This window comes from Rhodobacter sp. 4.3.4 (assembly GCF_058724655.1).
Genome location: NZ_CM178967.1, coordinates 1,358,512 through 1,412,647 on the forward strand (window position 1 = coordinate 1,358,512; position 54,136 = coordinate 1,412,647).

General features: G+C 66.2%; 55 protein-coding genes (1 of these 55 cut by a window edge). 31 read left to right on the forward strand and 24 right to left on the reverse strand.

Annotated features, from left to right (window positions below):
* Positions 1–103: 103 nt before the first annotated feature.
* Entirely contained in the window at positions 104–1,438 is a 1,335-nt protein-coding gene (locus tag AC4PTB_RS06520; RefSeq protein ID WP_492192598.1) for an aspartate aminotransferase family protein, read from the forward strand.
* 24 nt (positions 1,439–1,462) lie between these two features.
* Here AC4PTB_RS06520 and AC4PTB_RS06525 read toward each other — a convergent pair whose 3' ends face one another.
* The 3 genes from AC4PTB_RS06525 to AC4PTB_RS06535 form a co-directional block, all read right to left on the reverse strand.
* On the reverse strand, positions 1,463–2,125 hold the full coding sequence (locus AC4PTB_RS06525; protein WP_492192246.1) for a GntR family transcriptional regulator: 663 nt from the start codon (positions 2,123–2,125) through the stop codon (positions 1,463–1,465).
* A 64-nt stretch (positions 2,126–2,189) separates the two neighbouring features.
* Complete coding sequence (locus tag AC4PTB_RS06530; RefSeq protein ID WP_492192247.1) at positions 2,190–2,528, reverse strand: AzlD domain-containing protein; 339 nt, start codon at positions 2,526–2,528, stop codon at positions 2,190–2,192.
* Positions 2,525–3,217: an AzlC family ABC transporter permease gene (locus tag AC4PTB_RS06535; protein ID WP_492192248.1), complete on the reverse strand. Its 693-nt coding sequence runs from the start codon at positions 3,215–3,217 to the stop codon at positions 2,525–2,527. Before AC4PTB_RS06535 ends, AC4PTB_RS06530 begins: the two co-directional genes overlap by 4 nt.
* A 195-nt stretch (positions 3,218–3,412) precedes the next feature.
* Between AC4PTB_RS06535 and AC4PTB_RS06540 the strand changes: the two genes are divergently transcribed.
* Positions 3,413–4,303, forward strand: coding sequence for a bestrophin family protein (locus AC4PTB_RS06540; RefSeq protein ID WP_492192249.1), 891 nt, complete (start codon positions 3,413–3,415; stop codon positions 4,301–4,303).
* A 15-nt stretch (positions 4,304–4,318) separates the two neighbouring features.
* Here AC4PTB_RS06540 and AC4PTB_RS06545 read toward each other — a convergent pair whose 3' ends face one another.
* From AC4PTB_RS06545 to AC4PTB_RS06555, 3 genes are all read right to left on the reverse strand, one after another.
* Positions 4,319–4,948: a DUF1638 domain-containing protein gene (locus AC4PTB_RS06545; RefSeq protein ID WP_492192250.1), complete on the reverse strand. Its 630-nt coding sequence runs from the start codon at positions 4,946–4,948 to the stop codon at positions 4,319–4,321.
* Complete coding sequence (locus tag AC4PTB_RS06550; RefSeq protein ID WP_492192251.1) at positions 4,945–5,112, reverse strand: hypothetical protein; 168 nt, start codon at positions 5,110–5,112, stop codon at positions 4,945–4,947. The genes AC4PTB_RS06545 and AC4PTB_RS06550 overlap by 4 nt, the downstream gene beginning before the upstream one ends.
* A gap of 95 nt (positions 5,113–5,207) precedes the next feature.
* On the reverse strand, positions 5,208–5,906 hold the full coding sequence (locus tag AC4PTB_RS06555) for a corrinoid protein (protein ID WP_492192252.1): 699 nt from the start codon (positions 5,904–5,906) through the stop codon (positions 5,208–5,210).
* Between the two features lie 166 nt (positions 5,907–6,072).
* Between AC4PTB_RS06555 and AC4PTB_RS06560 the strand changes: the two genes are divergently transcribed.
* A complete protein-coding gene (locus AC4PTB_RS06560; RefSeq protein WP_492192253.1) occupies positions 6,073–7,179 on the forward strand; it encodes a PA0069 family radical SAM protein in 1,107 nt (368 codons plus the stop codon).
* 97 nt (positions 7,180–7,276) lie between these two features.
* On the opposite strand, the gene bmt is transcribed toward AC4PTB_RS06560, so the two are convergent.
* From bmt to AC4PTB_RS06575, 3 genes are all read right to left on the reverse strand, one after another.
* Complete coding sequence (bmt, locus tag AC4PTB_RS06565) at positions 7,277–8,293, reverse strand: betaine--homocysteine S-methyltransferase (protein ID WP_492192254.1); 1,017 nt, start codon at positions 8,291–8,293, stop codon at positions 7,277–7,279.
* A 69-nt stretch (positions 8,294–8,362) separates the two neighbouring features.
* Positions 8,363–10,387 (reverse strand): phosphatidylglycerol lysyltransferase domain-containing protein, encoded by a 2,025-nt coding sequence (locus AC4PTB_RS06570; RefSeq protein ID WP_492192255.1) that lies wholly within the window; start codon positions 10,385–10,387, stop codon positions 8,363–8,365.
* A gap of 200 nt (positions 10,388–10,587) precedes the next feature.
* On the reverse strand, positions 10,588–10,902 hold the full coding sequence (locus AC4PTB_RS06575; RefSeq protein ID WP_492192256.1) for a DUF1476 domain-containing protein: 315 nt from the start codon (positions 10,900–10,902) through the stop codon (positions 10,588–10,590).
* A gap of 259 nt (positions 10,903–11,161) precedes the next feature.
* Between AC4PTB_RS06575 and purC the strand changes: the two genes are divergently transcribed.
* From purC to AC4PTB_RS06605, 6 genes are all read left to right on the forward strand, one after another.
* A complete protein-coding gene (purC, locus tag AC4PTB_RS06580) occupies positions 11,162–11,923 on the forward strand; it encodes a phosphoribosylaminoimidazolesuccinocarboxamide synthase (RefSeq protein ID WP_492192257.1) in 762 nt (253 codons plus the stop codon).
* Positions 11,924–12,115: 192 nt separating this feature from the next.
* Positions 12,116–12,355, forward strand: a complete 240-nt coding sequence (gene purS / locus AC4PTB_RS06585; protein ID WP_492192258.1) for a phosphoribosylformylglycinamidine synthase subunit PurS — start codon at positions 12,116–12,118, stop codon at positions 12,353–12,355.
* Between the two features lie 69 nt (positions 12,356–12,424).
* Complete coding sequence (gene purQ / locus AC4PTB_RS06590) at positions 12,425–13,093, forward strand: phosphoribosylformylglycinamidine synthase subunit PurQ (RefSeq protein WP_492192259.1); 669 nt, start codon at positions 12,425–12,427, stop codon at positions 13,091–13,093.
* A 138-nt stretch (positions 13,094–13,231) separates the two neighbouring features.
* Positions 13,232–14,938, forward strand: coding sequence for a sensor histidine kinase (locus AC4PTB_RS06595; RefSeq protein WP_492192599.1), 1,707 nt, complete (start codon positions 13,232–13,234; stop codon positions 14,936–14,938).
* Between the two features lie 3 nt (positions 14,939–14,941).
* Complete coding sequence (locus AC4PTB_RS06600) at positions 14,942–16,267, forward strand: sigma-54-dependent transcriptional regulator (protein ID WP_492192260.1); 1,326 nt, start codon at positions 14,942–14,944, stop codon at positions 16,265–16,267.
* A 563-nt stretch (positions 16,268–16,830) separates the two neighbouring features.
* Positions 16,831–19,662 carry an Rne/Rng family ribonuclease gene (locus AC4PTB_RS06605; protein WP_492192261.1) on the forward strand — a complete coding sequence of 944 codons (2,832 nt, stop codon included), beginning with the start codon at positions 16,831–16,833 and terminating at the stop codon, positions 19,660–19,662.
* A gap of 65 nt (positions 19,663–19,727) precedes the next feature.
* Here the strand turns inward: AC4PTB_RS06605 and AC4PTB_RS06610 are convergent, their stop codons facing one another.
* Positions 19,728–19,985 carry a sulfurtransferase TusA family protein gene (locus AC4PTB_RS06610; protein WP_492192262.1) on the reverse strand — a complete coding sequence of 86 codons (258 nt, stop codon included), beginning with the start codon at positions 19,983–19,985 and terminating at the stop codon, positions 19,728–19,730.
* Between the two features lie 91 nt (positions 19,986–20,076).
* Here AC4PTB_RS06610 and AC4PTB_RS06615 point away from each other — a divergent pair, with 91 nt between their 5' ends.
* Both AC4PTB_RS06615 and AC4PTB_RS06620 read left to right on the forward strand, forming a co-directional pair.
* Positions 20,077–20,835: a cytochrome c biogenesis CcdA family protein gene (locus tag AC4PTB_RS06615; RefSeq protein ID WP_492192263.1), complete on the forward strand. Its 759-nt coding sequence runs from the start codon at positions 20,077–20,079 to the stop codon at positions 20,833–20,835.
* Positions 20,836–20,946: 111 nt separating this feature from the next.
* The gene (locus AC4PTB_RS06620; protein ID WP_492192264.1) at positions 20,947–23,508 is read left to right on the forward strand and encodes a penicillin-binding protein 1A; all 2,562 of its coding nucleotides are present in this window, start codon (positions 20,947–20,949) and stop codon (positions 23,506–23,508) included.
* 246 nt (positions 23,509–23,754) lie between these two features.
* Here the strand turns inward: AC4PTB_RS06620 and gap are convergent, their stop codons facing one another.
* From gap to purB, 4 genes are all read right to left on the reverse strand, one after another.
* Complete coding sequence (gene gap, locus AC4PTB_RS06625) at positions 23,755–24,756, reverse strand: type I glyceraldehyde-3-phosphate dehydrogenase (RefSeq protein WP_492192265.1); 1,002 nt, start codon at positions 24,754–24,756, stop codon at positions 23,755–23,757.
* A 138-nt stretch (positions 24,757–24,894) separates the two neighbouring features.
* Positions 24,895–25,038, reverse strand: a complete 144-nt coding sequence (locus tag AC4PTB_RS06630; protein ID WP_492192266.1) for a glyceraldehyde-3-phosphate dehydrogenase — start codon at positions 25,036–25,038, stop codon at positions 24,895–24,897.
* A gap of 103 nt (positions 25,039–25,141) precedes the next feature.
* The gene (locus tag AC4PTB_RS06635; RefSeq protein ID WP_492192267.1) at positions 25,142–26,200 is read right to left on the reverse strand and encodes a flagellar motor switch protein FliG; all 1,059 of its coding nucleotides are present in this window, start codon (positions 26,198–26,200) and stop codon (positions 25,142–25,144) included.
* Between the two features lie 116 nt (positions 26,201–26,316).
* Entirely contained in the window at positions 26,317–27,621 is a 1,305-nt protein-coding gene (gene purB / locus AC4PTB_RS06640; protein ID WP_492192268.1) for an adenylosuccinate lyase, read from the reverse strand.
* 81 nt (positions 27,622–27,702) lie between these two features.
* Between purB and AC4PTB_RS06645 the strand changes: the two genes are divergently transcribed.
* Positions 27,703–28,107, forward strand: a complete 405-nt coding sequence (locus tag AC4PTB_RS06645) for a DUF6314 family protein (RefSeq protein ID WP_492192269.1) — start codon at positions 27,703–27,705, stop codon at positions 28,105–28,107.
* A gap of 240 nt (positions 28,108–28,347) precedes the next feature.
* Entirely contained in the window at positions 28,348–30,954 is a 2,607-nt protein-coding gene (mprF, locus tag AC4PTB_RS06650) for a bifunctional lysylphosphatidylglycerol flippase/synthetase MprF (RefSeq protein ID WP_492192270.1), read from the forward strand.
* Here mprF and AC4PTB_RS06655 read toward each other — a convergent pair whose 3' ends face one another.
* The 4 genes from AC4PTB_RS06655 to acnA all read right to left on the reverse strand — a co-directional run bounded on the left by AC4PTB_RS06655 (position 30,955) and on the right by acnA (position 35,912).
* Positions 30,955–31,269: a TM2 domain-containing protein gene (locus tag AC4PTB_RS06655; protein WP_492192271.1), complete on the reverse strand. Its 315-nt coding sequence runs from the start codon at positions 31,267–31,269 to the stop codon at positions 30,955–30,957.
* Between the two features lie 64 nt (positions 31,270–31,333).
* On the reverse strand, positions 31,334–31,906 hold the full coding sequence (locus AC4PTB_RS06660; RefSeq protein WP_492192272.1) for a CAP domain-containing protein: 573 nt from the start codon (positions 31,904–31,906) through the stop codon (positions 31,334–31,336).
* 107 nt (positions 31,907–32,013) lie between these two features.
* A complete protein-coding gene (locus tag AC4PTB_RS06665) occupies positions 32,014–33,033 on the reverse strand; it encodes a methyl-accepting chemotaxis protein (protein ID WP_492192273.1) in 1,020 nt (339 codons plus the stop codon).
* A gap of 170 nt (positions 33,034–33,203) precedes the next feature.
* Positions 33,204–35,912, reverse strand: coding sequence for an aconitate hydratase AcnA (gene acnA / locus AC4PTB_RS06670; RefSeq protein ID WP_492192274.1), 2,709 nt, complete (start codon positions 35,910–35,912; stop codon positions 33,204–33,206).
* A 228-nt stretch (positions 35,913–36,140) separates the two neighbouring features.
* Between acnA and AC4PTB_RS06675 the strand changes: the two genes are divergently transcribed.
* Entirely contained in the window at positions 36,141–37,157 is a 1,017-nt protein-coding gene (locus tag AC4PTB_RS06675) for a DUF1223 domain-containing protein (RefSeq protein WP_492192275.1), read from the forward strand.
* Positions 37,158–37,181: 24 nt separating this feature from the next.
* Here the strand turns inward: AC4PTB_RS06675 and AC4PTB_RS06680 are convergent, their stop codons facing one another.
* From AC4PTB_RS06680 to tkt, 3 genes are read right to left on the reverse strand one after another with little or no spacing between them, the layout of a single operon-like run.
* Positions 37,182–38,066, reverse strand: a complete 885-nt coding sequence (locus AC4PTB_RS06680) for a lysophospholipid acyltransferase family protein (RefSeq protein WP_492192276.1) — start codon at positions 38,064–38,066, stop codon at positions 37,182–37,184.
* Between the two features lie 5 nt (positions 38,067–38,071).
* Positions 38,072–39,040: a DMT family transporter gene (locus AC4PTB_RS06685; protein WP_492192277.1), complete on the reverse strand. Its 969-nt coding sequence runs from the start codon at positions 39,038–39,040 to the stop codon at positions 38,072–38,074.
* The gene (tkt, locus tag AC4PTB_RS06690) at positions 39,037–41,055 is read right to left on the reverse strand and encodes a transketolase (protein WP_492192278.1); all 2,019 of its coding nucleotides are present in this window, start codon (positions 41,053–41,055) and stop codon (positions 39,037–39,039) included. The genes AC4PTB_RS06685 and tkt overlap by 4 nt, the downstream gene beginning before the upstream one ends.
* Before the next feature lie 261 nt (positions 41,056–41,316).
* On the opposite strand from tkt, the gene AC4PTB_RS06695 reads away from it, so the two are divergent.
* Entirely contained in the window at positions 41,317–41,922 is a 606-nt protein-coding gene (locus tag AC4PTB_RS06695; protein WP_492192279.1) for a hypothetical protein, read from the forward strand.
* On the forward strand, positions 41,915–42,298 hold the full coding sequence (locus AC4PTB_RS06700) for a cell division protein ZapA (protein ID WP_013067853.1): 384 nt from the start codon (positions 41,915–41,917) through the stop codon (positions 42,296–42,298). The genes AC4PTB_RS06695 and AC4PTB_RS06700 overlap by 8 nt, the downstream gene beginning before the upstream one ends.
* Positions 42,299–42,543: 245 nt before the next feature.
* On the opposite strand, the gene AC4PTB_RS06705 is transcribed toward AC4PTB_RS06700, so the two are convergent.
* The gene (locus tag AC4PTB_RS06705; protein WP_492192280.1) at positions 42,544–42,996 is read right to left on the reverse strand and encodes an Rrf2 family transcriptional regulator; all 453 of its coding nucleotides are present in this window, start codon (positions 42,994–42,996) and stop codon (positions 42,544–42,546) included.
* Between the two features lie 228 nt (positions 42,997–43,224).
* Between AC4PTB_RS06705 and AC4PTB_RS06710 the strand changes: the two genes are divergently transcribed.
* The 3 genes from AC4PTB_RS06710 to AC4PTB_RS06720 all read left to right on the forward strand — a co-directional run bounded on the left by AC4PTB_RS06710 (position 43,225) and on the right by AC4PTB_RS06720 (position 45,744).
* A complete protein-coding gene (locus tag AC4PTB_RS06710) occupies positions 43,225–43,812 on the forward strand; it encodes a hypothetical protein (protein WP_492192281.1) in 588 nt (195 codons plus the stop codon).
* A gap of 74 nt (positions 43,813–43,886) precedes the next feature.
* The gene (locus AC4PTB_RS06715; protein WP_492192282.1) at positions 43,887–45,089 is read left to right on the forward strand and encodes an ABC transporter substrate-binding protein; all 1,203 of its coding nucleotides are present in this window, start codon (positions 43,887–43,889) and stop codon (positions 45,087–45,089) included.
* 19 nt (positions 45,090–45,108) lie between these two features.
* Positions 45,109–45,744, forward strand: a complete 636-nt coding sequence (locus tag AC4PTB_RS06720) for a hypothetical protein (RefSeq protein WP_492192283.1) — start codon at positions 45,109–45,111, stop codon at positions 45,742–45,744.
* Positions 45,745–46,125: 381 nt separating this feature from the next.
* Here the strand turns inward: AC4PTB_RS06720 and AC4PTB_RS06725 are convergent, their stop codons facing one another.
* Together AC4PTB_RS06725 and AC4PTB_RS06730 are read right to left on the reverse strand one after the other, a co-directional pair.
* A complete protein-coding gene (locus AC4PTB_RS06725; RefSeq protein ID WP_492192284.1) occupies positions 46,126–46,479 on the reverse strand; it encodes a hypothetical protein in 354 nt (117 codons plus the stop codon).
* A gap of 251 nt (positions 46,480–46,730) precedes the next feature.
* Complete coding sequence (locus tag AC4PTB_RS06730; RefSeq protein ID WP_492192285.1) at positions 46,731–47,513, reverse strand: S24 family peptidase; 783 nt, start codon at positions 47,511–47,513, stop codon at positions 46,731–46,733.
* Between the two features lie 110 nt (positions 47,514–47,623).
* On the opposite strand from AC4PTB_RS06730, the gene AC4PTB_RS06735 reads away from it, so the two are divergent.
* The 12 genes in view from AC4PTB_RS06735 to AC4PTB_RS06790 are tightly spaced (at most 32 nt apart) and all read left to right on the forward strand, a layout consistent with a single transcriptional unit that may run on beyond the window.
* Entirely contained in the window at positions 47,624–47,917 is a 294-nt protein-coding gene (locus AC4PTB_RS06735; RefSeq protein WP_492192286.1) for a helix-turn-helix domain-containing protein, read from the forward strand.
* A complete protein-coding gene (locus AC4PTB_RS06740) occupies positions 47,914–48,231 on the forward strand; it encodes a hypothetical protein (protein ID WP_492192287.1) in 318 nt (105 codons plus the stop codon). Before AC4PTB_RS06735 ends, AC4PTB_RS06740 begins: the two co-directional genes overlap by 4 nt.
* Positions 48,221–48,355 (forward strand): hypothetical protein, encoded by a 135-nt coding sequence (locus AC4PTB_RS06745; protein ID WP_492190580.1) that lies wholly within the window; start codon positions 48,221–48,223, stop codon positions 48,353–48,355. The genes AC4PTB_RS06740 and AC4PTB_RS06745 overlap by 11 nt, the downstream gene beginning before the upstream one ends.
* The gene (locus AC4PTB_RS06750; protein WP_492190581.1) at positions 48,355–48,480 is read left to right on the forward strand and encodes a hypothetical protein; all 126 of its coding nucleotides are present in this window, start codon (positions 48,355–48,357) and stop codon (positions 48,478–48,480) included. Before AC4PTB_RS06745 ends, AC4PTB_RS06750 begins: the two co-directional genes overlap by 1 nt.
* Complete coding sequence (locus AC4PTB_RS06755; protein ID WP_492190582.1) at positions 48,477–48,767, forward strand: hypothetical protein; 291 nt, start codon at positions 48,477–48,479, stop codon at positions 48,765–48,767. The genes AC4PTB_RS06750 and AC4PTB_RS06755 overlap by 4 nt, the downstream gene beginning before the upstream one ends.
* Positions 48,767–48,970 carry a hypothetical protein gene (locus AC4PTB_RS06760; protein ID WP_492192288.1) on the forward strand — a complete coding sequence of 68 codons (204 nt, stop codon included), beginning with the start codon at positions 48,767–48,769 and terminating at the stop codon, positions 48,968–48,970. Before AC4PTB_RS06755 ends, AC4PTB_RS06760 begins: the two co-directional genes overlap by 1 nt.
* A gap of 21 nt (positions 48,971–48,991) precedes the next feature.
* Positions 48,992–49,831, forward strand: a complete 840-nt coding sequence (locus AC4PTB_RS06765) for a ParB/RepB/Spo0J family partition protein (protein ID WP_492192289.1) — start codon at positions 48,992–48,994, stop codon at positions 49,829–49,831.
* A gap of 1 nt (position 49,832) precedes the next feature.
* Positions 49,833–50,300: a hypothetical protein gene (locus AC4PTB_RS06770; protein WP_492192290.1), complete on the forward strand. Its 468-nt coding sequence runs from the start codon at positions 49,833–49,835 to the stop codon at positions 50,298–50,300.
* Positions 50,297–52,609 (forward strand): Mu transposase C-terminal domain-containing protein, encoded by a 2,313-nt coding sequence (locus AC4PTB_RS06775; RefSeq protein WP_492192291.1) that lies wholly within the window; start codon positions 50,297–50,299, stop codon positions 52,607–52,609. Before AC4PTB_RS06770 ends, AC4PTB_RS06775 begins: the two co-directional genes overlap by 4 nt.
* A gap of 32 nt (positions 52,610–52,641) precedes the next feature.
* Positions 52,642–53,415, forward strand: a complete 774-nt coding sequence (locus tag AC4PTB_RS06780) for an AAA family ATPase (protein ID WP_013066743.1) — start codon at positions 52,642–52,644, stop codon at positions 53,413–53,415.
* 29 nt (positions 53,416–53,444) lie between these two features.
* Positions 53,445–54,002: a hypothetical protein gene (locus tag AC4PTB_RS06785; RefSeq protein ID WP_492190587.1), complete on the forward strand. Its 558-nt coding sequence runs from the start codon at positions 53,445–53,447 to the stop codon at positions 54,000–54,002.
* A protein-coding gene (locus tag AC4PTB_RS06790; protein WP_444460356.1) for a hypothetical protein crosses the window boundary here: on the forward strand, positions 53,993–54,136 show its start. The gene runs 222 nt beyond the window's last position; the window shows 144 of its 366 coding nt (coding positions 1–144); the start codon lies at positions 53,993–53,995; its stop codon lies beyond the right edge, outside the window. The genes AC4PTB_RS06785 and AC4PTB_RS06790 overlap by 10 nt, the downstream gene beginning before the upstream one ends.

Below are 54,136 nucleotides of genomic sequence, written 5' to 3' on the forward strand. Positions count from 1 at the left end.
CCCTTGCCCCGTGGCAGCGGCAGATCCTGACCCGAAAGGACAGAGCGTGTTTGAAAATCACCTTCCCACCGCCGAGCTGCAGGCGCTTGACGCCGCCCATCACATGCACCCGTTCACCGATGGCGACGGGCTGGCGCAGAAAGGCGCGCGGATCATCACCAAGGCGAAAGGCGTCTGGGTCACCGACAGCGAGGGCGAGGAGATCCTGGATGGCATGGCCGGGCTCTGGTGCGTCAATGTCGGCTATGGCCGCGAAGAGCTGGTCGAGGCGGCGGCGAAGCAGATGCGCCAGCTGCCGTTTTACAACACCTTCTTCCAGACCTCGCATATCCCGGCGATCCAGCTGGCGAAGCGGCTGGCAGAGCTTGCGCCGGGCGATCTGAACCATGTCTTCTTCAACGGTTCGGGGTCGGATTCGAATGACACCAACATCCGCCTGGTGCGGCGCTACTGGCAGGCGCTGGAAAAGCCGGAAAAGAATGTGATCATTTCGCGCTGGAACGGCTATCACGGCTCGACCATGGGGGCGGCGAGCCTCGGTGGGATGAAGGGGATGCATGCGCAGGGCGGGCTGCCGATCCCGGGCGTGGCGCATATCGACCAGCCCGACTGGTGGTCCGAGGGCGGCGACATGACCCCCGAGGCCTTCGGTCTGGCCCGCGCCCGTCAGCTTGAGGAAAAGATCCTGGAAATCGGCGCCGAAAACGTCGCCGCCTTCATCGGCGAGCCGGTGCAGGGCGCGGGCGGCGTGATCATTCCGCCCGCGACCTACTGGCCGGAAATCCAGCGCATCTGCCGCCAGTATGACATCCTGCTGATCGCCGACGAGGTCATCACCGGCTTTGGCCGCACCGGCAACTGGTTCGGCTGCCAGACCTTCGGGATCACCCCCGACATCATGACCGTCGCCAAGGGCATGACCTCGGGCTATATCCCGATGGGGGCCTCGATCGTCTCGGACAAGGTCGCCGCGGTGATCAACGGCTCGGATGAATTCGCGCATGGCTATACCTATTCGGGCCATCCGGTCGCGGCCGCGGTGGCTTTGGAGAACCTGCGCCTGCTCGACGAGGAGGGGATCGTCGCCAAGGTCGCGGCCGAGACCGCGCCGTATCTGAAGGCGAAATGGGAAAGCCTGACCGCGCATCCGCTGGTGGGCGAGGCGAAGATTGTCGGCATGATGGGTTCGATCGCGCTGACGCCGAACAAGGCGACGCGGGCGAAATTCGCGTCGAAATCGGGCACGGTGGGCTATATCTGCCGCGAGCGCTGCTTTGCCAACAACCTGGTCATGCGCCATGTTGGTGACCGGATGATCATCTCGCCGCCGCTGGTCATCACCCCCGCGGAAATCGACATCCTGATCGAAAGGGCGTTGAAATCGCTTGATGAAACGCTGGTGCGGATCACTGCCGAGGGGCTGAACCAAAGCGCCTGAGGCGCTCTTGCGCGGCCCGGCGGATCAGCCGGGTTGCGCCTCGAGCAGCAGCTCACGGACGTTTTCCATGCCTTGCAGGATATCCAGCCGGATCGCCTCGGCCACGCCCGCGAGGTCGCCCGCCCGCATCGCCGCCAGCGCCGCCTGATGCATGTCGGGCAGGTTCGAGGTGCCAAAGCGCCCGCACATCACCCGCAGCGCCGGGGCCGAGCGCAGCCAAAGCGCCTCGACCACCGGCAGGATCACCTCGGTCCCGGCCAGCGCGTAAAGCGTCATGTGAAAACGGTGGTTCTGCACCATGTAGTGCCGCGTGTTGCCCGCGGCGATCGCCGCGGTATGGGCGGCATCGATGGCTTCGAGCTTCGCGATATCGGCGGCCTGCGCCCGCGCCGCGCCCTGCCGCGCCAGCTCGGGCTCCAGCGCGTTACGGGCAAAGATCAGCTCCTCGACCTGCGCCACGCGCAGCACCGGCACGGTGACGCGGCGGTTGTCGTGAAACTGCAACGCCCCTTCCGAGGTCAGCCGCCGGATCGCCTCGCGCACCGGGGTCACCCCCGCGTCAAGCCGCGCCACAAGGCCCTGAATGGTGACCGGATGGCCCGGCGCCAGATCGCCCGAGAGGATCAGATCGCGGATGCCGCGATAGACGCTCAGATGCGCGGGTTCTTTTGCGGCAAGACTGTCCACACGGGTCCTTTCGGGGTTTCGGCTGCGGGCAGGATAGCCGGTTTTCCGCCCTTGCGAAAGATGATCAAATCCCCGGGGTGCCGAGCCCGGCATAGGTCGCCAGTCCGCAGGCGGCCGCGCCCGAAAGCGTCGCCAGCACGACCGAGCGGCGAGCAAACCAGACGGCCAGCACGGCGGCGGTGCCCAGAAGAAGCGGCAGGGGGGCGGTGCCCGGGCTTTGCAGCATCGGCAGCACCGAGGCGGTGAACAGCGTGGCAATCGCCGCCGGTCCGGTGGCGGCAAAGAAACGCCGCAGCGGGCCATCGGCGGCGCTTCTGGTCAGCGGCAGTTTCGTCGGCACGACGCGAAAGGCCCAGGTGGCAAGGCCGGTCAATGCGGCAAGGGCAAGAAGCTCGGTTTTCATGCGCGGCCTTTCTGCAGGGTTCCGGTGGCGGCGCCCGCGGCGATGCCCGCCAGGATGCCCAAGGTCGGGCTGAGCGTCAGGCTGCCCAGAACCGTCGCGCCGACCGCCACCGCGACCGGGCCAAGCTGGCGGCGGTCAAGGATTGACAGCAGCAGCGCCAGGAACAGCGCGGGCAGCATGAAGCCCAGCCCGGCATCAAGCGCCGGGAAGGCTTTCAGCGCCTCGCCCCCGGTGGCGGCGCCGACCGCCGTGCCCGCGATCCACGACAGATAGGCGCCAAGGCCAAGCCCGCCGACGAAACCCTCGGAAAAGCGCTGCCCGCGGGCCAGCGCGCCAAGGCTGGCGCCGAAGACCTCGTCGGTCAGGCACCAGCCCCAGGCCCAGGAAAACCGGGTGCTGGCGGCGGGTCCGGCCTTTTCCAGAAGCGCCGGGCCATACATCACATGGCGCAGGTTCATCGCCGCAAGCGTGGCCGCCGAGATCAGAATCGGGGCGCCGCTGGTGACCAGCGCCAGCGCCAGAAACTGCGCCGCCCCCGCGAAGATCACCACCGAGAACATCACCGCCTCGGCCGGGCTTAACCCCGCGCGAATGGCCGCGACACCAAACGAGAAGGCGATGGGAAAATAGCCCAGGATCAAGGGGATGGCGGCCAGAAAACCGTCGCGCAAACGGGGGATGTCGGTCATGCAGGGATGCCTCAAGGGAATGGATCGGGCCGCAACGGCACAACTATAGGGAGCGGGCGGGCGCAGATCAATCGCGGCTGCCCGGAATTTGGGCAAAGGCGCGCGCTCGCGCCATTGTGGCTGGCCGTGAGGGGGCGGGGCCTTGCCCGCCGCTGTGATGCGGCCCAAGACGGGCAAAAGCCGAAAGGACGCCCGATGATCCTGCGTGACAAGCCCAGCCCCCTTGACCTTGCCTTTGCGCTCAAGGGCTCGATCGTGCCCGCGGTGGCGCGGCCGGTGGCGGTTGTCGCGGTGGCGGCGACGCTGCTGACCGGGCTTGGGCTGCGTTTCGAGGTGCTGCCGGTGGTCGATCCGGTGGCGGTGACGGTCTTCGGTCTGGCGCTGTCGCTGTTTCTGGGTTTTCGCAACAACGCCGCCTATGACCGCTGGTGGGAGGCGCGCAAGCTCTGGGGGGGCTTGCTCTCTGATCTGCGGATGCTGGCGCGCGAGGCCGAGCTGTTCATCGCCGATCCTGTCCTGCGCGCCGCGGTGCTGCGCGATGCACTCGCCTTTGCGCATCTGCACCGGGCGGGGCTGCGCGAGATCGCGGCCGATCCCGAGGCGCTGCGCCTTGCGCCCGATCTGATCGCGGCGCCCAATCCGGCCTGTGCGGCGCTGGACCGGCTGACGGCGCGGCTGGCGGTGGCGCATCGGGCGGGCGGCATCGACGGCTTCGGGGCGCGGGCGCTGTCGCAACGGCTGGCCGAGATCACGCTGGCGCAGGCGGGCAATGAACGCATCGCGGGCACGCCCTTGCCCTTTGTCTATTCGCTGCTGATCTATCGCACGATCTACATCTATTGCCTGCTTTTGCCGGTGGCGCTGTTTGCGGCGGCGGGCTGGCTGACGCCGGTGATCGTCGCCATCGTCGCCTATGTGTTTCTGGGTCTGGCCGAGGTCTCCGAGGAGATGTCGCATCCGTTCGGCACCTCGCCGAATGCGCTGCCGCTTGATGCGATCTGTCGCGCGATGGAGATCAGCTTGGCGCCGCATCTGGGCGAAGAACCGCCCGCGCCGCTGGCGCCGGTGGATTATCTGCTGGGCTGAGCCGGTTCGGACGGTCTAAAGCCGCGCCAGTTCCGCCGCCAGATCGCCATAGCCGGTGAAGCGCCGCTCGTAACGCAGGCCAAGCCTTGCGGCGCAGTCCGCGGCCTTGGCCTCCAGCGCCGCATCCTCGGTCTGCGCCAGATAGACCAGTTTTTCGTAATTGCCGAACATCATCGGAACAAGGCCCGGGTGCCGGTCAAAGCCCATCGGCCGCCAGACGAAGGCGTCGAACTGCCGGACCAGAAAATCGGTCAGGTAAAAGGCGGTGATTTCGCTTTCCGCATGGGCGGCGAAGCGGTCGTTGCCCTCGAAAAACGCATAGCAATGCGGACCGGGGATCAGCGCGACGCCAAGCCGCGCGCAGGCCTCGGCCAGTTGCCCGCCGGTGCCGCAATCGGCATAGACGACATGGATGCTGTCATAATCGCGCCGATGCTTCCCGACCGCCTCGATCACCGCGGCGGTGATTTTCTCGGGCCACAGATGCAGATTGGCGGGCAGGCAGGTCAGATCGAGATGATCCCAGCCATTCGCCGCCTTCAGCGCCAGGATCTCCTGCGCCAGCGCCCCGCAGGCGATCAGAAGCACCCGGCCGCGCCCCTCGGGGGGCAGACCCGCTTCGGTCAGCCCGCGGTCAGAGATCATTCCACCCGCGCCAGCATCCGGATCAGACCGGCACCGATCAGCGCGCCCAGACCCAGCACGGCCAGCGACAGCCCGGACTGAACCGCCAGAAAGATCGTCAGCCCCGCGGCGGCGATCACCGCGCAGAGCAGCATCAGAAAATGCGGAAGGGGCATCGGCTGCATCGCTCATTCTCCATTCCCTTCATATGGGGGCCGCGCGGCAAAAGAAAAGGCCCCGCACCGGGTCGGGGCCTTTCGAAATCCTGTCGCAGGCTGCCTCAGGCGCCCATCTGATTGTGTTTGCGCGCCACCATCGCCTTGGCCATTTCCACCGTCACGGCGGCGTCGCGACAATAGGCATCGGCGCCGATCGCGCGCCCGAATTCCTCGTTCAAGGGCGCGCCGCCCACCAGAACGATGTAATCGTCGCGGATGCCCTTTTCCTTCATCGTGTCGATCACCACCTTCATGTAGGGCATGGTGGTGGTCAGCAGCGCCGACATGCCAAGGATATCGGCCTGTTCGCGGTCCAGCGCCTCAAGGTAGTTCTCGACCGGGTTGTTGATGCCGATATCGACGACCTCGAAGCCCGCGCCCTCCATCATCATCGCCACCAGGTTCTTGCCGATGTCGTGGATATCGCCCTTGACGGTGCCGATCACCATCTTGCCCATGCGCGGGGCGCCGGTTTCGGCCAGCAGCGGCTTCAGGATCGCCATGCCGCCCTTCATCGCATTCGCGGCGAGCAGCACCTCCGGCACGAACAGGATGCCGTCGCGGAAATCGTTGCCCACAACCGTCATGCCCGCCACCAGCGCCTTGGTCAGGATGTCATAGGGCGTCCAGCCGCGCGCAATCAGGATGTTGACCGCCTCTTCGATCTCTTCCTTGAGGCCGTCGTAAAGGTCGTCGTGCATCTGCTGCACCAGCTCTTCATCGTCGAGTTCCGAAAGGATGATGTCGTCTTCATCGGCCATGGCTGTCTCCTGCGCGTGCTTGCTTTTGTGATGCGGAAAAAAGGCTTCGAATACTTGCCGTTTTGCGACATGCGCCGGTCCGTCCCCGACGCAAGCGGGCTCCGGGCCTGCGATGCCCCGGGCGAATCTCTTGCGAAATGTTCCCATTTCGTTCTAATTTTCGCTCATGATGCACGCTTTGCCCCTGCCGCTTGACCTGCCCCCTGCCGATCCGCGCCAGCGCCTGCGCGCGCGGGGCGCGGCGGCCAATCCGGTCGGCCGCTTCGAACCCTATGCGCGGATCGTCGAGCCGGACGGCTGGGATCTGGTCGAGGACGAGAAATTGCTGCGCACCGAGGTCAGCGTGGAGCGGCCGAAATCGGTGATCACGAAGAACCAAAGCCCCGATGTGCCCTTTGATCGCTCGGTGAACCCCTATCGCGGCTGCGAACATGGCTGCATCTATTGCTACGCGCGGCCAACGCATGGGTATCTGGGGCTTTCGGCGGGGCTTGATTTCGAGACAAGGTTGATCGCGAAACCCGAGGCGCCCGAGCTGCTGGCGCGCGAGCTGTCGAAACGCGGCTATGTGCCCGCGCCGATCGCTTTGGGCACCGCCACCGACCCCTATCAGCCGATCGAGGCGGAGTGGGGCCTGACCCGCGGCCTGTTGCAGGTGCTCAGCGATTTCAACCATCCCGTGCTGCTGACCACCCGCGGCGCCGGGGTGCTGCGCGATCTTGATCTGCTCGGCTCGCTGGCGAAACGCAATCTCGTGCATCTGGCGGTGTCGCTGACGACGCTCGACGAGGATCTGGCGCGCAAGCTTGAACCGCGCGCCCCCGCGCCGCAGACCCGGCTGCGGATCATCCGCGCGGCCGCGCGGGCGGGCATCCCCGTGCGCGTCATGGCGGCGCCGATCATTCCCGGCCTGACCGATCATGCGCTTGAAGCGATCCTGACCGAGGCGCGGCGCGCAGGCGCCCGCGCGGCCGAGATGATCCCGCTGCGGCTGCCCAACGAGGTCGCGCCCCTGTTCGCTGACTGGCTGGCGCGGCATTACCCCTTGCGGGCGGAAAAGGTGCTGGGTGCCATCGCGGCCTTCCGCGGTGGCAAGCTGAACGATCCGCGCTTCACCACGCGGATGGAGGGCGAGGGCACCGAGGCCGAGCTTCTGGCCCGCCGCTTCGAGGTCTCCTGCCGCCGCCTCAGCCTGGCCGCCGCACTGCCGCCGCTTGACTGCGCGCGCTTTGCGGTGCCCCCCCGCGCGGGTGAGCAGCTCGAACTGTTCTGACACCTGCGCCTCCTGCGGGCCAAGGATGCGTATTTGAGCCAAGAAAAAACCCACAGGCTTTTTCTTGGTCAAAATACGCTCTTTTCAACGGGTTGGATCAACCGCGACGGCGGCCGCGGCGCTCGCGGGTGGGGCCGCCCTCGTCATCGCCGGTGCCGTCCGAGGCCGAGGAGAAGGCGCCCAGTTTCGCCGCGATGTCCTCAAGGCTCGGGCGCGGTCCGCGCGGCCGGGTCGAAAGCGCCTCGTGCATCGCTTTCAGATGCACCGGCATCGTGCCGCAGCAGCCGCCGATGATCGTTGCGCCGACATCGCGGGCCAGGCAGGCGTAATCGCCCATCAGCTCCGGCGTGCCGTCGTAATGGATATGGCCGTCGTGGTATTTCGGAATGCCCGCATTGCCCTTGGCGATCAGCGGGCGCTCGGTGCCGGTGGCGACGAAGCCCATCAGCGTGCGCAACAGATCCGCCGCGCCAACGCCGCAATTGGCGCCGAAGGCGAGCGGCGGATTGGGCAGTTTCTCCACCTGCGCCGCCAGCTGCGCCGAGGTGACGCCCATCATCGTGCGCCCGGCGGTGTCGAAGCTCATCGTGCCGCACCAGTCCATCCCGGCAAGGCGGGCGGCTTCGGCGGCGGCCTTGTATTCCTCGGGCGCCGAAATGGTTTCCACCCAAAGCACGTCGGCGCCGCCTTCCTTCAGCCCCTCGGCCTGTTCATGGAAGATCTCGACGGCGAGCTCATGCGTCAGCGTGCCCATCGGCGCGAAGATCTCGCCCGTCGGCCCCATCGAGCCGCAGACGGCGACCGGACGGCCCGCCTTGTCGGCGACCTCGCGGCCGATCTCGGCGGCGATGCGGTTGAGCTCGCGCACCCGGCCCTGGGCATTGTGCAGCTTCAGCCGCGCCGCATTGCCGCCAAAACTGTTGGTCAGGAACAGGTCCGAGCCCGCCTCGACCGCGAAGCCGTAAAGTTTCGCGATCCGGTCCGGGTGCTCGACATTCCACAGTTCCGGCGGCTCACCCGAGGACAGCCCCATGTTGAACAGGTTGGTCCCCGTGGCCCCGTCGGCCAGCAGCCAGTCGCGGGATTGCAGCAGGCGGGAAAGCGTGTTGGTCATCGGGCTTCTCCTGAACCAAGATTGGCTTCTCCCTGCCACGGGGCGGGGAAAAGTGCAATTTCCTTTCGTTCAGGAGCGTCTGGACGCGAAGACCGCGGCGGTGGCGCGGGCGAAGCGCGGGGCCGGATCGCTCTCGGACCCGGCCGTGTCGGCGGCTGCCGCGCCGGGCAGGGGGGCGGGGCGGTGGATGGCGCGGGCGATGTCGGCGGCGGCGAGCATCAGCGCGGCATGGTTGGGCGCGGCGATGTAGCGGGGCGAGAGCTGCGGCGCGAATCCCATCTTGAACTGGCGCAGCCCGGCCGCGCCCTTGCCCTTTTCGGCCTGCCGCCACAGCGCCGCCGCCGGTCCTTCGCTGTCCTCGGCGCGCGGCGGCAGGGCCGCGAGGGACAGCCGCCGTGCCCCGAGGCGGGCCGCCTCGGCGATCGCGGTGGTGATCAGCGCCTGCATCGTGCCATCGGGGGCCTCGGCGCCCGGGCGCATCAGGTCAAGCACCCATTCCGTCGAAGTGGCGTGGAAACTGGCAAAGCCGACCAGACGCCCGGTGCCATCGCGGGCCAGCAGAACCTGTTGTGCCGAGACATAATCCGCCGCGAAACGGCCCATCGAAAAACCGCGTTCGCCGCCATGCGTTGCCGCCCAGGCGCGGGCAAGCCCCTCCATTTCGTCGAGCGGCAGAAAGCCGAGCGCGCGGGTGACGCGCAGGCCGGATTTCTCGGCCTTGCGCAGCTTGCGCCGCAGCCCGGCGCGGGCGGGGGTGTTCAGATCGAAACGGGCGGGATCGAGCCAGACCTCGGTGGCGACCGGGGCGATGGCCCAGCCCGCCGCCCGGGCCTGCGCCGCGACGCGGGGGGAAATCTTGTAAAGGCAGGCCACGCGTCCCTCGGCCCGGGCCGAGCTGCGCAGCCGTTCAAGCAGCACCGCCACCGGGGTTGCGCCGAACGGGTCAAGCAGCCCGGTCAGGGTCCGCGCGGCCCGCCCGACCATCCAGCCGCCGGTGCCGCAATCGCCGGGCAAAAGCCCGTGCTCGCCCTGCCGCAGCAGGCCAAGTTCCGCCTGCGGCCCCGAGAGCGCGCGGCGCAGCAGCGGCTTGGGCGCCTCGGCGGGGCGCAGCACCGTGCTTTTGCGCAGCGCATGCGCCGGACGCAGCGCCACCAGCGTGATCGCCGCCAGCGCGGGCAGGCCGTAATAGACGATCCGCCAGGCCAGGATCGCCGCGATCAGCTCGGGCTGGGAGGTGCCGGGCAAAAGGGTGATCAGCGTGATCTCGAACGGGCCGACGCCGCCCGGGGTGTTCGACACCAACCCCGCGCCCTGCGCCAGCAGGAAGGCGGGATAGAGCGCCAGGAAAGAGAGCGGCTCGGTGGCGGGCAAAAGCGCCCAGAGCGCCGCGGCGGCAAAAGCGGTGTCAAGCGTTGCAAGGCCAAGGATCCGCCCCATCACCGCCAGCGGCGGCAGCCGCAGGGTGAAGCGGCCCAGCCGCAGCCCCTCGGGCAGCACCAGCGTCGCCAGCGCCAGCCCGCCGCCCAGAACAAGGCCCAGAACCGCCAGCCCCTGCACCGCCAGCACCGGCAGATGCTGGTGATCGACCGGCGCGATCAGCAGCACCGCCGCGGTCAGCACCGACCAGCCCGCCAGAAAGGTCGCGGCGACGGTGGCGGTGATCTTGCTGGCCTGCACGAGCGAGGTGTCCGGCAGCATCCGCCAGCGCACCAGCGCCCCCGAAACCAGCCCGAATCCGATCGTCTGCGACAGCGCGATCGCGGTCCAGCCGCCGCGGCGGGCATGGCGGGGGGCGGTGCCGGTGCCAAGCGCGCGATGGATCAGCGCGTCATATTGCGCCAGCGCCGCGAAGGAGGCGACAGTCGCCGCGATCGCCAGCGCCCAGGACAGCGCATCGACCCGCGCCAGCGCCGCCAGAATCGCCGCGCCGTCAAGGCTGGCAATCTTGTCGCGCAGCACCCAGAGAAACACCGCGACAAGCGCAAGGCCAAGCGCCTGCTTGCGCGCCGCCGCGCCGATCCGCATGCCCTCGGGCAGGACAAGGCCACGTGCTGCAAGCGCGGCCGCAAGGGCCGTTTCTGTGTCTTTAGACATGCTGCCTCCCCGACGATGCGCAACCGCAAGGATGCGCGCCAAGGGTTAGCAAGCGGTGAAAGCTTGCGGCTTTCCCGCAGGTTTGGTTGCCGGGGCTTAACCATGCGGGGCGGGAAGGGGCGAAAAGAAAACACCGCGCCTTCGCGGGGAAGGGCGGTGCCGGAGCCGGGGCGCCTTGCGGCGCCCGCGGTTTGCGGGGGTCAGCCGACGCTGGTGAGCTGTTTCATCGCCTCGGTCAGCGACTTCTGCAATTCGGCGCGGATCGTCGCCTCGTCGGCCTTGCCCGCCAGATCGGCGACAAGCTTGCGCACGACATCATCCTTGCCCGCCTCTTCGAGATCTGCGGCCAGAACTTCGGCCACATAGGCCTCGATCGCGGCATCGGTCTTGCCCAGAAGCCCCGCCGCCCATTGCGCCAGAATCTTCACCGACCGGGCCTCGGCCTTGAAGCGCAGATCGGCATCATGCGCGAATTTCGCTTCATAGGCATGTTCGCGATCGTCGAAAGTGGTCATGGTTCCCCCCTAAGTCAGGCTTTCGCGCCAGATATGGGTTCAACTGCGCGCCGCTGCAAGGTTTAATCCGCCCGCCCGCGCGCCGGTTGCGCAACCGCCCGGCGACCGGTGTGCCCGCGCGGGCGCGGTTCGGGCCGGTTTGAGCCGGTGCGGCGGGGCGGGACCGGCTTTGCCTTGCGGGACGGGCGCTCTTGCGCTATGGGCGCGAAGGCAGTGACCGTGTGCCCCGCACGGCCACCCGTTCGATATTGGAGAGCCCATGGCACCGCGTCGCAAGAAAATCTACGAAGGCAAGGCGAAAATCCTTTACGAAGGCCCGGAACCGGGAACGCTGGTGCAGTATTTCAAGGATGACGCGACCGCCTTCAACGCGCAGAAGAAAGCGACGATCGAGGGCAAGGGCGTGCTCAACAACCGGCTGTCGGAATTCTTCATGACCGGGCTGACGAATGTGGGCATTCCGAACCACTTCATCCGCCGTCTGAACATGCGCGAGCAGCTGATCCGCCAGGTCGAGATCGTGCCGCTGGAAGTGATCGTGCGCAACTTTGCCGCCGGGTCGATCTCGAAGCGGCTGGGCATCGAAGAGGGCACGGCGCTGCCGCGGCCGATCGTCGAATACAGCTACAAGAATGACGCGCTGGGCGATCCGCTGGTGCCCGAGGAATATATCGTCGCCTTCGGCTGGGCGAACCAGCAGGATCTGGACGATATCGTCAGCCTCGCGCTGCGGGTGAACGATTTCCTCTCGGGCGTGTTCTTCGGTGTCGGCATCAAGCTGATCGATTTCAAGATCGAGATCGGCCGGATCTGGGACGGCGATTACATGCGGCTGATCGTGGCGGATGAAATCAGCCCCGACAGCTGCCGTCTGTGGGATGTGAAGACCGGGCAAAAGCTCGACAAGGACGTGTTCCGCCGCGATCTGGGCTCGCTGACCGACGCTTATACCGAGGTGGCGCGGCGGCTGGGCGTGATGCCCGCCAATGCGACGCCGATGAAGCCGACGCTGATCAACTGAGCCGCGGCGGATCTGTCGCGGCAGGGTTTGAAAGGGCGGTCCCGGGGGCCGCCCTTTTCGTTTCCGCCCGGGCGCGACTGGGCCCCCATCCTGTGCCATCGCGCTTGCCCGGGGCCGGGGCTTGGGCTATCAGGGCCAAAACGGCGGGTGCGGCCACCTGCCAAGACGCCAGCCCAAGCGAGGAGATCCCGGATGAAAGCCCGTGTGCATGTGATGCTGAAGGATGGGGTGCTTGACCCGCAGGGCGAGGCGGTGCGGCATGCGCTGGGCCATCTGGGCTTCAGCGGCGTCGAGGCGGTGCGTCAGGGCAAGATGATCGAGCTGGATCTGGCCGCGACCGATCGCGCCGCCGCCGAGACCGAGGTCAGGGCGATGTGCGAGAAGCTTCTCGCCAATACCGTGATCGAGAAATACACCGTCGAGATCTGCTGAGGCGACCGGGGGCGCTGCCCCCGGACCCCCGGCGTATTTGAGCCAAGAAAAAGCAGGAGACCTTTCGCGATGAAAGCCGCCGTCATCACCTTTCCGGGGTCGAACTGCGACCGTGACCTTGCCGATGCCTTCGCGAAAGCGGGCGCCGAGGTGGTGCGGGTCTGGCACAAGGATACCGAAATTCCGGCGGGCACCGATGTGATCGGCGTGCCGGGCGGCTTTTCCTTTGGCGATTATCTGCGCTGCGGCGCCATCGCCTCGCGCAGCCCGATCGGGCAGGCGGTGGTGGATTTCGCCGGTCGCGGCGGCCATGTGATCGGGATCTGCAACGGCTTTCAGGTGCTGACCGAAATGGGGCTGCTGCCGGGGGCGCTGATGCGCAATGCGTCGCTGAAGTTCCGCTGCCGTCCGCAGCGGCTGAAAGTGGTGACGACGGACAGCCCCTTTACCCGCGATTATGCGGCGGGGGCCGAGGTGACCTATCCGATCGCCCATCACGACGGCAATTATGTCCTCGACGCCGAGGGGCTGGCGCGGCTTGAGGGCGAAGACCGCATCGCCTTCCGCTATATCGACAATCCGAACGGCTCGACCGCCGATATCGCCGGGGTGCTGAGCGCCAACCGGCGCGTGCTGGGGCTGATGCCGCATCCCGAGCGGGTGGTGGACCCCGCGCAGGGGGGCACCGACGGGGCGGCGCTTTTCCGCGCGCTTGCGGGGATGCTGGCGGCGGTGTGACCGCCACGCCTTGTTGCGGGCGGTCGCTTCGCCTAAAGTCGGATCATGACCGCCCTTGCTCCGCGCCCTGATCTGCTTGCCGCCGCCGAGGCCCGGCGGCGCCTGCGCCGCATCACCTATCGGGCGCTGGCCGGGCTGATGGTGCTGGCCACCGTCGTCGGCGTCTGGTTCACCAACACCTGGCTGACCGAGCGGTTCACCGAAACCACCCGCATGCGCACCGAGCTGCGGTTGGCGCTTTATTCCGGCAACATCCTGTCCGAACTGCAGCGCACCTCGGTCGTGCCGCTGTTGCTTGCCCGCGACCCCGAGCTGACCAAAGCCTTGGAATCGGGGGATTTTTCCACCACCTCGGGGCTTTTGATTGCGGCGCGCGAAGAGGTCGGCGTGGCCTCGATCCGGCTTTTGGACCTGCAGGGCCGGGTGGTGGGGGCCACCGACCGCAACGTGTTGGGCACGGTGTTCAGTGACGCGCCCTTTTACGTCGATGCGCAGCGCACCCGCGAGACCGTGTTCTCGGCGGTGGAGGGGGTGACGGGGGCAAGCGAATTCGTCTATTCCCGCGCCGTTCTGGCCGATGGCAAGCTGGTCGGCGTGATCGTCGTCGGCGCCGATCTGGCGCGCTATGAACGCGCCTGGGCGGGGATTTCCGATGCTGTTGCGGTGCTCGACAGCGCGGGCAAGATCGTGCTGGCGACCGAGCCGCGCTGGCGTGGCCTGACGATGGACGAGGCTTTGGCGGCGCGCTCGGCCCCCTCGGCGATCGAGCGCGCGCTGCAGGCGACGGCCGATTGGGCCAATGATGCGCCCGATGCCTGGGTGCTGGGGCAGGCGGTGATGCGCACCGAGGCGCGGGTTCCGTTTCGCGGCTGGCGGATGGTGGCCTTTACGCCCTATTCCTCGGTGCGCGACCGGGTGAATGCGGTGATTGCCCTTGAAATCATGGGCTTTGCGATCATCCTGGCGCTGGGATTTTACCTGATTTCGCGGCGTGCCAAGGTGCAATCGGCGGTTTACCGGCGCGAGTCGGCCGAGCTGCGGGCGCTGAACGCGCGGCTCTCGCGCGAGATTGCCGAACGCGAGCGGGTGCAGAAGGATCTGTCGCTGGCGGAACAGACGCTGGAACAAAGCTCGAAACTGGCCGTGCTGGGCGAGATGTCGGCGGCGGTCAGCCATGAGCTGAACCAGCCGCTCGCGGCGATGAAGACCTATCTGGCGGGGGCGAAGCTGCTGTTGCAGCGCGAACGCGTGCCCGAGGCGCTGTCGTCCTTTCAGCGCATCGACGATCTGATCGAGCGGATGGGGGCGATCACCCGGCAGCTGAAATCCTATGCCCGCAAGGGCGGTGACGCGGTCGAGCCGGTCGATCTGCGCGCGGCGCTGTCTTCGGCCTTGGCGATGATGGAGCCGCAGCTGAAGGCGCGCACGGTGAAGATCGTGCGCAATCTGCCGCGCGGCGCGGTGATGGTGCAGGCCGACCGGATCCGGCTGGAACAGGTGATCATCAATCTCTTTCGCAATGCGCTGGATGCGACCAAGGGCTTGCGCGCCCCGCGCATCGAGATCACGCTGGTCTCGGAGGAGGAGGTGGCGGTGCTGACGCTGTCGGACAACGGGCCGGGGCTGACCGATCTGGAAAAGCTCTTCGAGCCGTTCTGGACGACAAAGAAACCGGGCGAGGGGACGGGGCTGGGCCTGGCGATCTCCTCCTCGATCGTGACCGATTTCGGCGGCCGGCTGACGGCGCGCAATGGCGAGGACGGCGGCGCCGTTTTCGAAATGCGGCTGCCGCGGCTGACGGCAACAAGACAGACGCCCGCAACGGGGCGCAGGGGGACGGAGTAGACCATGGCACGGATGATGAAAGTGGCGATCGTCGATGACGAGGAAGACATCCGTCAGTCGATCGGGCAATGGCTGGCGCTGTCGGGCTTCGACACCGAGACCTTTTGCAGCGCCGAGGAGGCCTTGAAGGTGATCGGGCCGGACTGGCCCGGCGTGGTGATTTCCGACATCCGCATGCCGGGGATGGACGGGATGACCTTTCTGAAGCGGCTGATGGGGCTCGACAGCGGCTTGCCTGTCATCATGATCACCGGGCATGGCGATGTGCCGATGGCGGTCGAGGCGATGCGGCTGGGCGCCATGGATTTCATGGAAAAGCCCTTCAACCCGGACCGGATGACCGAACTGGCCAAACGTGCGACGCAGATGCGGCGGATGACGCTCGATGCCCGGGCGCTGCGCCGCGATCTGGCCGAGGGCTCGGCGGTGGTGGGCAAGCTGATCGGGGTTTCGCCCGCGATGGAGCGGCTGCGCGAGGATGTGCTGGATATCGCGCAATCGGACGGGCACGTGCTGATCGACGGCGAGACCGGCACCGGCAAGACGCTGGTGGCGCATGCGCTGCATGCCGCGGGGACGCGGGCGGGGAAGAAATTCGTCACCATCAGCTGTGCCGCCTATACCGAGGAGGCGCTGGCCGAGAAGCTTTTCGGCCCGGTGGCCGAGGGGCTGCCGCTGGTCGAGGAGGCGCGCGGCGGCACGCTGGTGCTGGAGGATATCGAGGCGCTTTCGACCGGGTTGCAGGCGCGGCTGCTGACGGTGTTGAACGAGCAGGGCACGCCCGCCGAAACCCGGGTGGTGGCGATCTGCAACGCCCATGGTGAGGGGCGGACGCTGGAAGATGTGCTGCGCCCCGATCTGTTCTTCCGTCTTGCGGCGCACAAGCTGACCCTGCCGCCGCTGCGCGCGCGCGGCGAGGATGTGCTGACGCTGTTCACCCGGATGACCGAGGCTTTTGCCGATGATTACGGCTGCGAGCCGCCCGAAGTGAGCGCGCAGGAAGCGGCGCAGCTGTTGCAGGCGCCCTGGCCGGGTAATGTGCGTCAGCTGATCAATGTTGCCGAACGCGCGGTCTTGCAGGCGCGGCGCGGCTCTGGCTCGATCGCGTCTTTGCTGATGGCCGAGACCGACGAGGCGGGCACGGCGATGACGACCGAGGGCAAGCCGCTCAAGGAATATGTCGAAAGCTTCGAAAAGATGCTGATCGACAACACGATGCGCCGTCACAAGGGCTCGATCTCGGCGGTGATGGAGGAATTGTGCCTGCCGCGGCGGACGCTGAACGAGAAGATGGCGAAATACGGCCTGAGCCGCGGCGATTACACCTGAGGCAGAGAGGGGGCGCTGCCCCCTCTTTTGGCTGCGCCAAAATTCACCCCCGGCGTATTTCGGCCAAGAAAATGCATCGGTTTCTTCTTGGCCGAAATACGCCGGGGGAGGCCGCTTGCGGCCGGGGGCGGAGCCCCTTCGTGCGGCTCTGATCTGGCATTAACCACTTCTTGACGAAAAACCGATTGTGTTTGTGGCATTTGCGTTGATATTGTCGCAGTGTCGGCAGGACTCTCTTCCTGTCCACGGAATTCGCTGATTTCCGGGTCTGAGCCATCGCGAGCGCGGGGCGGACCTTGGATCATCCGATTGGTCGCAAGACCGCACTCTTGCCCCCGGGGCTTCGTTGTCAGGGGGGTTGCAAATCGGCGCGGGGCGACAAGCCCGGCGCCTGGGACGAACCGCGATGGGTTGCACGGCAACGGAATGGGTGATGACGGGCGGGCCGCTTTCGGCCGCCGCCGCCGATATCCGCATGGGCGCCCGAGCCTCAACGACAAACCATGCCCCGCCCGCCTTGTCCGCAAGGCCAAGGTGCGACGCGGCGTGGGGAAACAGGATTTATGGCAAAGAAGATGCTTATCGATGCCACCCACGCGGAAGAAACCCGCGTCGTGGTGGTGGACGGCAACAAGGTCGACGAGTTTGATTTTGAAACCGTCAACAAGCGGCAGCTGGCCGGGAATATCTATCTGGCAAAAGTGACGCGGGTGGAGCCTTCGCTCCAGGCCGCTTTTGTCGATTACGGCGGCAACCGCCATGGTTTCCTCGCCTTCGCCGAGATCCACCCGGATTACTACCAGATCCCGGTGGCCGACCGTCAGGCGCTGCTCGAGGAAGAACGTCTGGCCGCCGAGGCCGAAGAGGCCGAGGAAAACCGCTCGCGCTCGCGCCGGTCGCGGTCGCGGTCGGGGTCCTCGCGCTCGGGCGGCCAGCAGGCCCGGGCCGAGAAAGCGGCGGGCAATGATGCCGTCGTGCGCTCGGAAGACATTCCGGGCATGGCGGTGATCGACGAGGCGGCGCCGGGCGAAGAGGCCGGGGCGCTGGAACCCCTGACCGCCGAGGCCGGAAGCTTCGATGCGACGCCGGAACCGGCCCTTGCCCCCGAAGAGGGCGTGGCCGAGCCGGAGGCCGAGATCGTCGAGGCGGGCGAGGCCGAAGAGGCCGAGGTCGCGCATGAGGTCGAGGAAGAGCACGATCACGACCACGACCACGATCACCACGAGCATGACCACGATCACCATGTCCATCCGGTCGATGACGAGATCGAATCGGTGGCCGAAGAGGACGTGGCCGAGGAAATCCATGCCCCCCGTCGCCCGCGGGCGCGGCGCTACAAGATCCAGGAAGTGATCAAGGTCCGGCAGATCATGCTGGTGCAGGTGGTCAAGGAAGAACGCGGCAACAAGGGCGCGGCGCTGACCACCTATCTCTCGCTCGCCGGGCGCTACTGCGTCTTGATGCCGAACACCGCCCGCGGCGGTGGCATCTCGCGCAAGATCACCAATGCCGCCGACCGCAAGAAGCTGAAGGAAATCGCCTCGGAGATGGAGGTGCCGCAAGGCGCCGGGCTGATCATCCGCACCGCGGGCAGCCAGCGCACCCGCACCGAGATCCGTCGCGATTATGAATATCTGATGCGGTTGTGGGAACAGATCCGCGAGCTGACCCTCAAATCGATCGCCCCGGCGCCGATCTACGAGGAAGGCGATCTGATCAAGCGCTCGATCCGCGATCTGTATTCCAAGGACATCGACGAGGTTCTGGTCGAGGGCGAGCGCGGCTATCGCGTCGCCAAGGACTTCATGAAGATGATCATGCCGTCCCACGCCAAGAACGTGAAGCATTACAACGAGCAGCTGCCGCTGTTCGCGCGCTTCCAGGTCGAGAGCTATCTCGCCTCGATGTTCAACCCGGTGGTGCAGCTGAAATCGGGCGGTTATATCGTCATCGGCGTGACCGAGGCGCTGGTCGCCATCGACGTGAACTCGGGCCGGGCCACCAAGGAAGGCTCGATCGAGGAGACCGCGCTCAAGACCAACCTGGAAGCCGCCGAGGAAATCAGCCGTCAGCTGCGCCTGCGCGACCTGGCCGGTCTGATCGTCATCGACTTCATCGACATGGAAGAGCGGAAGAACAACGCTGCCGTCGAGAAGCGTCTGAAAGAGAAGCTGAAAACCGACCGCGCGCGGATTCAGGTGGGGCGGATTTCGGGCTTTGGCCTGATGGAAATGTCGCGTCAGCGGCTGCGTCCGGGGATGCTGGAATCGACCACGCAGCCCTGCCCGCATTGCCATGGCACCGGGCTGATCCGCTCGGATGACAGCCTGGCGCTGCAGGTGCTGCGCGCGATCGAGGAAGAGGGCACGCGCAAGCGGTCGCGCGAGGTGCTGGTGAAATGCCCGGTCGCGGTGGCCAACTATCTGATGAACGCCAAGCGCGAGCATATCGCCTCGATCGAGGCGCGCTATGGCATGGCGGTGCGGATCGAGGCCGATCCGACGCTGGTCAGCCCCGATTACAGCATCGAGAAGTTCAAGACCGCGACCCGGATCGTGCCCGAGGTGCATAGCGCCGTCGTGCATGCCAGCGCAGAGCTGATGGCCGAGATCGACGAGGAAGAGATCGTCGAGGAGGAAGAGGACGAGGTCGAAGAGGCCGCGCCCGCGACCCCCGCGGCGGCGACGGGCGAGCCCGGCGAAGGGCAGCCGAAGAAAAAGAAACGTCGTCGGCGGCGGCGGAAGAAGAACGGCGCTCCGGGCGGGACCGATCTGGTGGCCGAGGGCGACGAGGCGGATGACGGCGAGGACGATGGCGAGGACGAGGGCGACGAGGCCTCGGATGCGGATGCCGCCGAAGACGCCGCCCGCGCCGCGGCTGCGGCCGAGCTGGCCGAGGTGAGCCTGCCGGTGCTGGAAGCCGACGCGGGAGCGGAAGCGGAAGTGCAGGCGCCGGTGGCCGAAGCGGTCGCCGTCGCGGCTGAGGCCGCGCCGGAAGAGGTGGCGCCGAAGCCGAGCCGGTCGCGGTCGCGTGCGAGCAAGGCGAAGAAAGAGGCCGAGGCCGTCGATGGCGCGGAAGCGCCGGTGAAGAAGACCCGGACCCGCACCACCTCGAAGGCGAAAAAGGAAGCCGAAGCGGCTGCGGCTGCCGCCGCAGCGGAAGCCGCGGTTGCCGAGCTGGTTGCCGAAGCCGAGGCCGTCGAACCGGTCGCCGCGGTGGTCGATGCCGCGCCGGTCGTTGAAGCCGCGCCCGAGCCGATGCCCGAGCCGGTCGTGGAGGCCGCGCCCGAACCGGTGGCTGAACAGGCCCCCGAGGCGGCGCCCGAACCTGAGGTCGAGCCGAGCTCGCCCGAGGATCAGAAGCCGAAGAAACGCGGCTGGTGGTCGCTGGGCTGAGCCCCGCAGACCGGAAAACCGAAGCGCCGGGCCCTGGCCCGGCGTTTTGCTTTTGCGGCTCTGGTTCAGCTGTCGGGATCGGGCCGGTCCGGGCCGCGCGCGACGGTGTAGATCAGCACGCCCGCGACCTCCCGGGCCGAGACGAGGCGATGGCCGGATTGGGCGCAGAAATGCGGCACGTCGATCCAGCTGGCGCGGTCGGTCGCCTGCATTTCGACCATCGCGCCTTCGGGCAGGCCGCGCAGGGCCTTGGCCAGCCGCAGCACCGGCAGCGGGCACAAAAGGCCGCGCAGATCAAGCGAAAGGGCAGGGGGCGTCGTCATGGGCCGGGCGTAACGCCCGGGCGCGGCCCTGTCCACGGCAATGTGAGGCCTGCCCCGGTGACGCCGGGCCGCAGCCCTGCTAAAAGGGGGCATGACGCCGACCGACCTGATCTTCGATGCGGGCTTTCTGACCGCCGCGGCCACCGCCTTTGCCGCGGGGTTCCTGTCCTTCCTCAGCCCCTGCGTGCTGCCGATCGTGCCGCCCTATCTGGCCTATATGGGGGGCGTGACGGTCAGTGACATGGGCGCGGGGCGGCCTGCGGCGCGGGGGCGGGTGGTTCTGGCGGCGCTGTTCTTCGTGCTCGGCCTGTCGACCGTGTTCCTGATGATGGGTCTTGGGGCCTCGGCGCTGGGGCAGGCTTTGGGCGCGTGGAAGGACACGCTGGCCAAGGTCTCGGGTCTGGTGGTGATGATCTTTGGCGCGCATTTCATCGGCATCTATCGAATCGGCTTTCTCGACCGCGAGATGCGCTTTGACACCGGCGATCAGGGCGGCTCGGCGCTTGGCGCCTATCTGCTGGGCCTGGCCTTCGCTTTCGGCTGGACGCCCTGTCTTGGCCCTGTGCTGGGCACCATCGCCTCGATGGCGATGGCCGAGGGCACGATCGGCCGCGGCATGGGCCTTTTGTCCGCCTATGCGGCGGGGCTGGGCCTGCCCTTCCTGATCGTGGCCGCCTTCTTTCCCAGCCTGGGCGGGGCGCTGGCCTTCATGCGCCGCAACATGGGCCGGATCGAGAAGATCTCGGGCCTGCTGCTCTGGACCATCGGGCTGATGATGCTGACCGGGCAGCTGTCGGACCTGTCGTTCTGGCTGCTTGACACGTTCCCGGCGCTGGCGGAGCTGGGCTGATCCCGGCGGGTTCCCGCGGTCGGCCCGGGCAATACAGGAACTTGCTTTGACCCGCTCCCGCCCCCGCGCTATAGGGGCGGCAACGGGCCCGATGGCCTTTGGGGGTGCGCCTTGATCCGCTTCGTCCTGTCCACGCTTGGGGGTGTCTTCTCCTGGATCGTCACCGCGCTGGTCTTTGTTGCGCTGACCATCGGCGGCATCTTCTACATGTATTCGCGCAACCTGCCGAGCCATGAGCAGCTGGCGCAATACAGCCCGAAGACGATCAGCCGGATCTATTCCGGCGAGGGCCGGTTGATCGACGAATTCGCGCAGGAGCGCCGGATCTTCGTGCCGATTCAGGACGTTCCCGAGATCGTCAAGGAAGCCTTCGTCTCCGCCGAGGACCAGAATTTCTACATCCACAAGGGCTATGACGCCCAGGGCATGGTGGCCGCGCTTTACGCCGCGGTGAAATCGGGCGGGCGCGACATGCGCGGGGCCTCGACGATCACGCAGCAGGTGATGAAGAACTTCCTGCTCGACGGCTCGCGCTCGGCCGAGCGCAAGATCAAGGAGCTGATCCTCGCCTCGCGGGTCGAACAGGCGCTGTCGAAGGATCGGATTCTCGAGCTCTATCTGAACGAAATCTTCCTCGGGCAGAACTCTTACGGCGTCGCCGCAGCGGCCCAGACCTATTTCAACAAGCCGCTGACGGAGCTGACGATTTCCGAGGCGGCCTATCTGGCGGCGCTGCCGAAGAAACCGGCCGAGCTGCATCCGGTGCGCAACTACGAAGAGGCGCGGCTGCGGCGCAACTATGTGCTGCGGCGTTTGTTCGAGGACGGCCATATCACGAAAGCGCAGATGGAGGCCGAGCAGGCGACCGAGCTGCGCACGGTGCAGCGCGGCGATTACGAGACCTTCCGTCAGGCGCTGCCGCCGCGCGACTATTTCACCGACGAGATCCGCCGGCAGCTGTCGAAAAGCTTCGGGCAGGATGAATTCTTCGGCGGCGGTCTGACGATCCGCGCGACGGTCGATCCGAAGCTGCAGCGGCAGGCGGCGAAGGCGCTGCAGGAGGCGCTTGAGAAATACGACCGCGCGCAGGGCGTCTGGCGCGGCACCGGGGTGAAGATTGCCGCCGACAAGCTGGGTGACGAGGCCAGCTGGCGCGCGGCGCTGGCCGCGGTGCCGACCGACAAGGCACCGCGCGATGTCGAGGGTTGGCATCCGGCGGTGGTGCTGGAGCTGACCGACAAGGAGGCGCGGATCGGCATCGAAGGCGTGGACGACGACGCCGACGGCCACTGGATCCCGGCCAATGACGTGACCTGGGCGCGCAAGCGGCTGGCCGATGGCAAGCTCGGGGTGCGGGCGAAACGGGCCTCGGATCTGGTCGATGTCGGCGATGTCGTGCTGGTGCGCGCGGTGACCAAGGATACGGACGGCAGTTTCCAGCGCTGGTCGCTGCGGCAGGTGCCGGTGGTCGGCGGGGCCTTTGTCGCGATGGACGTGCATACCGGGCGCGTGCTGGCGATGCAGGGCGGCTTTTCCTATCAGGCCTCGGTCTTCAACCGCGCGACGCAGGCGATGCGGCAGCCCGGCTCGAACTTCAAGCCCTTCGTCTATGCGGCGGCGCTCGACAGCGGCTTCAGCCCGGAAACGATCGTCGTCGACGCGCCGATCGAGGTGAACACGCCGCAGGGTCTGTGGCGGCCGAAGAACGCCTCGAACAAATATTACGGGCCGACGCCGCTGCGCACCGGGCTGGAACAGTCGCGCAACCTGATGACGGTGCGGATCGCGCAGGAAGTCGGCATGGATGTGGTGGCGGGCTATGCCGAGCGCTTCGGGGTCTATGATCCGATGGGGCAGTTCCTGGCCAATTCGCTCGGCTCGCAGGAAACCACGATGTACAAGCTGATCTCGGCCTATGCGATGTTCGCCAATGGCGGGCAGCGGGTGGAACCGACTCTGGTCGACCGGGTGCAGGACCGTTGGGGCCGCACGATCTATCGCCATGATGCGGCGACGACCTGCCCGGATTGCGACAGGCCGGACCTGCCCGCGGGGCTGGGGCCGCGGGTGCGCGCCGACCGCGAACAGGTGATCAATGCGATCACCGCCTATCAGATGATCTCGCTGATGGAAGGGGCGGTGAAACGCGGCACCGGGACCGGGGTCAATCTGCCGGTGCCGGTGGCGGGCAAGACCGGGACGACGAATGATGCGAAAGACGTGTGGTTCACCGGCTTCACCTCGAACATCGTCGCATCCTGCTACATGGGCTATGACCAGCCGCGCACGCTGGGGCCGGGGGCTTATGGCGGTACGCTTTGCGTGCCGGTGTTCAACGAGTTCATGCAGGAAGCGGTGAAGGATTACGGCGGTTCGGCCTTCAAGGTGCCGCCGGGGGGCTATTGGCAGAAATACAACCGCTTCACCGGCGAGAAACTGCCCGAGGATGCCACCGGCGATTTCGTGCAGGCGGAATATCTGCGCGAAGGCCAGGAGATGCGCGCCCTTGGTCAGATCGTCGATGGTGGCTTTGCAATGGGCGAGAACCTGCCGCTGTTCGCCCAGGGCGAGACCGATACCGACACGACGGCGGTGACCACCGCGACCGGGGAACAGCGGGTGATCCCGAAAAAGGCGACCTTCGGGTCGCTTTCGGCGGGCGGCCTTTACTGAGGGATTTCGCCGCGCAGGCGCGGCGACCCGGGCGGGGGCTCCGCCCCCGCACCCCCGGCGTATTTGCACCAAGAAAAAGCCTGGGCGCTTTCGGCGCCCGGAATCCTCTGCGCTTGCGATGCTTTCAACCGGGGCGCATATCCCCGGGCGGCAGGTTTCGCGCCGCAGCAAGGGGGGACGCGGCGCCGCCGCCATGCAAAAGGGGCAGCCCAGCGGCTGCCCCCTGAAACGTCCCGGATCTTGCGATCAGATCAGCTTGCCGATCGCCACGGCGGTATCGGACATGCGGTTCGAGAAGCCCCATTCGTTGTCATACCAGGTCAGGATGCGCACCATCGTGCCGTCCATCACCTTGGTCTGGTCCATGTGGAAGACCGAGGAATGCGGGTCGTGGTTGAAGTCGGTCGACACGTTCGGCTGGTCGGTGAAGCCGAGGATGCCCTTGAGCGGGCCATTTGCCGCCGCCCGGATCGCCTCGTTCACCTCGGCGACGGTGGTGGCGCGCTTGGCTTCGAACACGAGGTCGACGACCGAGACGTTCGGCGTCGGCACCCGGATCGCGACGCCGTCGAGCTTGCCCTTCAGTTCCGGCAGCACAAGGCCCACGGCCTTGGCGGCGCCGGTCGAGGTCGGGATCATCGAGAGCGCCGCGGCGCGGGCGCGGTAGAGATCCTTGTGCATCGTGTCGAGCGTCGGCTGGTCGCCGGTGTAGCTGTGGATCGTCGTCATGAAGCCCTTTTCGATGCCGATCGCATCGTTGAGGACCTTGGCCACCGGCGAGAGGCAGTTCGTGGTGCAAGACGCGTTCGAGACGATGATGTCGTCTTTCGTCAGCGTGTCATGGTTGACGCCGAAGACGATGGTCTTGTCGGCATTGTCGCCCGGCGCCGAGATCAGCACGCGCTTGGAGCCGTTCTGCAGGTGGGCGGCGCATTTTTCCTTGGAGGTGAAGATGCCGGTGCATTCCATCGCCACATCGACATTGCCCCAGGGCAGTTCCGCCGGGTTGCGGATCGCGGTGACCTTGATCGGGCCGCGGCCAACGTCGATCCAGTCCTCGCCGGTCGTCACCGTGGCGGGGAAACGGCCGTGAACGCTGTCGAACCGCAGCAGGTGGGCGTTGGTTTCCACCGGGCCAAGGTCGTTGATCGCCACGACTTCAATATCGGTCCGCCCCGATTCGATGATCGCGCGCAGCACGTTGCGCCCGATGCGTCCGAATCCGTTGATCGCCACCTTCACCGCCATCTCAGCCTCCTTTGGCTCGGTCCTCAAGTCGCCGCTACCTTGGTCAAGATGCTGGAAAGGTCAACAGCAGAAACCCGTTCCGACACAATTTCGACCGGGAAAATCGTCCTTGCGGCGCCCGTCGCGCGCCTGCAAGCGCTAACGCCAGAAGGCGATCCAGTCGATCAGCAGAAAGGTCTTGCGGGCCAGGAACATGAAACCCGCGCCCTGCGCGAACACCGCGTCGGCCAGGAAAGCCAGGGCCACAACCAGCCCCAGCCGGATCGCGATGGTATTGGTCATCTGCCGCCCCCGCTGTCTGGGCAGGGGCCGCTGCCCCGCCGCGCCCAGGATAGAGGAGGCCGCGGCCGGGGTGAAGCCCGGGCGGGGGCGCGTGCGGGCCAGGTTACTCCGAATCCTCGGCGACGAGGAAGATCTCGCCCTTCGACTCGAGCTCGCGGATCGCGGTGACGATCTCGTTCATCGCCTCCTCGACATCCTTTTCCTTGACCTTGCCCAGGTTCGCCATCTCGTCGCGCAGGTTCTGCGCCATCCGTTGCGACATGTTCGCCAGGATGAATTCGGCCGATTTCGCGCTGTCGCCCTTGGCGCCCGCCAGCGCCAGGATCAGCCGCGCCTGATCGACGGCGCGCAGGATCTTCGGAATGTCGCGCGGCTCGATCCGGGCATGGATGTTGGTGAAGGTGAAGATCGCCTTGCGCACCTGTTCGGCGAATTCCTTGTCGTCCTCCTCCAGCCCCTTGAGAACAGAGTCGCGGGTGACGGCGGGCGAGAAGTTGAGGATCGCGCCGACGCGTTCCACCGGCCCGGTCTCGAAGGCCTTGACCGGCGCGGCATCGAGCTGATCGGCCAGCGCGGCGCCGATGCGCTGCACGGTTTCAGGCGCGACATTGCCGGTCAGCGACACCGCATAGGTCAGCCGCCGCGCCCGGTCCGAGGGCATCTTGCCCAGCAGCTCTGCCGATTTCGACACCGAAAGCTTCGAGAGCATCACCGCCCCCACCTCGATGCTTTCCTCCAGCAGCACCGGCAGCAGCACATCGGCCGAAAGCCCCGTCACCCGTTCCCAGGGATCGGCGCGCGAGGTGCCCGAGGCCATGCGGCGAATCCGCGTTGCGGCCGAGGCCGAGAGCTGACCGTCCAGAAGCTTCAACGCCCCGTCGAGCCCGCCGGGGAAGGCCAGCCCGACCGCTTCGAGTTCGGCGCAGAATTCCTCGACCACCTGATGCAGCGTGTCGCGATCGATCAGCCGCATCTGCGCGATCGATTCGGCCAGCTGCGTCTGCTGGTCGTCCGAAAGTTCCATCAACGGCAGCTTCTGCCCCTCCGACGACAACAGCCGCACGATGATTGCAGCCTTTTGGCGCCGCGTCAGTGTCGGGGGCGGCGTCTGCCCGGGCATGGCCAGCTGCCCGAGCGGCGATCTGGGGGTGATGGCGTTCACGAGCGTCTCCGATCCGTCTTGTCCGGGGAGCTTCGCAGCAAGCGGTTAAACCGCGGTTAGCAGCGCCCGGGCAGGGGGCAAAAAACCTGCCCGGGCAAGGTGTTCCGCGCCGTCGCTTACGCGCCAAACACGCGCTTGAAAATCGTGTCGACGTGCTTGGTGTGATAGCCCAGATCGAATTTCTCCTCGATCTCGGCGGGCGAGAGCGCGGCGGTCACTTCGGGGTCGGCCAGAAGCTCGGTTTTGAAATCGGCGCCCTGTTCCCAGACCTTCATCGCGTTCCGTTGCACCAGCCGGTAGCTGTCCTCGCGCGAGACACCGGCCTGCGTCAGCGCCAGAAGCACCCGCTGGCTCATCACCAGGCCTTTGAACTTGTTCATGTTCTTGAGCATGTTCTCGGGATAGATCACCAGATTTTCGATCACCCCCGCCAGCCGGTTGAGCGCGAAATCCAGTGTGATCGTCGCATCCGGGCCGATGCCGCGCTCGACCGAGCTGTGCGAGATGTCACGCTCATGCCAAAGCGCCACGTTCTCCATCGCCGGGACGACGCACATCCGCACCAGACGCGCCAGCCCGGTCAGGTTTTCCGTCAGAACCGGGTTGCGCTTGTGCGGCATCGCCGAGGAGCCCTTTTGCCCCTTGGAGAAAAACTCTTCCGCTTCAAGCACTTCGGTGCGCTGCATGTGGCGGATTTCAATGGCGCAATTCTCGATCGACGAGGCGATGACGCCCAGCGTCGCAAAGAACATCGCATGACGGTCGCGCGGAATGACCTGGGTCGAGATCGGTTCCGGGATCAGACCCAGCTTTTCGCAGACATGTTCCTCGACCCGCGGATCGATATTGGCGAAAGTGCCGACGGCACCCGAAATCGCCCCCGTCGCCACCTCGGCGCGGGCGTTTTCCAGCCGTTTGCGGTTGCGGTCCATCTCGGCATAGAAGCGCGCGAAGGTCAGCCCCATCGTGGTGGGCTCGGCATGGATGCCGTGCGAGCGCCCGATCCGCACCGTGTCCTTGTGCTCATAGGCGCGCTTTTTCAGCGCCGCCAGCACGCGGTCCATGTCTTTGAGCAAAATATCGGCCGCCCGCACCAGCTGGATGTTCAGCGTGGTATCGAGCACGTCCGAGGAGGTCATGCCCTGATGCACGAACCGCGCATCATCCGACCCGATATGCTCGGCCAGATGGGTCAGGAAGGCGATCACGTCATGTTTCGTCACCGCCTCGATCTCGTCGATGCGGGCCACGTCGAATTCGACATCCTTGGCACGCCAGACCGCCTCGGCATTCGCCTTCGGGATCACGCCAAGGGCGGCCTGCGCGTCGCAGGCATGGGCCTCGATCTCGTACCAGATCTTGAATTTCGTGGCGGGTTCCCAGATGTCGACCATCTCTTTGCGGGCATAGCGCGGGATCATGGGCAGGCCTCTTGCTTGTGACGGGGTTGCCGGGTGCATAGACTGAGACCCCGAACGGGGCAAGGCAAAGGGCGGGTCAGGATGCCGCAATTGAGCGATTTCCGCGGTGTCTGGACGCTGTCGCGCCGGATCGTGCCGTCAAACGGCCCCGAGGGGCGGTTCGCGGGCCGGGCGGTCTTCACCCCCGAGGGCGCCGGGCTGCGCTATCACGAGGCGGGGCAGCTGGTGCTGGCGGGGGCGGCGCCGCTGCAGGCCGAGCGCGCCTATCTGTGGCAGGCCGAGGGCGCGCAGATCGTGGTCCGCTTCGCGGATGGCCGCGCCTTTCACCGCTTCGACCCCGAAGCGCCCGCGGCGGCGCATTGGTGCGACCCCGATGACTACCGCGTCCGCTATGATTTCGCCTCCTGGCCCGACTGGTCGGCCGAATGGCGCGTCACCGGGCCGCGCAAGGATTACGTAATGATCTCGCGCTATTCTCGGGTCTGAGGGTCCGCCCTCCTTTGCTGCCCGGCAAAGTCCCCCCGGAGTGCTTCGGCCCGAGGCTGACGGGGCCTGAAGCGGACGGGGTTGCGTCTTCTCCGGCTTCGGGCTCCGGCCTCCGGGGGGAGGTGCGGCGGTAAATCACCCGCCCTGCTGCAAAATCGCGCGTTGCAAAGCTTGTAACCGCGTTGAAAACCTGCAAATCAGGGGCAGAAATAGCTTGGGATGGAATGCGAGGGAGGCGCCATGACGAAGCGTGAGGCCGCGGGGCCGGGCCCGGGGCGGCTGCGTCATCTGGGGCCGCTGATCATCGGCTTTTCGCTCCTGGGACTGGGGCTGTTTGCGCTTCATCATCTGCTCAAGCCGGTCGATTTCGCCGATGTGATCGCGCAGATGCGCGCGACGCCGCTGCAAACCCTCGCCATCGCGCTTGGCGCCACCGCGCTCGGCTACGGGGCGCTGATCGGATATGATTTCTGGGCGCTGCAATATCTGGAAAAGAAACTGCCGCTGCGGGTCGTCGCACTTGGCGGCTTTCTGGGCTATGCCTTTGGCAATACGATCGGAATCTCGGTGCTCTCGGGCGGGGCCGTGCGCTATCGGATCTATTCCGCCTTCGGTCTGAACGCCTTCGAAGTGGCGGCGCTGGCCTCCTATATCGCGCTGGCCATGGGCACGGGGCTGTCGCTGGTGGGGGTCTTTGCGCTGGCTGCGCATCCTTCTGCGCTCAGCGGGCTGCTGCCGCTATCGGAAACCGTGATCCGGGTCTTGGCCCTGACCGGGGGCCTTGGCACCCTGGGGCTGCTTTACGCGCTTGGCATTTCCGGCCGGGTGCTGCGCCTTGGCCGCTTCGACATCGCCATGCCGCGCCCGCGCATCCTGACCGGGCAGATGCTCGTCGCATTCTTTGACAGCTCGATGGCGGCGCTGACGCTTTATGTCCTGCTGCCCGCGGGCGCCCCCGATTTCGTCACCTTCCTGGCCATCTATGCCACAGCGACGATGATCGGCGTGATCACCCATGTCCCGGGCGGCGTCGGCGTCTTCGAGACCGTGGTCATCGCCGCCATGCCCAAGGGCATCGCCGTCGGCGAGGTTGCCGCGGCGCTGTTGATGTTCCGCATGATCTATTACCTGCTGCCCTTCGCGCTGGCCTTCGTGATCGTGTCGCTGAACGAGGCGCGGCTGGCAGGGGGTTGGGCGCGCAAGCTTTTTGGCGATATCTCGGAACCGATGCGGCCCGCCTTCAAGGCCGTCGGCGGCATGGTGCCCTGGCTTTCGGGCGCCTGGGCCTTCGGCTTTGGCGCCTATCTGATGGCGGTGTCGATCCTGCCCACGGTGGCGCCGCTGCATCATCCCGACGATCTGGTCGGGCTGATCCTGCTCGAGGGCGGCTCGCTCGTTTCCGCCGTCACCGGCGTCGTGCTGGTGATCCTGTCGCACGGGCTGATCCGCCGCGTCACCGGCGCCTTCTGGCTGACGCTGCTGACGCTGGGCGGCGGCATCGTCGCGGTCTTGCTGCGCAGCTTCGACATCGAAAGCGCGGCGCTTTTGACCCTTGGCGCGCTCGCGCTCTGGCCGTTCCGGGACGAGTTCTACCGCCAGGCGAAGATCACCGAGGGCGTGCTGGGTCCGGCCTGGATCGCGCTTGTCACCATCGTCATCGCCTCGGTGGCGCTGTTTTTCGTCTTCATCCATGCCGCGACGCCCTATTCGCACATGTTCTGGTTCGACTTCGCCCAGGATGCGAATGCGCCGCGGTCCTTGCGCGCAGGCGTCACCGGCTCGGCCGTTCTGGTGATCTTCACCATTTTCCTCGCGCTCAAACCCTCGTCGAAACGGCGCCCGCAAAGCATGGCACAGGCGCTGCGGCTGGCGGGCGAGATCGTGTCGGGCCAATCCGATCCGCAGGCCTGTCTGGCGCTGTCGGGCGACAAGGAATTCCGCTTTGCCGAAAGCGGCACCGCCTTTTTGATGTTCGCCCGCCGCCGCAGCTCCTGGATCTGCATGGGCGATCCGGTCGGCGATGCGCGCTATTTCGACGATCTCGGCTGGGGCTTCGTCGAGGCGGCGCAGCAGGCCAGCTGCCGCCCGGTGTTTTACGAACTGTCCGAACGCCACGTTCCCTTCATGATCGAGATGGGCCTTGCCGCGCACAAGATGGGCGAGGAGGCGGTGGTCAACCTGACCAAGGCCTCGCTGTCGGGCACCCGCCTTGCCGGTCTGCGCACCGCTTACGAACAGGCCCGGCGCGAGGGGCTGCGCTTCAAGGTGCTTGCCCCGCCGCATGCGCCCGAGCTGATCGCGGCCTTGAAACCGATCTCGGAAAGCTTCCTCAAGCATCGGATCGGACAGGAAAAACGCTTCTCGGTCGGGCGGTTTGACGCGGCCTATCTGAACCGCTTCCCGCTGGCGGTGATGTGGCGCGGGGCCGAGCCCGTGGCCTTTGCCGCGCTGCTCGCGCCCGGGGCGGGCAAGCGCGTCGCCATTGACGTGATGCGCTACCGCCCCGAGGATGCGCCCGCGCTGATCGGCTTCATGTTCTTCGCGCTGATCGACCATTACAAGACCGCGGGGGCGGCCGAACTCAGCCTCGGGCTTGCGCCGCTTTCGGGCTTGGGCGCGCGGCGAACGGCGCGGCTTTGGGACCGGTTCGGACCGCTGATGTTCCGCCACGGCGGCGCCTTCCACAGCTTCGACGAGCTGCGCGCCTACAAGGCGCAATTCGGCCCGGAATGGCGGCCGCGCTACATCGCCCTGCCGGTCGGCGTCTCGCCGATGGTGGCGATGGCCGATGTGGCGGGGCTGATCGCGGCCGGTCGCGGCGGGCTGTTGCGGCGCAACTCCGGCTGATCAGTCGTCAAGGCCCTGCATCAGCCGCAGCCGCAACCAGGCATTGTCCGAGGCGATCATGCCCGGGATCAACAGCGCATCAAGCGCCCACCACAGCGCCACGAAGGCAAGCGGCAGATAGCCGACCAAGAGCACCGTCAGCGCCGAGCCGATGCCGAACAGGATCAGCATCAAAAGCCCCGAGACCCAGCGCCCCAGATAGAAGCGGTGCACGCCGAAGAAGCCGAGGAAAAACCACAGCAGATAGGCCAGAAGGGCCGAGCGGCCCTCGTTCGCCACGCGTTGTTCGATGTAAAGCGCACGGGTGTCGTTCATGTGAACCTCCTTCACATGAAGGTCATATGGGGAGGCGCGACGCCGCAAACAAGACCGCCGCGGCTCAGCGGGCGTAGACGGCGGTCCAGAAGGTGGTCTTGCCGTCCGCCGCGGTGGCGGTGCCGATGCCGAAATCGCGCAGAGGGGGCAGGGTGATATTGGCGCGATGCTTGGGTGAGGCGCTCCATTGCGCCAGGGTGCCGTTCAGCTCGAACCGCCCGGCGGCGATGTTTTCGGCAATGGTTTGAGGCCGGTAGCCCATCTGCCGCGCGCGTGCCATCGGCCCTTTGGTGGCGCTGCCCGCATGGGTCATCGTGCCCCGGTTGGCCATGTCGCAGGCATGGGCGGCGGCAACCCGATCCAGCACCGGATTGGCGCGCATCGGCGCCAGCCCCGCCTGCGCCCGGGTCGCATTGGTGACGGCAAGTCCGGTCGCGGCCATCGCCGCGCTGGTGGCCGGACAGCTGGCCCGCCCGGCGGCGGCCACGGTGACATCGCCATGCCCGTCGGTCCAGACCACCCGGCCGGGCAGGCGCGGCGCGTCGGCAGGTCCGGCCGCGGGCGGCGGCGCGTTGGAGGGAGCGGCGCAGGCGGCAAGACAGACCAGGGCGACAAGCGCGGCGGGGCGGGTAAGCATCGGGACCTCCGGTCTGGAACGGCGCAAGGGTAACCCAACCTCTTGCGCAGGCAAACCCGGATTTCGCCACAAGAAGAGACGATTGCAATTCATCTTTTCTGCGGCGCCTAGGCGCGCTCGACCACGCCGAACCAGCCCTTGCCGGTCCAGGTCTCGAAGCCCTCGGTGCGGTGAAAGCCGATCAGGCCGCCGCCCTGCGCGCACCAGCCCTCGGCCTGATCCGCGGGCAGGGCAACCTGCGTCACCCGTTCGGCGCCCGGGCCGCGGGCCGCCAGAACCCGGCCCGTCGCATCGACCAGATAGCCGCGCATCTCGCCGTCTTCGGCGCCAAAACGCAGGCTTTTCAGCACGGCCCCGGCCTGCGGCGCCCAGTCGAACTGCGTCACCAGAAGCCCGATCACCGCGCCGTTGCGCGCCCCCCCGGCCCGGACCGGCGTCGCCCAGGCCATCGTCGCCCGCCCGCCCAGATGCGCCGATTTCTCGACATCGCCCGCCACGAAGCCGTTGCCATCGCGCACCGCCATCGCAGCCGAAAACCAATGCGCGCCAGAGACTTGCGCCCCCGTCACCGGATAGCGGCCGGGGCGGCCATTGGCCAGAATCCGACCGTCGAGGCCCACAAGCCAGATATCGGCATAGACCGTATAGGCATCCAGGATCACCCCAAGCCGCTGTCCGGCCCGGCGCAAAGCCTCGCGGTCCTGGCCCTGCGCGGCGGCGACCAGATCGGCATCGGTCGCCCACCAGCGCACGTCGCAGGAGCGTTCATAAAGGTTGCGGTCGATCAGATCGACCGCGGTGAAGGCGCTGTCCACCAGCCGCGTGCCGGTCGCCGCGATCGACAGCTGCGACACCATCTGTTCCAGCCCGGAGAGCCGCGCCTTCAGCGTCTCGCCCAGCTGGTTCGCGATCTCACCGATCTGCCCCGAGACCTTGCGCACCTCCTCGGCCACCAGGGCGAATCCCGCGCCCTGCTGGCCCACCCGCGCCGCCTCGATCCGGGCGTTCAGGCCCAGAACATTCATCTGCTTGGTGATCTGCGCAATCCGGTCCACCGTGACGCCGGTGATTTCCGAGGCATCGCGGGTTTCGGAGGCAATCGAAGCAAGGGTTGGGGCTGTGGTCATGCGCGACTCGAATATGTTGTTGAATGAGAGTGTTAGACTCCGGGTCTTAATCCTGCGTGAATCCTTTCCGGCTTCTGAACGGGATAGCTAAAATAGTCTGAAAATGAAAAAAGGCGGCCCGAAGGCCGCCTTTTTCAGCATCTTGCCCGCAAAACGGGCGGCGACGGAAATCAGGCCTTCGCCAGATTGCGCAGCACGTAATGCAGCACGCCGCCGTTCTTCAGATATTCGATCTCGACCTCGGTATCGATCCGGCTCTTGAGCATGATCCTGGTCAGCGTGCCGTCCTTGCGCAGGATCGTGCAGGGCACGAGCGAGAGCGGCTTGATCTCGCCTTCCAGGCCCTCGATCGTCACCACCTCGTCGCCGGTCAGGCCCAGCGACTTGCGGGTCTGCCCCTCGGTGAATTCGAAGGGAATGACGCCCATGCCGATCAGGTTCGAGCGGTGGATGCGCTCGAAGCTTTCCGCGATCACCGCCTTGACGCCCAGAAGGTTGGTGCCCTTGGCCGCCCAGTCGCGGGATGAGCCCGCGCCGTATTCGATGCCGCCAAAGATCACCAGCGGGATGTTCGCCGCCTGATAGGCCATCGAGGCGTCGTAGATCGAGGTTTGCACCCCGTCCGGCCCCTTGGTGTAGCCGCCTTCGACGCCGTCCAGCATCTCGTTCTTGATGCGGATATTGGCGAAGGTGCCGCGCATCATCACTTCGTGGTTGCCGCGGCGCGAGCCGTAGCTGTTGAAGTCCTGCGGGGCGACGCCGCGCTCGGTCAGGTATTTGCCCGCCGGGGTGGAGGGCTTGAACGAGCCCGCCGGGCTGATGTGGTCGGTGGTGATCATGTCGCCCAGAACCGCCAGCACATGCGCGCCGGTGACATTCGAGATCACCCCCGGTTCCTTGGCCATGCCGCGGAAATAGGGCGGGTTCTGGATATAGGTCGAGGCGGCGGGCCAGTCATAGGTCTCGCCGGTCGTGGTCTTCACGCCCTGCCAGTTCGCATCGCCCTTGAAGACATCGGCGTATTTCGCCAGGAACGCCTCGCGGGTGACGCATTTTTCAACCAGTTCGGCGATTTCCGCGTCCGACGGCCAGATGTCTTTCAGGAACACCGGCTTGCCCTCGGGCGTCGTGGCGATGGCTTCCGTGGTCAGGTCGATGTTCATGTCGCCCGCGATGGCATAGGCCACGACAAGCGGCGGCGAGGCGAGGAAGTTCGCCCGCACATCCGGGCTGATCCGGCCCTCGAAGTTGCGGTTGCCCGAGAGCACGGCCGCCGCCACAAGGTCATTCTCGTTGATCGCCTTGGAGATTTCCGGCGTGCCAAGCGGACCCGAGTTGCCGATGCAGGTGGTGCAGCCAAAGCCGACGATGTTGAAGCCCAGCGCGTCGAGGTCTTCCTGCAGACCCGCGGCTTTCAGATATTCTTCAACGACTTGGCTTCCGGGGGCGAGCGAGGTCTTGACCCAGGGCTTCGCCTTCAGCCCCAGCGCGCGGGCCTTGCGGGCCACCAGACCGGCGCCGATCAGCACATAGGGGTTCGAGGTGTTGGTGCAGGAGGTGATCGAGGCGATCACCACCGAGCCATCGCCGACGGTGTAATCCTTGCCATCGACCGAAACCGTTTTCACGGTAGTCTCCGCCGCGCCCTTGGCGGTGCGATAGTCCGCCACGACCTTGGCGAAGGTCGATTTCGCATCGGTCAGCGGCAGGTAATCCTGCGGCCGTTTCGGCCCCGAGATCGCCGGAACGATGGTGGACATGTCGAGTTCGAGCGTCGAGGAATAGACCGGCGCGTAATCCGCCCCGCGCCAGAAGCCGTTTTCTTTCGCGTAAGCCTCGACCAGCGCGATGCGGTCTTCGCTCCGGCCGGTCTGGCGCAGATAGCGCAGGGTTTCATCGTCGATCGGGAAGAAGCCGCAGGTGGCGCCGTATTCGGGGGCCATGTTGGCGATGGTCGAGCGCTGCGCCAGCGGCAGCTTGTCCAGACCCTCGCCATAGAATTCGACGAATTTGCCCACAACGCCATGTTTGCGCAGCATCTGCACCACTTTCAGCACCAGATCGGTGCCGGTGCAGCCCTCGCGCAGCGCGCCGGTCAGCTTGAAGCCGACAACCTCGGGGATCAGCATCGAGACGGGCTGGCCCAGCATCGCCGCCTCGGCCTCGATCCCGCCGACGCCCCAGCCCAGCACGGCCATGCCGTTGACCATCGTGGTGTGGCTGTCGGTGCCCACCAGCGTATCGGGGTAAGCCACCAGATCGCCGTTCTGATCTTTGTCGGTCCAGACGGTCTGGGCGAGGTATTCCACGTTCACCTGATGGCAGATGCCGGTGCCGGGCGGCACGACGCGGAAGTTTTCAAACGCGCCCTGACCCCATTTCAGGAACTGGTAGCGCTCCATGTTGCGTTCATATTCCAGTTCCACGTTGCGGCTAAACGCCCGCGGCGTGCCGAATTCGTCGATCATCACCGAATGGTCGATGACCAGATCGACCGGGACGAGCGGGTTGATCTTCTTCGCATCGCCGCCCAAGGCCTTGATGCCGTCGCGCATCGCGGCGAGGTCAACGACTGCCGGAACGCCGGTGAAATCCTGCATCAGAACGCGCGCCGGGCGATAGGCGATCTCGCGCGGGTTCTTGCCGCCCAATTTCGCCCAGTCGCCAAAGGCCTTGATATCCTCGACCGAGACCGAGAAGCCGCCGTCTTCAAAGCGCAGCAGGTTTTCCAGCACCACCTTGAGCGCGGCGGGCAGGCGCGAGAAATCGCCCAGACCCGCAGCCTGCGCCGCCGGGATCGAATAATAGGCGTAGCTCTGTGCGCCGACCTGAAGCTGGCGACGGGTCTTGGCGGTATCCTTGCCGGTGACGACGGTCATCTGGGTGGGCCTCCCATGGCTGAAAGAATGCGTTGTCGCGTGTTTGCCCGATGCGGCAGAGTCGTTCAAGGGGGGGCTCTGCATTTTTGTATACCATTGCACACCGATTTTGCCGCCCAGCCCGCGGCAGGGCGTCGCAGCTCCCGGCGCGGGTGTCATCGCAAAACCTTGATTGGCCCTGCGCGCGGCGCCGGTTTAGGAGGGGGGCTGCAGCAAGAGCGAGGCATCATGGCACGCGCGACCCTCAGCGCCGCGATTGAAGGCATGATCCTGTCGGGCCTTCTCGCCTTTGCTCCCATCGTCGCATGGGGGCAGGCGGGACCGACGGGGGGCTTCGGGGCAGGCCCGTCCGGGGCCGCAAGCCCCTATGGCGTTGCCTTTGTCGGCGGTTCCGCCCCGGCGCCTTTGCCGCCCGCGCTGGCGGGCGATGGCCGTCTGGTCCAGGCCGAGCTTTCGGCGCCCGCGCCCGGATCGCTGCCGGGGGCCTCGCTGGTCGAAAGCCTGAACCGGGCGCTGGAACGCGCGATCGGGCAGGCGGCGAAACCGAAAACCAATGCGCTGATCGCGCCCGCGGCGGTGCCGGCGCCCTCGCCGGTGGTGGTCGAGCTGTTCACCTCGCAGGGCTGTTCCGCCTGTCCGCCCGCCGATGCGGCGCTGGCCAGGGTGGCGGCGCGGCCTGATGTTCTGGCGCTGTCGCTGCATGTCGATTACTGGGATTATCTGGGCTGGGAAGATCCCTTTGCCCAGCCCGCCTTCACCGCGCGGCAAAAGGCCTATGCCCGTGCCGCCGGTCTGCGCACGCTTTATACGCCGCAGGTGATCGTGGCGGGGACGCAATCGCTGGTCTCGCCCGCCGATTCGGAGCTGGACACCGCCATTGCCACGGCCTCCGCCACGCCGCCGGTCGTTGCGATGACGGTCAGCCGCGGCGCCGAGCCGGGCCAGTTCGCCATTGATCTGTCGGCGCCCCGGCCGCTCAAGCAGAAGTCCGTGGTGCAGATCGTGCGCTACGTGCCGCAGGCGCGCGTCGAGATCCTGCGTGGCGAAAACGCCGGTCAGGTGCTGGATTTCGCCAATGTGGTCACCGCCTGGCATGCGGTGGCGGATTGGGACGGCAAGGCCCCGGTGCGGCTGAATGCGAAGATCGAGGGCGAGGACCCGGCGGTGGTGATCGTGCAGACCGCGCTGCCGGGCAAGACCGTGCCGCTGCCGGGCGCGATTCTGGCGGCGGGCTGGCTGCGCTGAGCGGCCCCGCCGTTACGGTCCCGGTTACAGGTTCTTCCAGCGCCGGTGGATCCAGAACCATTGTTCGGGATGGGCGCGCACCCGCGCCTCCAGCCGGTCGTTGAACTCCTGACACATCGCCTCGGGCGTGGCGGGCGGGATCGGCTCTTCGACCTCGATCACGAAGCTGAAGCCGTCGGGCTGGCGGGTGGCAAAGATCGGGATCAGCGGCACGTCATAGCGCAGCGCGATATCCGCCGCGGAAAGCGCGGTGCGGGCCTTGCGGCCGAAAAAGGTCAGATCGGCGCCCGCGCTCAGATACTGGTCGATGGCCAGGCCGATCATCCCGCCGTCCTGCAAGAAGCGCATCATCTGCGCCATGCCGCGGCGGTTGCGCGGGAACAGCGGCTTGGCGATACGCTCGATCGCGGCGATGTAGCGGGTGTTGAAGGCGCGGTTGTCCATCGGCCGGTAGAGCGCGCCCATCCGGTAGCCGCGCCCGACCAGCCCGCCGCGAAAGACATCGTAATTGCCGAAATGCCCCGAGACAAGCACGACGCCCTTGCCCTCGGCGTTGCGTTGTTCCAGCAGCGCCGCGCCGGGGCCGGTGAGCGGCAGATCGCGGCAGCGCGCAACGAAGTCCGGCCCCGAGAAGATCTCGGCCAGCGTCCGGCCGACATTGTCGGGCACGGCGCGCACCAGCCGCTCCACCTCGGCTGCGGGCAGCTCGGGCAGGGCGATGGCGAGATTGGCGCGGATGCGCTGGCGCCAGCCCGCGAGCGGCGCCACCACCTCGGCAAAGAACCGCCCCGAGAGCGCGACGCGCGAGCGATAGGGCAAGAGCCCCAGCACCCGGACCGTCGCGCCAAAGGCCCGCGCCGAAACCATGTCGCGCAGCCTTTGCCGGGGAAAGCCGTCGTCTTCGGACATCTTCTTCACTCGTTTCCTGTCTCGGATCTGGCGTCGGCCTTGGCCTCGGCCCGTTCCCGTGACCAGACATAGACACCCGCCGCCACGATCACAAGGGCACCAATAATGGTATAAAGATCAGGTAGTTGCGAGAAGAACACCCAGCCCCAGAGCCCGGAGAAGATCAGATCGGAATAGCCGAAAGGCGCGATCGAGCCGGCCTCGGCCTTGCGGAAGGCGACGATCAGCGCGGCCTGACCCGCAGCGCCCAGCGCGCCGACGGCCAGAAACAGCGGCAGATCGATCGGCGCCACCTCCTGCCAGAAGAAGGGCAGGGCGAGCGAGGACAGCCCGGTGCCCACCATCGCCGACCACAGGACCGAGGTGGCGGTGGAGTCAAACCGCACCACCCGCGTCAGAAGCGCGCCACCCGCATAGGTGAAACAGGCCAGAAGCGCCAGGATCGCCGCCGGATGCATCACGCCCGCGCCCGGGCGCAGCACGATCAGCGCGCCGGTGAAGGCCGCGACGATGCCGATGATCCGCCCCGCACCGAGTTTCTCGCCCAGAAACAGCGCCGCGCCGAGCGTGATCAGCACCGGCGAGAGTGCCCCCAGCGCCGCCGCATCGGCCAGCCCGATATAGCGGATCGCGATGAAGAACAGCGCCACCGTGCCCATCTGGAAACAGCCGCGCAGGAATTGCAGCCCCGGCTGCTGCGAACGCACAAGCGTCGCCAGCTTGCCGCGAAAGAGCAGCGTCACCAGCGCCAGATTGACCGCGAACCGCGCCCAGACCACCATCGCGGGCGGGTATTCCTGCGCCAGTTTCTTCGCCGCCACATCCATCAGCCCAAAAAGCATCAGCGCCAGCAGGAACAGTCCGATGCCCTGCGCCGTGGCCTTGGCCTTCGCCTCGGCGGCAAGCCGAACGGAGGAGGGGGCCGTCTCCGGCCCCCCCGCATTTTCTCTCGTCCCGTCGCGCCGATCGCTCACAGCAGGCTCTTGACCTTGGCGGCGATCGCCTCGGGGGTGATGCCGAATTCGGCGTAAAGCCGTTCCGCCGGGGCCGAGGCGCCAAAGCCCTCCATCCCGACAAAGCCCGCCTTGCGCTCCATCCCGCGCTCGCCCAGAAGCCAGCGGTCCCAGGGCTGCCGGATCGCCGCCTCGACCGCCACACGCACGCCGCCCGCGGGCAGGATGCGCTTGCGATAGGCCTCGTCCTGGGCCGCGAAAAGCTCCATGCAGGGCATCGAGACGACACGGGTGCCGATCGCCTCGGCCTGCAACAGCGCGCGCGCCTTCAGCGCGATCTCGACCTCCGAGCCGGTCGCCATCAGGATCGCCTGACGCTTGCCCTCGGCCTCGGCGATGACATAGGCGCCCTTGGCGGTCAGGTTCTTCGCCTCGTGTTTGGTGCGCAGCGTGGGCAGGTTCTGCCGCGACAGCGCCAGAACCGAGGGCGTGCGTTCCGACGACAGCGCCAGTTCCCAGGCCTCGGCGGTCTCGATCACATCGGCCGGACGGAAGGTCCAGGTGTTCGGCGTCGCCCGGCAGATCGCCAGATGCTCGACCGGCTGGTGCGTCGGGCCGTCCTCGCCCAGACCAATCGAGTCATGCGTCATCACATAGACGGCGGGCACGCCCATCAGCGACGACAGCCGCATCGCGCCGCGGGCATAATCGGTGAAGCAGAAGAAGGTGCCGCCATAGGGCCGCACGCCGCCATGCAGCCACATGCCGTTCATCGCCGCCGCCATCGCATGTTCGCGAATGCCGTAGCGCATGTAGCGGCCCTTATGGTTGCCGGGCATGAAATCCTCGATATCCGAGGTTTTCGTCAGGTTCGAGCCGGTCAGGTCGGCCGAGCCGCCGATGGTTTCGGGCACCACCGGGTTGACTGCGGCCAGAACCATTTCGCTGGCCTTGCGGGTGGCAACCTTCGGCGCGGCTTCCGATTGCGCTTTCTTGAAGGCGCGAATGGCGCCCGCCAGTTTCGGCGCGACACCGCGCGCCATCTGGCGTTCGAATTCGGCGCGCTTGCCCGCGGGCAGGGCGGCCAGACGGGCTTCCCATTCGGCGCGTTCCGCGGCGCCCTTGGCGCCGATCGCTTCCCACTCCGCCTTGATCTCGGCCGGGATCACGAAGGGACCATGCTCCCAGCCGTAAGCCTCGCGGGTCAGCTTGATTTCGGCGTCACCCAGCGGCGCGCCATGCACCGCATAGCTGTCGGCCTTGTTCGGGCTGCCAAACCCGATCAGCGTCTTGCAGTCGATCAGCACCGGCCGCTTGGCCTTTTTCGCCGCGGTGATCGCGCGGTCGATGTCTTCGGCATCATGGCCGTCGCAGGACAGCACATCCCAGCCCGAGGCGGCAAAGCGCGCCTTCTGGTCGGTCACGTCCGAGACCGTCACCCGGCCGTCGATGGTGATGTTGTTGTTGTCCCAAAGCACGATCAGGTTATCAAGCTCCTGCTTGCCCGCCAGACCGATGGCCTCCTGGCTGATGCCCTCCATCAGGCAGCCGTCGCCCGCGATGACATAAATCTTGTGATCGACAAGCTTCTTGCCGAACCGCGCCGCCATCGATTTTTCCGCAATCGCCATGCCGACGGCGGTCGAAATCCCCTGACCCAGCGGGCCGGTGGTGGTCTCGACCCCCTCCAGATGGCCATATTCCGGGTGCCCCGCCATCCGCGCGCCCCATTGGCGGAAGTTCTTCACCTCGTCGAGCGTCGCCTGTTCGTAGCCGGTCAGATGCAGCAGCGCATAAAGCAGCATCGAGCCATGGCCCGCCGACAGCACGAACCGGTCGCGATCCGCCCAATTGGGGCATTTCGCGTCGAATTTCAGATGGTTGCGGAACAGAACCGTGGCGACATCGGCCATGCCCATCGGCATGCCGGGGTGGCCCGAATTGGCCGCCTGCACGGCATCGATCGCCAATACGCGGATCGCGGTGGCAAGCTTCCAGTGATCGGGGGTCTTGGCCCGCAGAGCGGCGAGATCCATGAGGGTGCGTCCTTTGTTGCGCCGAAATCTTCGGTGACGGTGATAACAGGGATCGGGGCAGATTCAAGCTTGGCCCCCAAGTGCTTGATGCAAAAAGGTGGGAGGAGCGCGGCGCAGCCGCTAGAATGGGGCGCGACACCGGGCGGATGCGATTCGCCGCGGCGCCTGCGCGTACCGCCGGACGTGGCGCGTTGACGACCGCGGCCGGATGAAGCAGACGACCGAGAAGAACGAAGACCAAGGGCAGTTAGCGAGGATGGCATGACCGAACTGGCCGAATATGAGCGCCGCATCGCCTTTGCGCTCGAACGCATCGGGCGCGGCGTCGAGACGCTGGCCGATCAGCGCGCGGTGGCTCTGGCTGCGGCTGCGGCGGTGCCCGCGCCTGAACCGGAGCCGGTGCCCGAGCCCGTGCCCGAGCCCGTGATCGCGGCGGCGCCGGTGGCGGTCGAGACCGGCCCCTCGGCCGAGGTGCTGGCGCTGCAGGCGGAACTGGAGGCGGAACGGGCGGCCAGCGCGCAGCTGACCGAGCGGGTGCTGGCGATCCGCGAAAAGCAGGAAACGACGCTGGCGGCGCTGGAAAAGCGGCTGACCCAGGCGACGCGGGCGCTCGAGGCGGTGCAGGTCGAGGCGAACCGGCTCAAGCGCGCCAATACCGATCTGATCGAGGTGAACCGGCAGCTGATCGACGGCGCGGGGCGGATCGATCCGGCGCTTGTCAACCTGTCGATGCAGGCCGAGCTTGAGGCGCTGCGGGCGGCCCGGGCCTGGGAGGCTGCGGAGCTGTCGGATATCGTCACCGGGCTGGCCCCGATCGTGGCGGCGCATGTGAAGGGACAACCTGCGGGGGGGGCGGACAATGGCTGAGTTGCGCATCACCATCGGCGGGCGCGATTTCGATGTCGCCTGCCAGGAGGGCGAGGAACAATATCTGCGCGCCGCGGCGGCGATGCTGGACAATGAGGCGCAGTCGCTGTCGCAGCAGCTGGGCCGCATTCCCGAGGCGCGGATGCTGCTGATGGCGGGGCTGATGCTGGCCGACAAGGCGGCGGGGGCCGAGGACAATGTCCGGGTGCTGAGCGCGCGCGTCGAGGCGCTCGAATCGCAGCTGGCGGCGGCAAAGGCGCATCCGGTCCGTATCGAGGTGCCGGTGGTGCCCGCAGCGGTGACCGAAACCCTGGCCGAGATCGCCGCCCGCGCCGAGGCGCTGGCCGACCGGGTCGAAGAGGCCGCGGCGGGCTGAGACGGCGGTGCCGCGCAGGACAAAGGGGGGCGGTCCCGTCGCCCCCTTTTTTGTTCTGGCCTGTCAGGTCAGGCCGGTCTTTTCAGCCAAAGCGCCACAACAACACGCCCGACTACAGCAGCGCCAGAAACGCCGTGGTCGGCAAAAGGCGGGGGCGGGGAAGCGGAAATCTGCGTCGCGGCGCGGCGCAAAGCACAGGCGCCGATCTGAAGATCGGCCCGCAACAGCTTCAAGACAAGGGGAAATCAGTCTTCAAGCAACTTTGCCGCAGGATTGCCCGCGCTCAGCATGTCTTCCAGCGTGAGCGAGTCGATCAGCACCAGATAGGACCAGAACACCTCGGCAAAGACCCTGCGGATGCGGCAGGCGGCCTCGTCGTCGCAATCGTCGCAGGGCTGATAGGCGCTGCGTGACAGACAGGGCAGGGGCGCGATCGGCCCGTCGATCCGGCGCAGCAGCTCCGAAATCGACACGTCGCGCGGCGCTTTCAGCAGGCTGTAACCGCCCGAGCGGCCGCGGATCGAGGAGACGACCCCGGCCTTGCGCAGATCGAGCAGGATATGCTCCAGAAACCGCTTCGGCGTGCCGGAGCGGGTGGCGATCTCCTCGATCGTCAGCGCCTGCGGGCTGTCGCGCCGGGCCTCGTCGGCCAGTTCCAGCAGCGCCTTGAGCGCATATTTCATCTTCTGCGTGATCATGGACCAGCCTTACGGGGGTGCGAGGCGTTTATCAATGTCGATCTTGTCGGGTTTTGGGGGCTTTTCTGCTGTTTCCGGGCTTTTTCACCCGATTTCGCCGCGCCGGGACGCCCGATCCGGCGGCAACCGGCGCGATGACCGGGGCTGCGACGTTTCGACGCTTTTCCGGTTGTCAAAACGGCGCTTCCGGCATAGCCCGGAGAGGCAATCCAGGGCGCGGAGTTCCCCATGACCCTTGCGGCTTTTTCCCTTGCGGTGCTGGCGCTGCTGCTGGCGCCGGGGCCGACGAACACGCTGATGGCGGTCGCGGGCGCCAGTCACGGGCTGCCCCGGGTCTTGCGGCTGGTTCCGGCCGAGCTTGCGGGCTATCTTCTCACGGTTGTGCCGCTGGCGCTGACGGGGGCGGGGCTGATCGCCCGGGCGCCCGGCGCGGCGCTTGTGCTGCAGCTGGCGGCGGCGCTTTGGGTGATGGTTCTGGCGCTGCGGCTCTGGCGCTCGGGGGCGGCGCAGGCCGGGGGCTTCGCGATCGGCCCCGGGCGGATCTTCGTCACCACCGCGCTCAACCCCAAGGCGCTGATTTTCGGTCTCGTGCTGATCCCCGCGCCAAGCCCGGCCGAGGTCGCGGCGCGGCTGGCGGTGTTTTGCGGATTGGTGGTCGCGGTGGCGCTGCTTTGGGGCGGGGTCGGGGCGCTTGGCCATGCGCGCGCGGGCGGGGCCCGGCCGGGCGGGGCGGGGCTGGCCGGGCTGCGCCGGATCGCCTCGGGCTGGCTGGCGCTGGTCTCGGTGTCGCTGCTCTGGGGGGCGTTGCGCGGCTGACCGGCCCCTGGGTGTTAATCCCTTGGCAAATCTTCGTCTTTAATCCCGATCCCGGACTGACAAAGGAGTTCGGGATGCCGCTGCCGCTTGTTCTTGCCGCGCGCCTTTTGGCGCTTTCGGCGCTGATTTCGGGTCTTGCATCGGCGCCGGTGGCGGCGCAGCAGGCCTCGGGCGGGGGCGATCTGGCCTTTGCGCAGGTGGCGCCGCTCGCCGGGCCTGCGGCGGCGCTTGGCACCGGGATGAACCTCGGGATTCGCGCCGCTTTCGCCGAGGCGAACCGGGCGGGCGGCGTGCTGGGGCGGAAGCTGCGGCTGGAGGCCTTTGACGACGGCTACGAGCCCGAAACCTCGGCCGAGCGCAGCCGGGCGGTGATTGCGGGCAATGCCCATCTGGCGCTGATCGGGGCGGTGGGCACGCCGACCTCGCAGGCGACGCAGCCTTTGGCCGAAGCGGCGGGGCTGCCCTTCATCGGCCCCTTCACCGGCGCGGCCTTTCTGCGCGATCCGAAATTGCGCAATGTTTTCAACCTGCGCCCCTCTTATGATGCCGAGGCCGAGGCCTGGGTGCAGCATCTGGTCGAGACCCGCGGCAAGCGCAGGATCGGCATTCTTTATCAGGACGACAGTTTCGGCCGGGCCGGGCTTGCGGCGCTGGAGGCGGCTCTGGCGAAACGCGGGCTGCAGCTGGCGGCGCGCGGCGCCTATGTGCGCAACACCCTGGCGGTGAAGACCGCGCTTTTGGGCCTGCGCCGCGCCGGGGTGGAGGCGGTGGTGCTCGTTGGCGCCTACAAGCCGGTGGCGGAATTCGTCCGCGTCGCCCATCGCATCGGCTACCGCCCCGAGATGGTGAACATCTCCTTTGTCGGCACCGATGCGCTTGTGTCCGAACTCGGCGCCGAGGGCGCGGGGGTGGTGATCTCGCAGGTCGTGCCCTATCCGTTCGACACCGATCTGCCGGTGGTGGCGCGCTATCAGGCGGCGCTGAAGGCGCTTGATCCGGCGGCGAAGCCGGGCTTCGTCTCCTTCGAGGGCTATCTGACCGGCCGTCTGGCGCTGGAAGCGCTGGCTGCGGCGGGGCCGAACCCGACCCGGGCCAGCTATCTGGCGGCGCTGCAAAATCTGCGTGCGGTCGATCTGGACGGGCTGCGGCTGCAATTCGGTCCGGGCGACAATCAGGGTCTGGATCAGGTGTTCCTGACAGAGATCTCTCCGGCGGGGACGATTGCCGAACTCACACCCGCGGCGACCCCGGCTCCCGCGCCCGGGACCGGCGGCTGAGCTTCCCGGGGAAATGCGCATGACCCGTTTCACCACCGTTTTCGCCAGCGTCGGCGCGAAGATCGTCGGCATCGTGCTGGCGCTTTTGACGCTGACCGCGCTGGCGGTCGGCATCAGCCTTGAGGTGTTTCGCGACACCGACACCATCGTCCGCGATCTGATCGAGCAGGAGGTGCCGGAGCTGCGCCAGACCATGGCGCTGTCGGGCGCGACCGGGGATCTGGGGCAGGCGATGGTCGACATCCTCTCGGCCGCCACGCCCGAGGATCTGCAGGCGGCGCGCCAGCACCTGCAACGGACGCTGGCCGGGCTTGAGGTCGCGCTGCGCGACGCCCCCGCGGGGCTGCGCGAGGCGGTCGGCACGATCGGCGCGCGGGCGGGCGATCTGGTCGATGCCCGGCAGCAGGGCTTTGCGGCGCTGGCCGAGACCGATGCCGCGGTGGCGGGCATCTTCGAGGTGAACACCCGGATTTCCGAACGGCTGGTCGAGATCGGCGACGATGCCTATTTCAACATGGTGATGGGCGGCGAGGCGGCCTCGGGCCGGGTGAAGACCACGCTGGAGTGTAGGGGGGGACTACCTTTGGCAGTAGCAGGGAAAGAACGTCGGGCACACCGTAACACGCGGAAAACGTTGACGCTTATGACGTTTTAGGGCACGTCGAGGCCGCGCTGCGGAATGCAAGTTGATGTCGAAAGTGGCGGGAAAAATCGACATTATGACCGCATTTCCTGACGAACTGCAGTCGAAATGACGGCATCGGGCATCATCTGCTAACATGCTGCTAAGTAAGGAATAAGGGGAATGAGACATCGGCGATTTGGCGGGCGTCGAGCGGCCGTAAGCTGATCGTGTGGTGTGCCAAGGTGGGACGCTACGTCCCACCTTGTAGGATAGCCGACAGAATTCCTTCATGTACATGAAACTAAAAGATAAAATATGACGTGCACCAAGGGATATTACCACTAACAAGGTGGGACGCGACATCAGCCTCAAAACAGCGTCAGGAATGCCTTGGGCATGCCGATCCTGACGCTATTTGTAGACCCGCAAGAGCGCCTTGAGATTGTTGATAGCGTGTTCCGCCATTGTCTCTCCATCCAACTTTACCTGGCCAACAGAGATATTCTCGTCGCCGTCGTCTGGGCCGGTTATGTGATAGGCGCACACTGACCGATTGCGGATGGGAACGCCGTATGCATTCGATGCGTCATATTCCACGACGATCTGAAGCATATAGTTGGTGCCCATAGAGAACAGCTTTTCCAGCGTTCCATAGAGCTCGACGGCAGAGTCGTAGCCGGTGCCGAACTCTTCGCGGGTCGGAGCGGGGCCCAATGCCTCCTCTTTGGAGGCAAGGTGTGACGTCATCGGAAACCACTCGATCACCGTAAAGCTCGCTGGAGATGCAAGTCTATCCTGAATTACTTCGGTGCAGGCTTCACGCAAAGATTGTTCCGTAGATGCGCTCGCACTTGCTGCGCATAGCATGAGGAAGACGATACAGATCGCGGCTCGATTCAATTTAGACCTCCAGATACTAACTCATTGTCTTTAGGTAAGATTTTAGGCAAAACTTGGCATGCAACCATCGTTTCGCAACAGGGAATCCGCTATCGAAAAGTAGCTGGCCTGTTCGCTCATGGTGTCCTCCCGAAGTAGACGACGCGCCCAACGACGCGCAGCTGGTCCACGGAATCGGCGCCAAAAGTCTCAACCGGATAGCCCTCGTCGGCATTGTCCGAGACGAGTTCGAGGCGACCGTCGAGGCGCCAGCGGGCGCGTTTGACCAGGAGCCGGTCAGAGACGTTGAAGACGTAGATGCAGCCGTGTTCGACCTCGCGCTGGCTGTGATCGACGACGAGGAGCGCGCCGTCCGGAATGGTCGGCTTCATCGAGGTTCCGCGCGCCCAGATGACCGAGCAGTGATCCGGCCTGGCGCCCTGGTTCGCAAGGAATTGGCGGGTGAAGGCGACCACACCGTCTGCTTGTTCGGAGGCGGGGACGGCTCCAGGCCCGGCCGAGGCATGCACATCGTTGTACGCGGGCAATCTGACGAAATCCGGTTGGTTGAAATCTAGGATCGACGCTGTGGGCCGTTCGCCCATCTCGGCGGTGCCGACAATGACATCGTGCATCGGCCGAGTAGCTCCATTTTTGGAAATGTCGCCTTCTGAGAAGGCGATCTGATCGAGAGTAACGCCCACCGCCGCCGCAATCCGCGCCGCATTCACAAATGACGCAGTGGACGTCTGTGCTGCATACTTCTCCATTGTTCCCCTAGGAATTCCTGTTTTTTCAAACATTTCCTTCACGCCCCCACCGGCAGAAATTGCCGATGCCACACGGGCGCGCAGCCTTGCCTCCTCCACATTTGGTCGTGAAGGCGAAATATCATCCACATTTGGATTGACCGTCTCCATTTGTGGAGCTATCCCTTACCTGTGTCGGCGGCGTGAGCCGCAGACGATTGCAACGAACGAAACCGAAAAAAGCCGATGCGCCAACATCGACGTTCCCCAGGAGGTCCCAGATGAGCAAAATCTGGACGAAAGCCCAGATCAAGTGCGCCCTTGAGGAGAAAGGCATGACCCTGACGGGCCTTGCCATCCTCAACGACATGAACCCGAGCCAGATGCGGTCCGTTTGGAGCCGCCCCGTCCGCCCCGCCGAGAAGGTCCTTGCCGACTTCCTCGGCGTGCCGCCCGCGGAGCTTTTCCCGACTCGTTATCCCATGCGGAAATCCTCGCTTCTTTCTGCCGAGAATGAAGCCCGGATCGCAAGGAAAAAAGCGGGTCTCGATCCTGACAAGGGAGTCGCAGCATGAGCCCGATTTCGTCAAAATCCACGCCCGTTCTTGACGGGTCAGCGGCCGGTTTTCGGCGTGCGGCCGGTGATCTTGGCGAGGCGATCGCCGTTCTGTCGGGTGGTGTGCCGCCCGACCAGTGGACGCGGTCGCGCCTTGCCCAGGCGTTGCGCGAGATCCAATCGTTCCTGGTGGCGGAAGCGCATGAGCAGGATGGCCGCGCGGCGGTCAGTGGGGATGTGCTGCTGCGGGCGGCGGTGGCGTCGCTGATGACGCATCCGGTGAGCGTGGCGATGCCGGTGGCCGTGATGACGGAGGCCGGTCATGGGCGGTGAGGATCGCTTCGGGCTGATCGAGATGATCGAGGACGTGATCGGCGCGGCGTCGATCCTGCTGACGATCTGGGTCGGGTGCTTTCTGGCCGGGGGGCTCGGCGGCATCGCCGGGGTGGCGCCGTGATGTCGCGCCGCCAGCGTCTGGATGATCTCCTGCAGCTGCTGACGGTGCTGATCGTCATCGTGGCCCTGCCGATCGGGACGGCACTTTGGGGGTTGGGCCTCTATGCGATGGTGGTGCGGCAATGACCCAGCATCGCCCGCATATCGTGAGCACCTCGGCTGGGTTTTCTGTCGCCGGTGTCGGCGGCAAGGCCCCGAAGTTTGACAGCCGGAAGAAGGCCGAGGCTTGGCTTGATGGTCACTTCGAGACCATCCCCGAAAAGAAACGGCCGCAAAGCCGTGCCTGCATGTGTTGCGGCAAGGAATTCCTGTCGCTGGGGTTCCACAACCGCCTGTGCGACCGATGCCGCGCGACTGGCGGCGCGCTGAGCGAAGAGGTGCGCCCGCAGCTGCCGAAAGGCCGGGGGCGGTGATGGTGGGGATCGTGACTGCCCCCGTGGCGATGAGTGCCCATGACGTCGCCGATCTGGTGGCGAGGCATCTGCAGCTGCTTGGCGCCGTCGATGCGATCGCCGCCGAGGCGGCGGCAACACCGGAAACCAAAAACATCGGCCTGCAGCTGAAACTGGCTGCAGGCATGGCACGCACGAAGCGGCGCGCAGCCGCCGTGTGCTGAGAAACTCAGATGGATACAGGCATGACGACCGAAGTTTTCACTGACATCGCGCTGGATGCGATCCGTGTTCCGGAGGATCGGGCGCGGTCGTTCGATCCGCTCGGCGCTGCGGCGCTGGCGGGGCTGATCGAGGCGCAGGGGTTGATGCACCCGATCACCGTGAAGCCGCATTTTGCAAGCACAGAGGACGATCCGGCCTATGTGCTGATCGCTGGTCTGCACCGGCTGCGCGCCTGCGAGCTGCTGGGGCGCGCGGCGATCCCGGCGCGGGTGCTGTCCGAGCGCTCGACCGACGAAGCGCGGATGGATGAGGTTCTGGAGAACCTCGGCCGTAACGAGCTGACGGCGCTGGACCGGGCGCAACACCTGTACGAGTTGAAGATGGTCTGGGATCGGATGCACCCTGACTTCGCAAATGGCGGTGGGAAAACTTTTCCCACCGGTGATGAGAAGGTGCAGATCTTCGGTTTTGCGACGGAAGTGGCCGAAAAAATCGGCATGTCGAAGCGCTCGATCAACATCGCCGTCAAGATCTGGACCGGTCTGACGCCCGACAGCCGCCGTCGTCTGGTGGGCACCAAGACCGCCTCGAACCAGTCGGAAATCAAGGCTCTGTCTGAGCAAAGCCCGGCCCGACAAGAGCGGATCATGGACATGCTGCTGAGCGATCCGCCGGTCGCGACCAGCGTGGCCGATGCGCTGGTGCTGATCGAGCGCGGGGTGCGGCTCAACGATGTCGAGAAGCTCTATCAAGCCGCCGATCGGATGATCGGATCGCTGGATGATTTCACGCTCGGTCGGGTGCTTCTGGCCCATGAGGAGCGCGTGATCGCCCTGCTGCGTCAGCAGGGAAAGATCTGACATGCCCCCCCGCTACCGTGATCCTTTGACGAAAGACCTATTCGCCTGGGAGCCGCCGCAGGTTTCGGTTGGCTACAGCGCCGAGGTCACGGGGCGCGGGCCGCTCGACAGCCGGATTTCCAGGCTGATCGGGCAGGCGCTGCGGGATGCGCGGGACGATGGGCTGACCCGCGCGAAGGTGGCGGCGCGGATGAGCGAGTATCTGCACCGCCCGGTATCCGAGTCGATGCTGAACAAATGGACCTCGGAAGGGTCCGAAGATCACCGCATCCCGATGGATGCCTTTATCGCGCTGGTCGATGCGACCGGTGCCAAGGCGCTGCTGGGCTTCGCGCCCGGGGAGTTCGGGCTGACGGTGATCGAGTCGGAATACGCCGAAATGATCAAGCTGCACCTGATCCGCGAGAAGCGACAGGAGCTGGATGCGCAGGAACAGGCCATCATGGCGAAGTGGAAGGTCCGGAGATGAAAGACTTTGTGACGACTTCCACACCCCAGACCTTCTTCACCGCGCGCGAGCTGGCGGAAATCGCCATGAAGAAAGGTCTGACGTGCTTCCCGCAAAGCAGGCGCCGCGCGCAGGACTATGCTGACCGTGCGGGATGGAATGACCTCGGCCAAAATCTCGCCCGCAAACGCGCCGGAAAGGTCGGCGGTGGCGGGATGGAATACCACATCAGCCTGATGCCTGAGCCGCTGCGGCTGGCCTATGAGGGTAGCCTGAAAACAACTGGTCTTGTCGCCCGTCTGGAGGCCGAGCACTCGGCGGATGATCGTCGCATCGCAGCCCTGAAGGCCAGCACGCTGCCCGCCCGCGCCCGCAAGGTGATGGAGGCCCGTGCCGAGATCCTGAAGGCGATCGAGGGCTATGCGATTTCGCAGGGGATGAGCCGCGCCTGGGGCGTGGCACAGTTTCTGGAGGCGCAGGCCGCGATGGTTGCGCGTCAGGAAATCGAGGCGCGGCGGGATTGCGGGGAAATCCTGACGGATCGCGAGATCGCCAGCCTGGCGCGTCCGCTGGTGTTGAAAACCGGGTTCATGATCGACCCGGAGCGGATCGCGGCAGCGAACGACCGCCGCGGCAAAGCTGGCGAGATCGCAACGACCTCCGAGCGGACCCTGTGGCGTTGGTTCAAGACCCGCGACGAAAAGGGCGTCGTGGCGCTGGCCCCCGCGGCGACGAAAGAGGAAATGCCGATCCCGCCCGCTTTTGCCGACTTCCTGCGGCACTATGCGAAGCCCAGCAAGCCGTCGATCGCCGATGCCTATGGCGAATATCTCAAGGAAGCTGCGACGAAAGACGGTGTGCAGCTGATGACGCTGACGCAGTCGCAGGTCGAATACATTCTGCGGGTGCGGATGAACAACATCGAGAAGCACGTCGGTCGCGAAGGCATGCTGACGCTGCGCTCGCGGCTTCCCTATGTCACCCGCACCACCGACGACATGTGGCCGACCACGGTTTACACCGCCGACGGCAAGACTTTCGACGCCGAGATCGAGGACCCGGTCAGCCATAACGCGATCCGGCCGGAAATCACCACCGTCATGGATCTCGTGACGCGCAAGGTTGTCGGCATCTCGCTTGGCAGGTCGGAAAACCAGAAGTCTGTGGCCGAGGCGCTGCGGCGGTCCTGCGTCTCGCACGGGATCTGCGCCATCTTCTATGTGGACCGCGGCCCGGGCTATCGCAACGAGGCGATGGATGCCGATGTGTCCGGCCTTATGGGGCGGCTTGGCATCACGAAGGCCCATGCCGCCCCCTATGGGTCGCAGGCCAAGGGGCGCATCGAGCGCATCCAGCACACGATCTGGGACCGGCTTGCCAAGCGCCTGCCGACCTACATCGGCACCGACATGGACAAGGAGGCGGGTGACAAGATCCACAAGCTGACCCGTCGCGAGATCCGCGAATACGGCCGGTCGCGCAACCTGCCGACCTGGGCGGAGTTCGTGAAGCTGTGCGAGGACATGGTCGCCGAATACAACGCCAAAGAGCATACCAGCCTGCCGCAGATCCGTGATCCGAAGACGGGCAAGCTGCGTCACATGTCGCCCAACGAATGCTGGGAGGCCCATGTGGTGCGCGGCTTCGAGCCGGTGACGGTCGATCCGGCCGAGGCGGATGATCTGTTCCGCCCCTACGAGATCCGCACCACGCGGCGCGGCGAGGTGCTCTGGAACACCAACAAGTATTTCGACCACGCGCTTGCCCCCTATCACGAGACGAAGGTGATGGTCGGTTACGACTATCACCAGGCGGATCGGGTCTGGGTGCGAGAGTTCGACAAGGAAACCGCGCAGCCCGGCAAACTGATCTGCGTTGCCCGCTTCATGGCGAACGCCGAGCGCTATTTCCCGGTCAGCTATGAGCAGCAGGCTATCGAAAACCGCGCCAAGGGTCAGCTGAGGCGGCTGGAGCGCAAGATCGAGGCCGTCGAGGCGGAGCGCGCGGGGCAGCAGCTGGTCGATCTGCGGGCGCAGAATATCCCGGCCGGGATGTTCGATGCGCCTGCAGCCGAGATGGTGACGATCACCGCGCCGGGCACCGTCAGCATTGCGCCGGTCGAAGGGGCGTCGGCACCTGCCGCGAAGAGACGGACCTTCGCCTCTGATGAGGAGCTCGCCGCCTGGGCGCTGGAGCATCCGACCGAACTGAAACCAAACCAGATCGCCGTTTTGCGGGGCTGCCTGAACAGCTCGACCGCGCGGGAGCTGTTTCGAATGTCAGGCATCGACCTGGAGGCGCTGCGAAACCTCCTGCGCGCCGTTGCCTGACGAACTTCACTGGGAAGATGAGGGAGCATAACATGAGAAACGTCTTTGTCGAGACGAGCAACGTCCGCGAATTCTACGCCTCGCTGAAGAAGCTCAACGAACGCGGTGCCGAAGAGGCCTGCATGGTTGTCGTGGATGGCAAGCCGGGCCTGGGAAAGACCACCACGCTCAATCGCTGGGTCACCCAGACGGGCAGCGTCTATCTGCGGGCGCAGAAGGGCTGGGATTACGGCTGGTTCATCCAGGAGCTTCTGGCGGAACTGTCGGTTGACCCGAAGAGCATCCGCGGCAAGCGTGATCGGTTCGCGCGGGTTCTTAGCGAGCTGCAAGATCGGGCCGATCGGGCTGCGCTGCGCGACCGGACCTTCGGCATCGTGATCGACGAATGCGACCTCGTGTCGTCGCGCGGCGAGATCATGGAGGCGATCCGCGGAATTTCCGATCTGAAGTTCCTGCCGACGATCCTGGTTGGCATGGGCACCTTGCGCGACAACCTGCGCCGCTTTCCCCAGATCGAGAGCCGGGCGCCGAACAAAGTCGCCTTCACCCCCGCCACGATCGACGACGCGCGGGCGATCATTCGCGAGCGCTGCGAGGTGCCGGTGGCCGAGGAGCTGATCCAGTACGTTTGGCGGGCCTCGAAGGGCTTCAACCGCGAAATTCTCGATGCCATCGCGCATATTGAGCGGTTCGGCCTGCGCGCCGAGATCGACGATGACGGTGTGACGCTGGCCGACATGGCCGGTCAGCCGATCATGACCGACCGCACGAACGGCAAGGAAATCATCGTGACGGTGGCGGCGTGATGGCAAGTTTCGGCCCCGGAGAACTGCAGATGGCCGTGCTGCAGCACATCGCGGTGCCGCTGACGGCATCGACGATCCAGATCGCCCTCGCGCTTGAGATGTCCCAGAGGCAGGTGTCGAAAGCGGCGTCGTCGCTGGTGGATCGCGGCTATATCTCCCGCAAGCGGCCCGGGATCTACGAGATCACGTTGTGCGGGTTGCAGGCCATCGCCGATGGCAAGATCATCACCAGCGGACCGATCGATGCCTCTGGCAATGTGCTGGCGCGCCCCGAAACGAACGGGTTTTGCGACCGTGTCTGGCGCTCGATGCGACTGCGCGGGACCTTCACGATCTCGGATGTGGTCTGCGATGCCGTAGACGGCGAGCGAGACGCGATGAGCTGCGCGCGGCGCTACATTCGCGTCTTGAAATCCGCCGGGTATGTGGCCGAGTTGCCTGGGCGTCGGAAGGGCACGAAGCCCGGGTCGAATGGGCTGAAGCGGTTTCGCCTGGATCGCAACACCGGACCCCGGGCGCCGCTGCATCGTGAAAAACTGGGTATCGTGCACGATTTCAACACCGGGGAGGATTTCCCGTGTCGCTGATCGACCTGCCGAACCCGGAATGGATCGAGCTGCTGAAGGCAGAAGCGGCCAAGGGCAAGCCGATTGCGCAGATCGCGCGCGAGGTGGGCATGGCGCGGCCCTCCGTCTCGATGCTGATCAACGGCACCTATCCG

Coding starts and splice junctions, on each gene's coding strand:
- AC4PTB_RS06675 (WP_492192275.1), top strand. CDS start 36,141: ATGGCACGCGCGACCCTCAGCGCCGCGATTGAAGGCATGATCCTGTCG.
- AC4PTB_RS06630 (WP_492192266.1), bottom strand. CDS start 25,038: ATGACCAATACCATCGCGATCCGGCTGGGGCTGGTTGTGGCCCTGGCT.
- AC4PTB_RS06655 (WP_492192271.1), bottom strand. CDS start 31,269: ATGAACGACACCCGTGCGCTTTACATCGAACAACGCGTGGCGAACGAG.
- AC4PTB_RS06715 (WP_492192282.1), top strand. CDS start 43,887: ATGCCGCTGCCGCTTGTTCTTGCCGCGCGCCTTTTGGCGCTTTCGGCG.
- AC4PTB_RS06665 (WP_492192273.1), bottom strand. CDS start 33,033: ATGACCACAGCCCCAACCCTTGCTTCGATTGCCTCCGAAACCCGCGAT.
- bmt (WP_492192254.1), bottom strand. CDS start 8,293: ATGACCAACACGCTTTCCCGCCTGCTGCAATCCCGCGACTGGCTGCTG.
- AC4PTB_RS06775 (WP_492192291.1), top strand. CDS start 50,297: ATGAAAGACTTTGTGACGACTTCCACACCCCAGACCTTCTTCACCGCG.
- AC4PTB_RS06785 (WP_492190587.1), top strand. CDS start 53,445: ATGGCCGTGCTGCAGCACATCGCGGTGCCGCTGACGGCATCGACGATC.
- AC4PTB_RS06645 (WP_492192269.1), top strand. CDS start 27,703: ATGCCGCAATTGAGCGATTTCCGCGGTGTCTGGACGCTGTCGCGCCGG.
- AC4PTB_RS06530 (WP_492192247.1), bottom strand. CDS start 2,528: ATGAAAACCGAGCTTCTTGCCCTTGCCGCATTGACCGGCCTTGCCACC.
- AC4PTB_RS06615 (WP_492192263.1), top strand. CDS start 20,077: ATGACGCCGACCGACCTGATCTTCGATGCGGGCTTTCTGACCGCCGCG.
- tkt (WP_492192278.1), bottom strand. CDS start 41,055: ATGGATCTCGCCGCTCTGCGGGCCAAGACCCCCGATCACTGGAAGCTT.
- AC4PTB_RS06710 (WP_492192281.1), top strand. CDS start 43,225: ATGACCCTTGCGGCTTTTTCCCTTGCGGTGCTGGCGCTGCTGCTGGCG.
- AC4PTB_RS06545 (WP_492192250.1), bottom strand. CDS start 4,948: ATGATCTCTGACCGCGGGCTGACCGAAGCGGGTCTGCCCCCCGAGGGG.
- AC4PTB_RS06595 (WP_492192599.1), top strand. CDS start 13,232: ATGGTGCTGGCCACCGTCGTCGGCGTCTGGTTCACCAACACCTGGCTG.
- AC4PTB_RS06780 (WP_013066743.1), top strand. CDS start 52,642: ATGAGAAACGTCTTTGTCGAGACGAGCAACGTCCGCGAATTCTACGCC.
- gap (WP_492192265.1), bottom strand. CDS start 24,756: ATGGCGGTGAAGGTGGCGATCAACGGATTCGGACGCATCGGGCGCAAC.
- AC4PTB_RS06610 (WP_492192262.1), bottom strand. CDS start 19,985: ATGACGACGCCCCCTGCCCTTTCGCTTGATCTGCGCGGCCTTTTGTGC.
- AC4PTB_RS06765 (WP_492192289.1), top strand. CDS start 48,992: ATGACGACCGAAGTTTTCACTGACATCGCGCTGGATGCGATCCGTGTT.
- AC4PTB_RS06550 (WP_492192251.1), bottom strand. CDS start 5,112: ATGCAGCCGATGCCCCTTCCGCATTTTCTGATGCTGCTCTGCGCGGTG.
- AC4PTB_RS06575 (WP_492192256.1), bottom strand. CDS start 10,902: ATGACCACTTTCGACGATCGCGAACATGCCTATGAAGCGAAATTCGCG.
- AC4PTB_RS06755 (WP_492190582.1), top strand. CDS start 48,477: ATGACCCAGCATCGCCCGCATATCGTGAGCACCTCGGCTGGGTTTTCT.
- AC4PTB_RS06605 (WP_492192261.1), top strand. CDS start 16,831: ATGGCAAAGAAGATGCTTATCGATGCCACCCACGCGGAAGAAACCCGC.
- AC4PTB_RS06535 (WP_492192248.1), bottom strand. CDS start 3,217: ATGACCGACATCCCCCGTTTGCGCGACGGTTTTCTGGCCGCCATCCCC.
- AC4PTB_RS06570 (WP_492192255.1), bottom strand. CDS start 10,387: ATGTCTAAAGACACAGAAACGGCCCTTGCGGCCGCGCTTGCAGCACGT.
- AC4PTB_RS06555 (WP_492192252.1), bottom strand. CDS start 5,906: ATGGCCGATGAAGACGACATCATCCTTTCGGAACTCGACGATGAAGAG.
- AC4PTB_RS06735 (WP_492192286.1), top strand. CDS start 47,624: ATGAGCAAAATCTGGACGAAAGCCCAGATCAAGTGCGCCCTTGAGGAG.
- purB (WP_492192268.1), bottom strand. CDS start 27,621: ATGATCCCGCGCTATGCCCGCAAAGAGATGGTCGACATCTGGGAACCC.
- AC4PTB_RS06520 (WP_492192598.1), top strand. CDS start 104: ATGCACCCGTTCACCGATGGCGACGGGCTGGCGCAGAAAGGCGCGCGG.
- AC4PTB_RS06740 (WP_492192287.1), top strand. CDS start 47,914: ATGAGCCCGATTTCGTCAAAATCCACGCCCGTTCTTGACGGGTCAGCG.
- AC4PTB_RS06760 (WP_492192288.1), top strand. CDS start 48,767: ATGGTGGGGATCGTGACTGCCCCCGTGGCGATGAGTGCCCATGACGTC.
- AC4PTB_RS06700 (WP_013067853.1), top strand. CDS start 41,915: ATGGCTGAGTTGCGCATCACCATCGGCGGGCGCGATTTCGATGTCGCC.
- purQ (WP_492192259.1), top strand. CDS start 12,425: ATGAAAGCCGCCGTCATCACCTTTCCGGGGTCGAACTGCGACCGTGAC.
- AC4PTB_RS06540 (WP_492192249.1), top strand. CDS start 3,413: ATGATCCTGCGTGACAAGCCCAGCCCCCTTGACCTTGCCTTTGCGCTC.
- AC4PTB_RS06600 (WP_492192260.1), top strand. CDS start 14,942: ATGGCACGGATGATGAAAGTGGCGATCGTCGATGACGAGGAAGACATC.
- mprF (WP_492192270.1), top strand. CDS start 28,348: ATGACGAAGCGTGAGGCCGCGGGGCCGGGCCCGGGGCGGCTGCGTCAT.
- AC4PTB_RS06705 (WP_492192280.1), bottom strand. CDS start 42,996: ATGATCACGCAGAAGATGAAATATGCGCTCAAGGCGCTGCTGGAACTG.
- AC4PTB_RS06660 (WP_492192272.1), bottom strand. CDS start 31,906: ATGCTTACCCGCCCCGCCGCGCTTGTCGCCCTGGTCTGTCTTGCCGCC.
- AC4PTB_RS06770 (WP_492192290.1), top strand. CDS start 49,833: ATGCCCCCCCGCTACCGTGATCCTTTGACGAAAGACCTATTCGCCTGG.
- AC4PTB_RS06750 (WP_492190581.1), top strand. CDS start 48,355: ATGTCGCGCCGCCAGCGTCTGGATGATCTCCTGCAGCTGCTGACGGTG.
- purS (WP_492192258.1), top strand. CDS start 12,116: ATGAAAGCCCGTGTGCATGTGATGCTGAAGGATGGGGTGCTTGACCCG.
- AC4PTB_RS06745 (WP_492190580.1), top strand. CDS start 48,221: ATGGGCGGTGAGGATCGCTTCGGGCTGATCGAGATGATCGAGGACGTG.
- AC4PTB_RS06695 (WP_492192279.1), top strand. CDS start 41,317: ATGACCGAACTGGCCGAATATGAGCGCCGCATCGCCTTTGCGCTCGAA.
- AC4PTB_RS06730 (WP_492192285.1), bottom strand. CDS start 47,513: ATGGAGACGGTCAATCCAAATGTGGATGATATTTCGCCTTCACGACCA.
- AC4PTB_RS06680 (WP_492192276.1), bottom strand. CDS start 38,066: ATGTCCGAAGACGACGGCTTTCCCCGGCAAAGGCTGCGCGACATGGTT.
- AC4PTB_RS06720 (WP_492192283.1), top strand. CDS start 45,109: ATGACCCGTTTCACCACCGTTTTCGCCAGCGTCGGCGCGAAGATCGTC.
- AC4PTB_RS06560 (WP_492192253.1), top strand. CDS start 6,073: ATGATGCACGCTTTGCCCCTGCCGCTTGACCTGCCCCCTGCCGATCCG.
- acnA (WP_492192274.1), bottom strand. CDS start 35,912: ATGACCGTCGTCACCGGCAAGGATACCGCCAAGACCCGTCGCCAGCTT.
- purC (WP_492192257.1), top strand. CDS start 11,162: ATGGCACCGCGTCGCAAGAAAATCTACGAAGGCAAGGCGAAAATCCTT.